53 protein-coding genes, 1 tRNA gene and 1 rRNA gene (1 of these 55 cut by a window edge) are annotated in these 57,097 nt (G+C 70.2%); 14 read left to right on the top strand and 41 right to left on the bottom strand.

The window, feature by feature from the left end; translation table 11 throughout:
- Window positions 1-317, top strand: the 3' portion of a protein-coding gene (locus H613_RS26170) for a MarR family winged helix-turn-helix transcriptional regulator (protein WP_051393287.1). Its footprint begins 127 nt before the window's first position; 317 of the gene's 444 nt are visible here — the last part of the coding sequence; its start codon lies off the left edge, out of view; its stop codon occupies window positions 315-317.
- 3 nt (window positions 318-320) lie between these two features.
- On the opposite strand, the gene H613_RS0112045 is transcribed toward H613_RS26170, so the two are convergent.
- Entirely contained in the window at window positions 321-1,316 is a 996-nt protein-coding gene (locus H613_RS0112045) for a 2-dehydropantoate 2-reductase (protein WP_026923991.1), read from the bottom strand.
- 99 nt (window positions 1,317-1,415) lie between these two features.
- Between H613_RS0112045 and H613_RS26165 the strand changes: the two genes are divergently transcribed.
- Window positions 1,416-2,030, top strand: coding sequence for a TetR/AcrR family transcriptional regulator (locus tag H613_RS26165; protein WP_035737858.1), 615 nt, complete (start codon window positions 1,416-1,418; stop codon window positions 2,028-2,030).
- A 182-nt stretch (window positions 2,031-2,212) separates the two neighbouring features.
- Window positions 2,213-3,208 carry a TerC/Alx family metal homeostasis membrane protein gene (locus H613_RS0112035; protein ID WP_026923990.1) on the top strand — a complete coding sequence of 332 codons (996 nt, stop codon included), beginning with the start codon at window positions 2,213-2,215 and terminating at the stop codon, window positions 3,206-3,208.
- 39 nt (window positions 3,209-3,247) lie between these two features.
- Here H613_RS0112035 and H613_RS0112030 read toward each other — a convergent pair whose 3' ends face one another.
- On the bottom strand, window positions 3,248-3,838 hold the full coding sequence (locus H613_RS0112030; protein ID WP_051393286.1) for a TetR/AcrR family transcriptional regulator: 591 nt from the start codon (window positions 3,836-3,838) through the stop codon (window positions 3,248-3,250).
- A 170-nt stretch (window positions 3,839-4,008) separates the two neighbouring features.
- On the opposite strand from H613_RS0112030, the gene H613_RS26160 reads away from it, so the two are divergent.
- Entirely contained in the window at window positions 4,009-5,595 is a 1,587-nt protein-coding gene (locus H613_RS26160) for an MDR family MFS transporter (RefSeq protein WP_051393285.1), read from the top strand.
- Window positions 5,596-5,604: 9 nt separating this feature from the next.
- Here H613_RS26160 and H613_RS0112020 read toward each other — a convergent pair whose 3' ends face one another.
- From H613_RS0112020 to sigJ, 3 genes are all read right to left on the bottom strand, one after another.
- On the bottom strand, window positions 5,605-6,666 hold the full coding sequence (locus H613_RS0112020) for a glucose 1-dehydrogenase (protein WP_026923988.1): 1,062 nt from the start codon (window positions 6,664-6,666) through the stop codon (window positions 5,605-5,607).
- Window positions 6,667-6,672: 6 nt separating this feature from the next.
- A complete protein-coding gene (locus tag H613_RS0112015; protein ID WP_026923987.1) occupies window positions 6,673-8,496 on the bottom strand; it encodes a glycoside hydrolase family 15 protein in 1,824 nt (607 codons plus the stop codon).
- A 73-nt stretch (window positions 8,497-8,569) separates the two neighbouring features.
- Window positions 8,570-9,436, bottom strand: a complete 867-nt coding sequence (gene sigJ, locus H613_RS0112010; RefSeq protein WP_026923986.1) for an RNA polymerase sigma factor SigJ — start codon at window positions 9,434-9,436, stop codon at window positions 8,570-8,572.
- 138 nt (window positions 9,437-9,574) lie between these two features.
- On the opposite strand from sigJ, the gene H613_RS0112005 reads away from it, so the two are divergent.
- Window positions 9,575-11,236, top strand: a complete 1,662-nt coding sequence (locus H613_RS0112005) for a glycoside hydrolase family 2 protein (RefSeq protein WP_026923985.1) — start codon at window positions 9,575-9,577, stop codon at window positions 11,234-11,236.
- On the opposite strand, the gene H613_RS0112000 is transcribed toward H613_RS0112005, so the two are convergent.
- The 8 genes from H613_RS0112000 to H613_RS0111965 form a co-directional block, all read right to left on the bottom strand.
- Window positions 11,233-12,474: an endo-1,4-beta-xylanase gene (locus H613_RS0112000; protein WP_035737852.1), complete on the bottom strand. Its 1,242-nt coding sequence runs from the start codon at window positions 12,472-12,474 to the stop codon at window positions 11,233-11,235. The genes H613_RS0112005 and H613_RS0112000 overlap by 4 nt on opposite strands.
- A gap of 154 nt (window positions 12,475-12,628) precedes the next feature.
- Complete coding sequence (locus tag H613_RS0111995; protein ID WP_026923983.1) at window positions 12,629-13,051, bottom strand: PIN domain nuclease; 423 nt, start codon at window positions 13,049-13,051, stop codon at window positions 12,629-12,631.
- Window positions 13,045-13,245, bottom strand: coding sequence for a type II toxin-antitoxin system VapB family antitoxin (locus H613_RS0111990; RefSeq protein WP_026923982.1), 201 nt, complete (start codon window positions 13,243-13,245; stop codon window positions 13,045-13,047). Before H613_RS0111990 ends, H613_RS0111995 begins: the two co-directional genes overlap by 7 nt.
- A 176-nt stretch (window positions 13,246-13,421) precedes the next feature.
- Window positions 13,422-14,588: a xylose isomerase gene (gene xylA, locus H613_RS0111985; protein ID WP_026923981.1), complete on the bottom strand. Its 1,167-nt coding sequence runs from the start codon at window positions 14,586-14,588 to the stop codon at window positions 13,422-13,424.
- Window positions 14,589-14,606: 18 nt separating this feature from the next.
- Window positions 14,607-16,925: a beta-xylosidase/alpha-l-arabinosidase gene (locus tag H613_RS0111980; RefSeq protein WP_026923980.1), complete on the bottom strand. Its 2,319-nt coding sequence runs from the start codon at window positions 16,923-16,925 to the stop codon at window positions 14,607-14,609.
- 21 nt (window positions 16,926-16,946) lie between these two features.
- Window positions 16,947-17,780, bottom strand: coding sequence for a carbohydrate ABC transporter permease (locus H613_RS0111975; RefSeq protein WP_026923979.1), 834 nt, complete (start codon window positions 17,778-17,780; stop codon window positions 16,947-16,949).
- Entirely contained in the window at window positions 17,781-18,623 is an 843-nt protein-coding gene (locus H613_RS0111970; RefSeq protein WP_035737919.1) for an ABC transporter permease subunit, read from the bottom strand.
- Between the two features lie 104 nt (window positions 18,624-18,727).
- Window positions 18,728-20,026 (bottom strand): ABC transporter substrate-binding protein, encoded by a 1,299-nt coding sequence (locus tag H613_RS0111965; protein ID WP_026923977.1) that lies wholly within the window; start codon window positions 20,024-20,026, stop codon window positions 18,728-18,730.
- Between the two features lie 238 nt (window positions 20,027-20,264).
- On the opposite strand from H613_RS0111965, the gene H613_RS0111960 reads away from it, so the two are divergent.
- Both H613_RS0111960 and H613_RS31415 read left to right on the top strand, forming a co-directional pair.
- The gene (locus H613_RS0111960; RefSeq protein WP_026923976.1) at window positions 20,265-21,305 is read left to right on the top strand and encodes a LacI family DNA-binding transcriptional regulator; all 1,041 of its coding nucleotides are present in this window, start codon (window positions 20,265-20,267) and stop codon (window positions 21,303-21,305) included.
- Between the two features lie 249 nt (window positions 21,306-21,554).
- Window positions 21,555-24,200, top strand: a complete 2,646-nt coding sequence (locus H613_RS31415) for a rhamnogalacturonan lyase family protein (RefSeq protein ID WP_211234792.1) — start codon at window positions 21,555-21,557, stop codon at window positions 24,198-24,200.
- 179 nt (window positions 24,201-24,379) lie between these two features.
- On the opposite strand, the gene H613_RS0111950 is transcribed toward H613_RS31415, so the two are convergent.
- The 13 genes from H613_RS0111950 to hemW form a co-directional block, all read right to left on the bottom strand.
- Window positions 24,380-24,456, bottom strand: a tRNA-Met gene (locus H613_RS0111950).
- Between the two features lie 130 nt (window positions 24,457-24,586).
- Complete coding sequence (gene era, locus H613_RS0111945; protein ID WP_026923975.1) at window positions 24,587-25,486, bottom strand: GTPase Era; 900 nt, start codon at window positions 25,484-25,486, stop codon at window positions 24,587-24,589.
- Window positions 25,479-25,817 carry a cytidine deaminase-like protein gene (locus H613_RS26150; protein WP_035737849.1) on the bottom strand — a complete coding sequence of 113 codons (339 nt, stop codon included), beginning with the start codon at window positions 25,815-25,817 and terminating at the stop codon, window positions 25,479-25,481. The genes era and H613_RS26150 overlap by 8 nt, the downstream gene beginning before the upstream one ends.
- A complete protein-coding gene (locus H613_RS0111935; protein ID WP_026923974.1) occupies window positions 25,810-27,126 on the bottom strand; it encodes a hemolysin family protein in 1,317 nt (438 codons plus the stop codon). Before H613_RS0111935 ends, H613_RS26150 begins: the two co-directional genes overlap by 8 nt.
- A gap of 6 nt (window positions 27,127-27,132) precedes the next feature.
- Window positions 27,133-27,612 carry an rRNA maturation RNase YbeY gene (gene ybeY / locus H613_RS0111930; protein ID WP_026923973.1) on the bottom strand — a complete coding sequence of 160 codons (480 nt, stop codon included), beginning with the start codon at window positions 27,610-27,612 and terminating at the stop codon, window positions 27,133-27,135.
- The gene (locus H613_RS0111925) at window positions 27,590-29,635 is read right to left on the bottom strand and encodes a PhoH family protein (RefSeq protein WP_245598543.1); all 2,046 of its coding nucleotides are present in this window, start codon (window positions 29,633-29,635) and stop codon (window positions 27,590-27,592) included. Before H613_RS0111925 ends, ybeY begins: the two co-directional genes overlap by 23 nt.
- Before the next feature lie 208 nt (window positions 29,636-29,843).
- Window positions 29,844-30,197, bottom strand: coding sequence for an HIT domain-containing protein (locus H613_RS0111920; protein ID WP_026923971.1), 354 nt, complete (start codon window positions 30,195-30,197; stop codon window positions 29,844-29,846).
- 53 nt (window positions 30,198-30,250) lie between these two features.
- The gene (locus H613_RS0111915) at window positions 30,251-30,958 is read right to left on the bottom strand and encodes a flagellar basal body-associated FliL family protein (RefSeq protein WP_026923970.1); all 708 of its coding nucleotides are present in this window, start codon (window positions 30,956-30,958) and stop codon (window positions 30,251-30,253) included.
- An 81-nt stretch (window positions 30,959-31,039) separates the two neighbouring features.
- Window positions 31,040-31,762 carry a 16S rRNA (uracil(1498)-N(3))-methyltransferase gene (locus H613_RS0111910; protein ID WP_026923969.1) on the bottom strand — a complete coding sequence of 241 codons (723 nt, stop codon included), beginning with the start codon at window positions 31,760-31,762 and terminating at the stop codon, window positions 31,040-31,042.
- Between the two features lie 6 nt (window positions 31,763-31,768).
- Complete coding sequence (gene dnaJ, locus H613_RS0111905) at window positions 31,769-32,905, bottom strand: molecular chaperone DnaJ (RefSeq protein WP_026923968.1); 1,137 nt, start codon at window positions 32,903-32,905, stop codon at window positions 31,769-31,771.
- 17 nt (window positions 32,906-32,922) lie between these two features.
- Window positions 32,923-33,939, bottom strand: coding sequence for a heat-inducible transcriptional repressor HrcA (gene hrcA / locus H613_RS0111900; protein ID WP_026923967.1), 1,017 nt, complete (start codon window positions 33,937-33,939; stop codon window positions 32,923-32,925).
- An 89-nt stretch (window positions 33,940-34,028) separates the two neighbouring features.
- A complete protein-coding gene (locus tag H613_RS26145) occupies window positions 34,029-35,165 on the bottom strand; it encodes a CapA family protein (protein ID WP_051393281.1) in 1,137 nt (378 codons plus the stop codon).
- Between the two features lie 43 nt (window positions 35,166-35,208).
- Window positions 35,209-36,384 (bottom strand): radical SAM family heme chaperone HemW, encoded by a 1,176-nt coding sequence (hemW, locus tag H613_RS26140; protein ID WP_051393280.1) that lies wholly within the window; start codon window positions 36,382-36,384, stop codon window positions 35,209-35,211.
- A gap of 18 nt (window positions 36,385-36,402) precedes the next feature.
- Between hemW and H613_RS0111885 the strand changes: the two genes are divergently transcribed.
- The 3 genes from H613_RS0111885 to H613_RS0111875 all read left to right on the top strand — a co-directional run bounded on the left by H613_RS0111885 (window position 36,403) and on the right by H613_RS0111875 (window position 39,382).
- Complete coding sequence (locus H613_RS0111885) at window positions 36,403-37,170, top strand: enoyl-CoA hydratase-related protein (protein WP_026923966.1); 768 nt, start codon at window positions 36,403-36,405, stop codon at window positions 37,168-37,170.
- A gap of 27 nt (window positions 37,171-37,197) precedes the next feature.
- Window positions 37,198-38,046, top strand: coding sequence for a hypothetical protein (locus H613_RS26135; protein ID WP_156925981.1), 849 nt, complete (start codon window positions 37,198-37,200; stop codon window positions 38,044-38,046).
- 115 nt (window positions 38,047-38,161) lie between these two features.
- On the top strand, window positions 38,162-39,382 hold the full coding sequence (locus H613_RS0111875; RefSeq protein WP_026923965.1) for a hypothetical protein: 1,221 nt from the start codon (window positions 38,162-38,164) through the stop codon (window positions 39,380-39,382).
- Here H613_RS0111875 and H613_RS0111870 read toward each other — a convergent pair.
- From H613_RS0111870 to H613_RS31405, 3 genes are read right to left on the bottom strand one after another with little or no spacing between them, the layout of a single operon-like run.
- Window positions 39,345-40,553, bottom strand: coding sequence for a hypothetical protein (locus tag H613_RS0111870; RefSeq protein ID WP_026923964.1), 1,209 nt, complete (start codon window positions 40,551-40,553; stop codon window positions 39,345-39,347). The two genes, H613_RS0111875 and H613_RS0111870, sit on opposite strands and share 38 nt — an antisense overlap.
- Window positions 40,550-40,921: a YbaB/EbfC family nucleoid-associated protein gene (locus H613_RS31410; protein WP_026923963.1), complete on the bottom strand. Its 372-nt coding sequence runs from the start codon at window positions 40,919-40,921 to the stop codon at window positions 40,550-40,552. The genes H613_RS0111870 and H613_RS31410 overlap by 4 nt, the downstream gene beginning before the upstream one ends.
- Window positions 40,918-41,187 carry a YbaB/EbfC family nucleoid-associated protein gene (locus H613_RS31405; protein ID WP_026923962.1) on the bottom strand — a complete coding sequence of 90 codons (270 nt, stop codon included), beginning with the start codon at window positions 41,185-41,187 and terminating at the stop codon, window positions 40,918-40,920. Before H613_RS31405 ends, H613_RS31410 begins: the two co-directional genes overlap by 4 nt.
- A 321-nt stretch (window positions 41,188-41,508) precedes the next feature.
- Here H613_RS31405 and H613_RS26130 point away from each other — a divergent pair, with 321 nt between their 5' ends.
- Together H613_RS26130 and H613_RS26125 are read left to right on the top strand one after the other, a co-directional pair.
- Window positions 41,509-43,167: an alkaline phosphatase D family protein gene (locus tag H613_RS26130; protein WP_051393278.1), complete on the top strand. Its 1,659-nt coding sequence runs from the start codon at window positions 41,509-41,511 to the stop codon at window positions 43,165-43,167.
- Between the two features lie 176 nt (window positions 43,168-43,343).
- Complete coding sequence (locus H613_RS26125; protein WP_035737839.1) at window positions 43,344-43,982, top strand: hypothetical protein; 639 nt, start codon at window positions 43,344-43,346, stop codon at window positions 43,980-43,982.
- A 51-nt stretch (window positions 43,983-44,033) separates the two neighbouring features.
- Here the strand turns inward: H613_RS26125 and lepA are convergent, their stop codons facing one another.
- A complete protein-coding gene (gene lepA / locus H613_RS0111845; RefSeq protein WP_026923961.1) occupies window positions 44,034-45,866 on the bottom strand; it encodes a translation elongation factor 4 in 1,833 nt (610 codons plus the stop codon).
- A 306-nt stretch (window positions 45,867-46,172) separates the two neighbouring features.
- On the bottom strand, window positions 46,173-47,213 hold the full coding sequence (locus tag H613_RS26120; protein ID WP_035737837.1) for a hypothetical protein: 1,041 nt from the start codon (window positions 47,211-47,213) through the stop codon (window positions 46,173-46,175).
- Window positions 47,214-47,305: 92 nt separating this feature from the next.
- On the opposite strand from H613_RS26120, the gene H613_RS0111835 reads away from it, so the two are divergent.
- Window positions 47,306-47,902, top strand: a complete 597-nt coding sequence (locus H613_RS0111835) for a TetR/AcrR family transcriptional regulator (protein ID WP_026923960.1) — start codon at window positions 47,306-47,308, stop codon at window positions 47,900-47,902.
- Between the two features lie 189 nt (window positions 47,903-48,091).
- Window positions 48,092-48,364: a 30S ribosomal protein S20 gene (rpsT, locus tag H613_RS0111830; protein ID WP_026923959.1), complete on the top strand. Its 273-nt coding sequence runs from the start codon at window positions 48,092-48,094 to the stop codon at window positions 48,362-48,364.
- An 83-nt stretch (window positions 48,365-48,447) separates the two neighbouring features.
- On the opposite strand, the gene H613_RS26115 is transcribed toward rpsT, so the two are convergent.
- The 10 genes from H613_RS26115 to rrf all read right to left on the bottom strand — a co-directional run bounded on the left by H613_RS26115 (window position 48,448) and on the right by rrf (window position 56,917).
- A complete protein-coding gene (locus H613_RS26115) occupies window positions 48,448-48,705 on the bottom strand; it encodes a hypothetical protein (RefSeq protein ID WP_156925979.1) in 258 nt (85 codons plus the stop codon).
- A complete protein-coding gene (gene holA / locus H613_RS26110; RefSeq protein WP_035737835.1) occupies window positions 48,698-49,696 on the bottom strand; it encodes a DNA polymerase III subunit delta in 999 nt (332 codons plus the stop codon). Before holA ends, H613_RS26115 begins: the two co-directional genes overlap by 8 nt.
- Window positions 49,697-50,147: 451 nt before the next feature.
- Window positions 50,148-52,463 (bottom strand): ComEC/Rec2 family competence protein, encoded by a 2,316-nt coding sequence (locus H613_RS32365; RefSeq protein WP_051393275.1) that lies wholly within the window; start codon window positions 52,461-52,463, stop codon window positions 50,148-50,150.
- Complete coding sequence (locus H613_RS29235) at window positions 52,460-53,257, bottom strand: helix-hairpin-helix domain-containing protein (protein WP_051393274.1); 798 nt, start codon at window positions 53,255-53,257, stop codon at window positions 52,460-52,462. The genes H613_RS32365 and H613_RS29235 overlap by 4 nt, the downstream gene beginning before the upstream one ends.
- A gap of 135 nt (window positions 53,258-53,392) precedes the next feature.
- Entirely contained in the window at window positions 53,393-54,244 is an 852-nt protein-coding gene (locus H613_RS0111805; RefSeq protein WP_026923958.1) for a DegV family protein, read from the bottom strand.
- A 13-nt stretch (window positions 54,245-54,257) separates the two neighbouring features.
- Window positions 54,258-54,683 carry a hypothetical protein gene (locus H613_RS0111800; protein ID WP_026923957.1) on the bottom strand — a complete coding sequence of 142 codons (426 nt, stop codon included), beginning with the start codon at window positions 54,681-54,683 and terminating at the stop codon, window positions 54,258-54,260.
- Between the two features lie 110 nt (window positions 54,684-54,793).
- The gene (locus H613_RS26095) at window positions 54,794-55,456 is read right to left on the bottom strand and encodes a histidine phosphatase family protein (protein ID WP_051393273.1); all 663 of its coding nucleotides are present in this window, start codon (window positions 55,454-55,456) and stop codon (window positions 54,794-54,796) included.
- Window positions 55,453-55,863, bottom strand: a complete 411-nt coding sequence (rsfS, locus tag H613_RS0111790; protein WP_026923956.1) for a ribosome silencing factor — start codon at window positions 55,861-55,863, stop codon at window positions 55,453-55,455. Before rsfS ends, H613_RS26095 begins: the two co-directional genes overlap by 4 nt.
- 122 nt (window positions 55,864-55,985) lie before the next feature.
- A complete protein-coding gene (nadD, locus tag H613_RS0111785) occupies window positions 55,986-56,588 on the bottom strand; it encodes a nicotinate-nucleotide adenylyltransferase (RefSeq protein ID WP_051393272.1) in 603 nt (200 codons plus the stop codon).
- A 212-nt stretch (window positions 56,589-56,800) separates the two neighbouring features.
- A 5S ribosomal RNA gene (gene rrf / locus H613_RS0111780) occupies window positions 56,801-56,917 on the bottom strand.
- Between the last annotated feature and the right edge of the window lie 180 nt (window positions 56,918-57,097).

Here is a 57,097-nt window from a genome sequence, read left to right as displayed (position 1 = left end):
ACCTCCGCTCGGGGCTGTCCCAGCGCGAGCTGGCCGAACGCCTCGGCTTGGAGAAGAGCACCGTCAGCCGTCTGGTGACCGACCTCGAGTCGGACGGCCTGGTCCGGCGCGAGCGCGACCCGGACAACCGGCGCCTCTACCGGCTCGAGATCACCGACGCCGGGCGGCGGCTCCATCGCGAGATCGCCTCGGCCGTCCATCCGCGCTACCTCCAGTGGATCGAGGGGATGACGCCTGCCGAGCGCGAAGGGCTCGAGATCGGGCTCCCGGCGCTGCTGCGCGCGATGCACGGGGAGCCCAGACCCCCGGAGGAGTGAGGGCTAGCGGCGCAGCTCGGCGAGCAGTTCCTCGCCGGTCCAGTCGCGCCTTCCGCCCGCTTCGGCGTCGTGGACGAGGGCCGCGAGGCGCTCGTTGACCGGCGCCTCGGTGCCGTGCGCCCGCGCCATCGCGACGATCTCGCCGTTGAGGTAGTCCACCTCGGTGGCGCGCCCGGCCTCCAGGTCCTCCCACATCGACGAGCGCGCGAGCGGGTCGATCGCGAGCATGCGGGCGGCGACGCGGGTGAAGACCGCGTCGGGCGCGCCGAGCAGGAACGGGGTCCACTTCGGCGGCAGCGGGGTGAGCCTGGCCGGGGCGATGCCCGCGGCGGCGAAGGCCGCCAGCGCCTCGCGCTGCGCTGCGGCGAGGCAGCGCCGGTAGGCGCGCCGGGACAGCTCCTCTTTCAGCGGCAGGCCGGACAGGGCGTTGACGGCGTTGTTGAGGTTGAGCAGGAGCTTGGCGGCCTGCACGCCCGCCATGTCGTCGTGTTGGGTGAGCGGCAGTCCTGCGCGCTCGAACGCGGCCGTCCATGCCGACAGGTCGTCGTGCGCCTGCACTTCGAGCTCGCCGGAGGTGGCGCAGTGGAACCAGCCCGCCCCGCGGTTCACCACGTTGAATCCGACCGTGCCGGGCAGGACGGCGGTGCCGCTGAGCCCTTCGCGGAGGATCTCGGCGCCTCGCAGGCCGTTCTGAAAGCCGATGACGACCGCGCCGGGCTTGAGGCGCGGCGCCAGTTCCGCCGCGGCGGTGGCGGTGGCCGCCGATTTCACGGTGACGAGGACGAGGTCGGCTCCGGCGGCGGCGTCGGGGCTCGTCTCGTATCGCGGAGCGGGCGCACGCAGCTCGGCGCCGCGCCAGTCGGTGACGGTGATGCCATGTCCGGCGAGCTGGCGGGCGATGCGCTCGCGGCCGACGAACACCACCTCGGCGCCGGTGGCGGCGAGTCGGCCGCCGACGTAGCAGCCGATGCTGCCCGCGCCGTATACGCAGATCACCATGGCCGGATGCTACTCCCGCGAGCGCGGCTCGCGTGTTCCCATATACGTGTCAGTTACTTTACGGTGGGCTCGTTAGCCACGCCTGTATACGCTTGCCACATGGAGTTCCGACTGCATCAAGCCGCTCCCGCCAAAGACCGCCGGGTGCGCCGCTCGCGGGCCGCGCTCTTGGACGCCACGGTGGCCCTCGTGACCGAGCACGGCACCGCCGCCGTGCCGCTCTCCGAGATCGCCGAGGTCGCCGACGTGAGCCGCCAACTGGTCTACCAGCACTTCGGCGACCGCGAGACCCTCCTGCTGGAGGCCGCGCTCGACCTGGCAGGAGCCGAGCTCATCCCCCGCCTGGAGGCCATCGTCGGCCCGGACGGCACACGCGAGCGCGTGCTGGCCGTCGCCCGCCACTTCGCGGCGCACCGCGTGTTCTACCGGGCCCTGTGCAACAGCTCGGTCGCGTTCGCCATGAACAAGGCCCTCACCGCGATGCTGCTGCCGTGCAACCGCCAGGCCGTCAGGCGCGCCCTGGGCGAGGACGCCGACGCGCGGGAGGTCGAGGACTTCTCGCTCTTCCTGACCGGTGGCGGCGCCGCGTTCGTCAGCACCTGGGTCGTCGAGGGCGGGGACCCGCTCGATCCCGAGGAGTTCACCGAGCGGTTCATGCGGCTCGTCGCCGCCTTCGACCTCTCGATCCGCGCCGCCGTCCCCGGGCGGCGCTGAACGTGTGAACCGCGTCATCCGCCGCACCGGTCTCCCCTGCGTTCGCGTACAGTGCTGAGCAACATGATGTCAGTCCGCAGTCTCTATGGCGGCACTGTGGATGCCTCTTCTTCGGGACGAGCGCCTGAACCGCAGGCGCCGCCCGCCGACTGCCGACGAGCCAGATCGAACCGGAGGAAGGAATGCTCGATATCAGCCCAGTCACGTGGGCGGTCACGATCGGCCTGATCGTGGCACTTTTGGCCGTGGACCTCGTCCTGGCCGCGGTGCGGCCGCACCGCGTCGGATTCAAGGAGGCCACCGCCTGGTCGGTGTTCTACATCCTCGTCGCGATCGGCTTCGGCGTGTGGTTCGGCGCCCAGTACGGCGGCGACTACGGCACCCAGTACTTCGCCGGCTACGTCATCGAGAAGAGCCTGTCGGTCGACAACCTGTTCGTGTTCGTCATCATCATGACCACGTTCGCCGTCCCGACCGAGCACCAGCACAAGGCGCTCACCTTCGGGATCGTGCTCGCGCTCATCATGCGCGCGATCTTCATCGCCGCCGGGGCGGCGCTGCTGAACCTGTTCTCGTTCATGTTCCTGCTGTTCGGGCTGCTGCTGGTGTACACGGCGGTGCAGCTCTTCCGCCACCGCGACGAGGACCCCGACGTCGAGAACAACGTCATGGTCAAGGCCGCGCAGCGGCTCCTGCCCGCCACCGACAAGTACTCCGGCGGCAGGCTCTTCGCCCGCATCGACGGCCGCCGGATGGTGACGCCGCTGTTCGTGGTCCTCGTCGCCATCGGCAGTGTCGACCTCTTGTTCGCGCTGGACTCGATCCCGGCGGTCTTCGGCGTCACCGAAGAGGCCTACATCGTCTTCACCGCCAACGCGTTCGCCCTCCTCGGCCTGCGGGCGCTGTTCTTCCTCGTCAAGGGCCTGCTCGACCGGCTCGTGTACCTCTCGACGGGCCTGGCGATCATCCTGGCGTTCATCGGCGTCAAGCTGATGCTGCATTGGGCGCACGTTGACATCGACACCTCGGTGCCGGAGATCTCGACGCCGGTCAGCCTCGGCGTGGTGATCGGCGTGCTCGTCGTCGTCACGGTCGCGAGCCTGGTCAAGACCAAGCGCGACCCGGGCGCCAGGGCGCACGCCGGTTCGATCGGCGGCCCCCGCGACGACGAGGAGTGACCGACCGGGCCGCCGCGCGATCCGCTCGCGCGGCGGCACTCAGCGTCCGGTCTCGGTGATGAGCGGCATGACGACGAGGTCGAGGATCTCGTCGATGACCTCGGGCGGGGCGGGCTCCCCGCGGGTCAGGAAGTAGTGGGTCATGAGCGAGGGCGCCAGGTTGGCGATGCGCGGGGTCAGCGCCTCGGGCCTGACCGCGCCTGCCTTGATGCCCGCCTCGAAGATCGCGGTGACGATGCGGACACGGGGGCGTTCGATGTCGTCGCGCAGCTCCTCGCCGTCCGATGAGGCGGTGAGCTCGCCGACGTAGCCCCGGACGGCCTCGCCGTCGGGGCCCGCCTGGACCTCGGCGATGCGGTGCATGACGCGCTCCAAGTCGGCGCGGACGGCGCCGGTGGGCTCGAAGAGCATCTCGGACGTGGCGCCCCGGTGGCGGACGGCGGCGCGGACGAGGTGGGCGCGGCTGGGCCAGCGCTTGTAGAGGGAGGCCTTGCCCGCGCGGGCGCGGGCGGCGATGCTCTCCATGCGGAGGTTCGCGTAGCCGACCTCGGCGAGTTCTTCGAGGGTGGCCTCGAAGATGGCGTGCTCCAGGTCGTCGCCACGGCGGCGGCTCGGAGTGGATTCGGTCACCAGTGTCTCCTAGATAGTGAACGTTGCGTTCACTAATGGTAGCGTGGAATAAGAGACGGAGCGTTCACTGGGGTTTCGAGGCCCCAGCGCCCCGACACCAGCGTAAACACCCATCCCGGTCCCGGAGGTCCCGTGGCTCTGCATGTTCTCCATGTCGCAGGAGGCCGCCCATGAGCGCACCCGCGAACCCCGCCGCCCAGCCGATGACCCACCGCGAGGTGCTCCGCGCCCTCAGCGGTCTGCTCATCGTCCTGTTCGCGGCGATGATCAGCTCCACCATCGTCTCGGTGGCCCTGCCCCAGATCGTCGGCTCGCTCAAGGGCAGCCAGTCCCAGTACACGTGGGTCGTCACCGCGATGCTGCTGGCCTCGACCGCCTCGACCCCCATCTGGGGCAAGCTGGCCGACCTGTTCCCCAAGAAGCGGCTGCTCCAGATCGCCATCGTGATCTTCAGCCTCGCCGCGCTCGGCTGCGGCCTGGCGCAGAACACCGAGCAGCTCATCGCGCTACGCGCCGTCCAGGGCCTGGGCATGGGCGCACTCCAGGTGCTCGTGCAGGTCATCATCGGCGCGATGGTCAGCCCCAAGGAGCGCGGCCGGTACAACGGCTACCTCGGCGGCGTCATGGCCGTCTCCACCGTGGGCGGCCCGCTGCTGGGCGGGGCCATCACCGACGCCGACTGGCTCGGCTGGCGCTGGTGCTTCTTCATGGCCGTGCCGCTGACGATCATCGCGTTCGTCATGCTCAGCCGCACGCTGCACCTGGTGGAGACCCGCCGCCCCGAGACGAAGGTCGACTACGTCGGCGCGAGCCTCATCGCCGCGGGCGTCAGCCTGCTGCTGCTGTGGGTCACCTTCGTCGACAACGACTTCGCCTGGATCTCCTGGCAGTCCGGCGTGATGGTCGGCGGCAGCGTCGTCCTGCTCGGCGCGGCCGTGTGGGTCGAGACGCGCGTCCCGCTGCCGGTGGTGCCGATCCACGTCGTCAAGCGCCGCGACCCCGCGCTCGCCATCATCACGAGCCTGTCGGTCGGCATGGCCATGTTCGGCGGGGCGGTCTTCCTCGGGCAGTACTTCCAGATCGCCCGCGGCTACTCCCCCACCGAGGCGGGCCTGCTCACCACGCCGATGATGCTCGGCGTCCTGCTGTCCTCGGCGGTGGCCGGGCGCCTGGTCTCCAGGACCGGCAGGGTCAAGCCGTACATCATCACCGGGACGCTCGTGCTCACCGCCGGGTTCACCATGCTCTCGGCCATGGACCACCAGACCTCGCTGGTCTACATAGCGATCGGGATGGCCTGCGTCGGCATCGGCGTCGGCGCCGCGATGCAGAACCTCGTCCTGGTGGTGCAGAACTCGGTGCCGCTGCGCGAGCTCGGCGCCGCCAGCGGCTCGATCACGTTCTTCCGCTCGCTGGGCGGCACCATCGGCGTCTCGGTCCTGGGCGCGATACTCGCCAACCAGGTCGCCTCGAAGATCACCTCGGGCCTCAAGGCCCTCGGCATCCCGATCTCCGGCGAAGGGGTCGGCGGCGGCTCCTCCCTGGACCTGGACGCCATGCCCGATCCGGTGCGGGAGGTCGTCATGGCGGCCTACGGCGACGCCACCGGCCACCTGTTCCTGTTCTCGGCGTGCATCAGCGCCGTCGGCATCGTCTCCGCGCTGTTCCTCACCCCGGTGCGGCTGCGCGACAGCGTCGACCTGCCCGAGCCGGAACCCGAGCCCGCCGCGCAGGAGACCTCCCGCGCGGCGGTCTGAGACCGCGCGTCAGGCGGCGGCGGTGTCCAGGTCGATGACGGCCTTGACGTTGCCGCCGCCGACGCCGAAGGCCTCGTCGAAGCGCTCGATCGGCACGCGGCGGGTGATGAGGCGGGCGAGCCAGTCCCGGTCGGCCTCGGCCAGGACGCGCGCGGCGGCCGCGTAGTGCTCCAGGTTGGCGTTGACCGAGCCGACGACCGCGTCGTTCTCGAGCACGACCTCCCGGTTGAGCGACCCGGCGTCGACGTTCACGCTCCGCCCGGCCGGTGAGACGCCGGTCAGGCAGGTGACGCCGAAGGCGCCGGTGGCGCCGATCGCCTCGAACACGAGCTGGCTGGCGCCGGTGGCCTCGATGACGATGTCCGGCTCGCCGTCCTTGACCATCGAGTCGATGCCCTCGTGGTGGTAGGTCGCGCCGAGGTCGGCGACGAGGTCCGGCTTGGGCCCGTCGGTGACCAGGTCGAGGACGTGCACGTCCAGGCCGCGCTGGACGCCGATGAGCGCGGCGAGCAGCCCGATGGGCCCGGCGCCGGTGACCAGGACCGACTTCGGCTCGAACCAGGAGCGCCCGCCGATCTTGTCGACCTGCTCCCACGCCTTGGCCACGACGCTGGTCGGCTCCATGAGCACGCCGACCTCCGCCAGGCCCGGATCGAGCTTGACGGCGTAGTCGGCCTCGACGGTCCAGACCTCGCTGGCGTAGCCGTCGAGCTGCTTGATGCCGCGCTCGGTGTAGCGGCCGTTGCGGCACTCGTCGAACCGGCCGATCGCGCACGCCCCGCACGGCACCGGGTCGGGCCGGCGCACCACGCCGACGACGAGGTCGCCCGGCGCGAAGCCGCTGCCGTCGGGCGCCTGGCGCACCCGACCCAGCGACTCGTGGCCGATGACGAGCCGGTCGGCCCCGGGCGGGGCCGTCCCGTACTCGGCGTCGGCGATCTCCTTGTCGGTGCCGCACACGCCGACGGCGAGCGCGTCGACGAGCAGGTCACCCTCTGCGGGCTCGGGCTCGGGCATCTCGGTCAGCGCGAGCGAGCGCTTCCGGCCCGGTATGACGGTCAAGGCGCGCACGGCGATTCACTCTCCCTTGTCGCTGGACTGCTCTTCCCTGACGGCACGCGGGGCCGTGGCCGGGTGCGTGCCGCTCAGGTGCCGGGCCGAGTTGACCAGCCCGACGTGGCTGTAGGCCTGCGGGGTGTTGCCGAGCTGTCGGCCGGTGTGGGGGTCGAACTCCTCGCTGAGGAGGCCGAGGTCGTTGCGCACGGCCAGCAGCCGCTCGAACAGGGCCCTGGCGTCGTCGCTGCGGCCGATGCCGTGGAGGGCGTCGACCAGCCAGAACGAGCAGGCGAGGAAGGTGCCCTCGTCGCCGGGGAGCCCGTCGACGCCGCCGTCGGCGGACGGGTCGTAGCGGAGGATGAAGCCGTCGCGGGTGAGCTCGCGCTCCACCGCCTCGACGGTGCCCTTGAAGCGCGGATCCCTCCAGTGCAGGAAGCCGGTCTGCGGGATGAGCAGCAGCGCCGAGTCGAGCCCGGTGGAGCCGTAGAACTGCGTGAACGTCCCCCGCTCGGCGTCGTAGCCGCGGTCGCAGACCTCGCGGTGCACCTGGTCGCGCAGGGCCTTCCACTTGTCGACCGGCCCCTCCATGCCGAACCGCTCGACGGACTTGACGGCCTTGTCGAACCCGGCCCACGACAGGACCTTGGAGTGGACGAAGTGGCGGCGGTCGCCGCGCACCTCCCACAGGCTCTCGTCGGGCTCGCTCCAGTTGCCCTCGAGGAACTCGAGCATCGCCTCCTGGAGCTCCCAGGCGCTCGCGTCGGCCTCCAGGCCCGCCTCGCGCGAGAGGTACAGGCCGTCGAGGACCTCGCCCCACACGTCGAGCTGGAACTGGACGGAGGCGGCGTTGCCGATCCGCACCGGCGAGGAGTTCTCGTAGCCGGGGAGCCAGTCGAGCGTGTACTCGGGGATCCAGCGCGTGCCGTCGAGGCCGTACATGATCTGGAGGTCGGCCGGGTCGCCCGCGACGGCGCGCAGGAGCCACTCGCGCCACTGGCGGGCCTCGCTGATGTAGCCGGTGCCCAAGAGCGCCTGGAGCGCGAAGGTGGCGTCCCGCAGCCAGCAGAAGCGGTAGTCCCAGTTGCGGACGCCGCCGATGTCCTCGGGCAGGGAGGTGGTGGCGGCGGCGACGATGCCGCCGGTCGGGGCGTAGGTGAGCGCCTTGAGGATGATCATCGAGCGGCGGACGGCCTCGTCCCACTCGCCCTCGTAGCGCAGGTGGCCGATCCACTCCTTCCAGAACCGCTCGGTGCCCGCGATGCCCTCCTGGGCGTCGACCGGCACGGGCTCCTCCTCGTGCGAGGCGCGGTAGGTCAGCACGAAGGAGACGCGGTCCCCCTCAGAGACGGCGAACTCGGCGCGTGCGGTGGTGTCGGCGAGCTCCATCGGCACGTCGGAGGCGAGCCAGGCGGCGTCGGGTCCGGCGATGGCGGCGATCTGCCCGTCGTGGTACCTGATCCACGGCTCGGTGCGGCCGTGGCCGAAGCGCAGCCGCATCATGGTGCGCATGGAGACGCGGCCGCTGAGGCCCTCGACGACGCGGACGAGGTCGGCGGCCTTGTCGCGCGGGGGCATCGCGTCGGTGACGCGGACGGTGCCTTCGGGGGTGTCCCACTCGGTCTCGAGGATGAGGGTGTCGCCTCGGTAGCGGCGCCGCGTGCACTTGCCGCCGGAGGCGGGCTCCAGGCGCCAGCATCCGTTCTGCTCGTCGCCGAGCAGCGCCGCGAAGCAGGCCGGGGAGTCGAACCGCGGCAGGCACAGCCAGTCGATTGATCCGTCGATTCCCACCAGCGCCGCGGTGTGGAGGTCACCGAGCATTCCGTATTCTTCGATCCGCAAAGCCACACCTCACCTTCCCATAGCGATGTCGCGTCCGCCACCCCTTGCCGCTTACCCTCACGGCGCGTGTGGAAACCGTCTAGAGCTCCAAGCGCTCCAGGCGCTCGGGGTCGGCGAGGATGTCGATGGCGGCGATCCTGTCGTTCGCGACCGTCAGCGCCAGGACGGCCACCGGGCCGTGCTTGTCCACGACCACGAAGCCGGGGGCGCCGTTGACGAGCACCGGGCGCGAGAGCCGGGCGAACTTGGTGAACATGACGGCCTGGCCCGCGACGGTGCGGGCGCCGCGCAGGAGCGAGGTGAGGGCGGGGCGGGCGGTGCCGCCGTCGGAGCGGAGCACCACGTCGGGGTCGAGCACGGCCACGAGCGCGTCGAAGTCGCCCTGCTGGGAGGCGGCGAGGAAGGCGTCGACGGCGGCGCGTTCGCGGCCCCGGTCGCGCTCGGGGGTGATGGTCTGGTCCTCGACGCGGCGGCGGGCGCGGCTGGCGAGCTGCCTGGCGGCCGCGGGGGTCTTCTCGATGACTTCGGCGATGTCCTCGAACGGGACGGCGAACATGTCGTGGAGGACGAACGCGAGGCGCTCGGAGGGCTTGAGGGTTTCGAGCACCACGAGCATGGCGAGGCCGACCGAGTCGGCCAGGAGCGCCTCGTGCTCGGGGTCGAGGCCGCTCTCGGGGCTGACGACCGGGTCGGGCACGCGCAGCTCCATGGACTCCTCGCGGCGCCTGCGCCGGGAGCGGAGCATGTTGAGGCACACGCGGGCGGTGACGGTGGTGAGCCAGGCGGGGAGGTTCTCGACGTCGGCGGTGTCGGTGCCGCTGGCGCGGAGCCAGGTCTCCTGGAGCGCGTCGTCGGCCTCGCTGAGCGAGCCGAGCATGCGGTAGGCGACGGCGCGCAGGCGCGGCCGCTGCTCTTCGAACCGCTCGGCCGGGACGGTCTCGCTCATGTGCTCCTCGCTGTGGTCGATTCCTTGAAGCCTAAGCGCAGCGGTGCGGTGCCCGCTCCGCCACCCGGGACGACCGCCCTTGGCAAGCGCTAGCCTAGGATCGGGAAGACAGCACGGGCAGCTCGAAGGGGAGACGGCATGGCTCGACGGTTCGCGCGGCACGAGCGGCGTTCGGTGACGGATCTGGACGGAGTGTGGGACTTCGCGTTCCTCGGGGACGCCGACCCCGACGACGTGTCGGCGGCGACGATCGCGTTCGAGGACGCGATGGCCGTGCCGGGCTCGTTCGACGCCACGCCCGCCTACGCCGGGAAGCGGGGGCTGGCCGCCTACCGCACGCGGGTCCGCGTCGCCGAGGCCGGGCGGCACCGGCTGGTGTTCGACGCCGTCCACCACTGGTGCCGGGTCCTGTGGAACGGCGAGCCGATCGGCGAGCACGCCGGAGGCTTCACGAGCTTCCGGGCCGATGTGGAGGCCGCCGAGGGATTCGCCGAGGTCGTGGTGCTGGTCGACAACCGGTTCAACGAGCGCTCGCCGCTGCACCTGGAGCACTTCGACTGGTACCACTTCGGAGGCATCACCAGGTCCGTGGAACTGCACCGGTTGAATGACCTGTGGATCGAGCGCCTGCGGATCACCACCGAAGACCTGGAAGCCCGCCGCATCAACGTGGTGATCGACTACCAAGGGCCGGAACAGAAAGTCCCACTGACAATCGAGTGCGGAGGCCGGACGTGGGAGGAGGCGGTCGACCTCGACGCCTCCGGCCGGATCGAGCGGACCCTGGAACTGCCGGGGGCGGCGCTGTGGTCGCCCTCGGATCCGGCGCTGCACCTGGTCGAGGTGCGGCTCGGCGAGGACGACATGTGCGAGCGCGTCGGCCTGCGGCAGGTCACCGTGGAAGGCGGACGCGTCGCCGTCAACGGCGAGCCGCTGACGCTGTGGGGCGTCAACCGCCACGAGTCGCACCCGAACTTCGGGCACGCGCAGCCGCCCGCGCTCCTCGTCTCCGACGTCCAGCAGATTCGCGACCTCGGCTGCAACTTCGTGCGCGGCAGCCACTACCCGCAGGACCCGCTGTTCCTCGACCTGTGCGACGAGGCCGGGATCTGCGTGTGGAGCGAGTCGATCGGCTGGCAGTACCCGGTCGACCTCCTCACCGACCCCGACTTCGTCGACGCGCAGCTCGAACACGTCGACGAGATGGTCGAGGCCGCGGCGAACCACCCTTCGGTCGTCCTGTGGGGCGTCCTCAACGAGTGCCCGAGCTACAAGCCCGCCGCGCGGCCGGCCTACGAGCGGCTGCTGGGCCGGATCAGGGAGCTCGACCCGACCCGGCCGGTCACCTACGCCACGTTGAACGTGTTCGAGGACGTCTGCCTCGACCTGGCCGACGTCATCTCGGTCAACTGCTATCCCGGCTGGTACATCGGCGGCATCGAGGCGATCCCCGCCGAGCTCGACCGCATCGCCGCCCACGTCGACGAGGCCGGGCACGCCGACAAGCCGCTCATCATCTCCGAGATCGGCGCGGGGGCCGTCCCGGGCTGGCGCGACCAGCACCACGGGATGTGGACCGAGGAGTACCAGGCCGAGCTGCTCGAGACCGTGATCGGGCACCTGGCCGGCCAGGACCGGATCTCGGGGCTCGGCATCTGGGTCCTGGGCGACTTCCGCACCACCGAGGCCAAGCACATGCTCCTCACCCGCCCGCGCGGCGTCAACGACAAGGGCATCCTCGACGAGTACCGGCGCCCGAAGCGGGCGTACGGCGCGGTGCGGCGGCTCTTCGCCGGTTAGGCCAGGTCGAGCGCCAGGCGCGCCTCGCCGGTTCCGTCCAGAGTGAACTCGGCGGCGGCGCCCCGGTGCTCGATCCGGTAGTCCCCGAGGAAGCCGTTGAACCGGACCCGCCCCTCCTCATCGGTCACCAGAGCGCCGTTCGTCCCCCATTCCTCATTGACGAGGTGGTGGAGCCGCTCATAGGAGGGCTTCGGCGTGTCGTCGGTGCGGACGAAGCCGCCGGGGGCGCCGAGCCACATGCCCGCGTCGGACATGCCCCAGTAGGTGATCGCCTCCACCGACGGGTGCGAAAGCAGCGTCTTGTAGTGGCGCTCGATCTCGTCGGCCTGGCGGGCCTCGCCTTCGGGGGTGCTCGGCCAGGAGTCGACCTGGTGGTCGTTGAGGTCGACGATCTCGGGCGGCATGGTCTCGCCGGAGACGATGGTGGTCTCGGTGAAGTGGATCGGCAGGCCGTAGCGGGAGAAGCGGTCGAGGATGCCGAGGGTCTTCTCCTCGCCCCAATAGCCCTGGTGCATGTGGCTCTGGAGCCCGAGCACGTCGATCTGTATCCCGGCCTCCAGGACGCCCTCGATGAGGCATTCGTAGGCCGAGGACATGTCGAAGTCGTTGAGCAGCAGCGTGGCGCGGGGGTTGGCCTCGCGGGCGGCGTCGAAGACCATGCGCACCATGGGGATGCGGCCGATGTCGCGGCACAGGCGCGTGATGCCGTTGTCGTACTTGTCGAAGATCGGCATGATGACGACCTCGTTGATGACGTCCCACATGTCGATGACCCCGGCGAAGTCGCCCATCTCGCGCTTGATGCGGTCGACCTGGGCGGCGGCGATCTCGGCGTTGTCGAGGTCGAGCAGCCAGTCGGCGGTGACGGTGTGCCAGGCGAGCGGGTGGCCCTTGACGGTGTGGCCGCGCTCGGCGAGCCAGCGCGCGCCCGCCAGCACTCGCTCGGTGTCGGGCTTGCCGCGCTCGGGTTCGAAGCGGCCCCAGTAGAACGGGAGGGTCGCGAAGTTGAACAGGCCCTCCCACAGCTCGACGAGCCGGGCGGCGCGCTCGGGATCCTCGGCTTCGCCGCTGGCGAGCTCGACGGCCTCGAAGGCGGTGCAGCCGAAGAGGAACTGGTGCCGAAGCTGCTCGAGTCGCACCTCCCGCCCGGCGAGCGGCTCGCCGTTCGCGGTGAGCGTGAGGGTGGCGTCGGCGGCCCGGTGCCGCCTGATGTCGCGGTCAATGGAAGTTTCGGACATTATCGGTTCGCTTTCCATGGAATTTTCGGTGCGAATGTATTCCAGCAGGATCGCGGTCACCGGTCAAGAGGCCGAAGGGGCGGGATGCAACTCGGCCGGACTGGAGCGGCTGCGCCGGCCCGGCCTGTCGGTGTATGGGGGATGTCTGATTCGGTCAGTCGGCTTCGCCGGGCGGGACGACCCACTCGGTGGGCTGCCCGGTCACCTCGGCGATCCGGTCGAAGTCCTTGTCGTAATGGAGCACCGTCACCCGGTGCCGCTCGGCGATGGCGGCGATGAGCAGGTCGGGGATTCTGACGGTGCGGTGGCCTGATGTCTCCACCAGATCAAACTGGACATCTATCGCGCGATTGAAGATGTCGTCTGAGATCGGCAGCCGCTCGAAACCGAGGAGCCATTCGCTCACGTTGTCGCGGTGGCGCGGATTCTTGGCCCCCACCCTGATCTCCATCTCCACGACGGCGCAGACCGCGACGAGGCCCCGATCGATCAGCGGCACGACCACCTCGGCGACGGCGGGCTTCTGCAAGCGCGCGAGCACGCTGGTATCGGCGAGGTGCGTCGCAACCGCTACCATGCGCGCTCCCGGATCTCGTCGGAGTCGAGTTCGAGCCCGCCGTCCATCACCCACTGCACGAACTGCTTCCTTCGCTCGCGATCGACCACGTCCTTGAGCGCGGCGTTGACTGTTGAGACCTTGGTCGTGGTCCCGAAGATCTCGCTGGCTTGCGCCACGAGTTCATCGTCGAGGTTGATCACTGTTCTCGTCATCGTTTTCACCCCCTGACCATAAGTGAGCACTCCTGCCAAGGATAGCTTTTGACACGGCGCGTTGGAACCTTTGAGAAATTGTTCTCGGTATATCCATAGGAATTTATCAGATATCTGACGGAGCAGGGGGCCTAGAGCTTCGCTCCAGGCCCCCTACCAGCAAGAATGTGCGCGTCTCAGCGGACGCCGTAGAGGTGTTCGAGGGCGAGCTGGTCGAGGCGCTCGAACGCCATGCCCTTCGCCGCGAGCCCTTCGACGTCGATCTCGACGCCCTTCACGTCCTCCCACGTCTCGTCCTCGGCCAGGGTCGGGACGGCGAGCTGGTCGACACGCGCGGCCTTGATCGCCTCCTGCACCTCCGGGTCGGCCCGGAACGCCTTCACCTTGTCACGCAGAATCAGGTAGTTGCGCATGCACGCCGCCGCCGACACCCACACGCCCTCGTCGTCCTCGGTGCGCGGGGGCTTGAAGTCGAAGTGGATCGGGCCCGTGTACTGGCCCTTCGCGATCCCCTCCTCCACCGCATCCACGGCCCAGAACGCCCCGCCGACGTTCCCGGCACCGAAGCGCAGGTCCTGGTCATACCGCGGACCGGTCTGCCCGTTCAAATCGATGTGGTACAGCTTCCCGTGCCACAGCGCCTGACGGATCCCCGCCGCGTAGTCCAGCCCGGCCATCTCCTCGTGCCCGATCTCGGGGTTGATCCCGACGAGTTCGGGACGCTCCAGCTCGTTGATGAAGGCGAGGGCGTGCCCGATCGTGGGGAGGAGAATGTGGCCCCTGGGCTCGTTCGGCTTCGGCTCGATCGCGAAGCGGATGTCGTAGTCGTGGTCGGTGACGTATTCGCCGAGGATGTCGAAGGCCTCCTTCATGCGGGCCATGGCCGTCTGGACGTGCTTCGAGCCGCCGGATTCGGCGCCTTCGCGCCCGCCCCAGGCGACATAGACCTTCGCGCCGAGCTCGGCGGCGAGGTCGATGTTGCGCATCACCTTGCTGATCGCGAAGCGGCGCACGTCGCGGTCGTTGTGCGTGAACCCGCCGTCCTTGAACACCGGGTGCCCGAACAGATTCGTCGTCGCCGTGGTGACCTTCAGACCCGTCTCGTCCAGCGCCTTCTTGAACGCGGCGATGTTCTGCTCACGATCCGACTCGTCGAAGTCGAACACGTCGTTGTCGTGGAAGTTCACCCCGTAGGCGCCGATCTCGGCCAGCTTCCTGACCGCGCGATCGGCCGCCATCGGCGCCCGCGACGCCGACCCGAACACATCCTGCGCCGCCCAACCCACAGTCCAGATCCCGAACGAGAACTTGTCCTCGGGTGTCGGTGCGTACTTGTCGCTCATGCTTTCCAACCTTTGCTTTCAGTTGTCGGTGATCTCGACGCCGGTGGTCATGACGCGCTCGCCTTCGAGCGTGCGCGCCTCGCCGGTGATGCGGAACCGCTCGGACAGCGGCAGCTCGCGGCTTGAGTGTCCGATGGAGACCGTGAAGGCCCCCGGCTCGACGATCCGCCTGCCCGACCGGCCGGTGAACGAGGTCCGGTCGGCGTGCAGGTGGAACGCCACGCGCTTGGTCTCGTCCGGCTCCAGCGCGACGCGGGCGTAGCCGACCAGTTCGCGCACCGGCCGGGTCACCTGGGCGACCTCGTCGGACAGGTAGAGCTGGACGACGTCCTCGCCGGCCCGCTCGCCGGTGTTGGTGACGCACACCGATACCAGCAGCTCGCCGTCGCTGCCGATGGCCTGGCCGCTCAGGCGAAGGTCGCGGTAGTCGAACTCGGTGTAGGACCTGCCGTGCCCGAACGGGTACAGCGGCGTCGGGTCGATGTTGGACACGCCCTCGCTGTACTGCCCGAGCGGCGGGGCCAGGTAGGTGCCGGGCTGGCCTCCGGGGATGCGCGGGACGCCGACCGGCAGGTGGCCGCTCGGGTTGACGCGCCCGGAGAGGACGCCCGCGATCGCCTGGCCGCCCTCTTCGCCCGGCAGGAACGCCTGCACGACGGCGGCGCAGCGGTCCGCGAAGTCGCCGAGGGCGTACGGGCGCCCGGAGACGACGACGAGGACGGTCGGCGTGCCGGTGGCGAGCACCGCCTCGACCAGTTCGGCTTGGACGCCCGGCAACCGCAGGTCGGCCGCGTCGCAGCCTTCGCCGGAGGTGCCGCGCCCGAACAGGCTGGCGAGGTCGCCGACGGCGAGCACGCACACCTCGGCGGCGGCAGCGGCGGTCACGGCCGCCTCGATGCCGCCGCGGTCGGTCTCGCGGATCGGCGCGCCCTGCTCGTAGGCGATGGACGCGGCCGGGAACTCCTCGGCGAGGGCTTCGAGCAGCGAGTGGATCTCGACGCCGGTGCCGTGGTCGCCGTAGCGGGAGAGCACGTGGTTGGGGAAGGAGTAGCAGCCCAGGAACGTGCGCGCGTCGTCGGCGGTGGGGCCGATGAGCGCGATGTCGGCCGAGCCCGCGTCGAGCGGCAGGATCCCGTCGTTGTCGAGCAGGACGACCGACTTCTCGGCGATCTCGGCGGCCACGGCGCGGTTGCCCGCGCTGTCGAGGTCGACGCCCGCGTTCGGCGGCGCGAGGGCCGGTTCGGCGTCGAGGAGCCCGAGTTCGGCCTTCTGGCGCAGGACGCGGCGCACCGCGGTGTCGACGACGGCCTCGTCGAGCTCGCCGGAGGCGACCTTGTCGATCACGCGCGTATAAGCGTCGGCCGAGGGCAGTTCGACGTCGATGCCCGCGGTGAGCGCGAGCGCGCCGGAGGTGGCGCGGTCGGGGCTGACGCGGTGCATCATGTCGAGGAACGCCACGGACCAGTAGTCGGAGACGACGGCGCCGGTGAAGCCCCACTGCTCGCGGAGGATCCCGGTGAGCAGTTCGCGGTTGGCCGCGGCGGGCATCCCGTCGACGTCGGAGTAGGAGTTCATGACCGACCTGGCGCCGCCGAGGCGCACGGCCATCTCGAACGGCGGCAGGATCGCGTCGGCGAACTCCCTGGGCCCCATGGGAACGGGGGCGTGGTTGCGGGCGCTGCGGGAGGCGGAGTACCCGGCGAAGTGCTTGAGCGTCGCGATGATACCGCTTGCTTCAAGGCCCCGGACGTAGGCGCTGCCGACGGTGCCCACCAGGTACGGGTCCTCCCCCATCGTCTCCTCGACGCGGCCCCACCGGTAGTCGCGCACGACGTCCATGACGGGCGAGAGCCCCTGGTGGACGCCGACCGAGCGCATGTCGGCGCCGATGCGAGCGGCCATGCGCCCGATCAGGTCGGGGTCGAAGGTCGCCGCCCACGCCAGGGACGTCGGATAGACGGTGGCGCCGAGCGTGGTGAACCCGGTGAGGCACTCCTCGTGGGCGATGGCGGGGACGCCGAGCCTGCTCCGCTCGACGATCCCGCGCTGCATCCGCTCCAGGGCGGCCGCCCCGGCGGCCGCGTCGACCGGCTGGGTGCCGAAGGCCCGCGTGATGTGGCCGAGGCCGTTGACCGAGGCCTCCTCCAGCGTCTTCGCGCCGCTCTGCATGGCGTCTTCCATCGGCGCGACCTCGCCGTCGCCACCCTCGTCGCTCGCCGGCGGCCAGAAGCTGCCGAGCTGGGCGAGCTTCTCTTCGAGCGTCATGGCCGCCAGCAGCGCCTCGACGCGGTCGGCGAGCGGCAGCGCGGGGTCGCGCCAGTCGTTGGTCTGTGCCATTGGTTGCGGCTCTCTCCTTCGTTACTTGCCGATTCCGGCGGTCAGGCCGGAAACGAGTTGGCGCCGGGCGACGATGTAGGCCGCCAGCATCGGCAGCACCGACAGCACGACCGCCGCGAGCACGGCGGGCACGTCGACGCCGAACTGCCCCTGGAAGCTCCACAGTGACAGCGGGATGACGCGGGTGGAGGAGCTCTGGGTCAGCACCAGCGGGAACAGGAACCCGTTCCACACCTGCAATGCCTGGTAGACCCCGACCGTCGCCAGTGCGGGCCGCGAGAGCGGCACGACCAGGCGCACGAGGATCCGCCATTCGGTGGCGCCGTCCATGCGCATGGACTCGAACAGCGATTCGGGGATCTCCCGCAGGAAGTTGGTCAGGATCAGCAGCGTCAGCGGGATGGCGAACGCGATCGACGGCAGGATGAGCGCGGCGAGCGTGTCGTAGAGCCCGAGCTGCACGATCAGGTAGTACACCGGGATGATCGCGGCCTGGATCGGGATGGCGATGCCCAGCAGCGCGACGCGGAACAGGTTGCGGCCGAACCAGTCGCGGCTGCGCACCACCACGTAGGCGGCCATGAGCGACACGGCGAGGCTCACGGCCACGGACACGGCGGTGACGACGACGCTGTTGAGGAAGAAGCGGACGAAGTCGTTCTCCAGCACCCGGTTGTAGGCGTCGAGCGTGGCGTTCGACGGCCACGACAGCGGGTTCTCCGCGTAGTAGTCCTCCTGCGGGCGCAGGCTCGTGACGAAGATGTAGTAGATCGGCACGATGATGATCGCCAGCCAGATCCAGGCGCCGATGGCGCCGAGGACGTTGGGCCGGGAGTCGTTGGTTTGCTTGGTCATCTATGCCTCCGACCGGCTGTCCATGCGGCTCGCGCCGGTGATCCTGTTGAGCCCGAGCGAGACGGCGAGCCCGACGACGACGAGGACGAGCGCGAGGACGCTGGCCTTGCCCATCTCGTAGGAGCGGAACCCGGTCAGGTACATGTCGAGCGGCAGCACGCGCGTGGCGTTGCCGGGGCCGCCGCCGGTGAGCACGAAGATGAGATCGAAGTAGGTCAGCGACCCGACGGTCATCAGCGTCGTGGAGGTGACGATGGTGTACTTCAGCATCGGCAGCGTGATGTGGAAGAACTGGGCCACCGGCCCGGCCCCGTCCATGCGCGAGGCCTCGTAGAGCTCCCTGGGGATCTGCCGGGTCCCGGCCTGGTAGATCAGGGTGTGGAACGGGATGAAGCACCAGCCGATCACGAACACCACGACGTACAGGGCCAGGTCGGGGTCGCCGAGCCAGTTCTGGGAGAGCCACTCGGCGTCCAGGGCGGTCCCGGCCCCGAAGTTGGGGTCGAGCAGCGCGGTGAACGTGATGGCCACCGCGGCGGAGCTGAACAGCAGCGGCAGGAAGAACAGCGTGGCCAACAGGGCCCGATAGCGCTGGGCCCCGGCGAGGAAGACGCCGAGGAGCAGGCTGACCGGCGCCTGGAACAGCACGCACAGGACCGTCAGCTTGACCGTCAGCCACAGCGCGTTGCGCGAGACCGGGTCGGCGGCGGCGGCCTTCCAGTTGTCGAACCCGGCCCAGCTGATCTCGCCGAGGCCGTCCCAGTGGACCAGCGACAGCGCGGCGACGCCGAACAGCGGGACGATCGCGAAGAAGCCGAACAGGATGAGCGCCGGGGCGGCCATCCACTTGCTCGGCCCGGGCGGGCGGACGCCGCGTCGGCGTCCGCCCGCCCGGAGGGTCGAGGTCTCGCCCTCGAAGACGCCTGCGGAGTCGTCAATTGGCACAGTCACAGGGTGGCGTCCATCGCCGCGCAGAACTCCTCGGCGGTCTGCTCGCCGAGGAAGAGCGTGCTCAGGTTGTTGAGCAGCTCTTGGGCCTGGTCGGCGGGCAGCGCCTGGTCCCAGGAGAGCTGGAAGTTGGCCGCGTCGCGCACCATCTCGTAGTTGAGGGTGAGGAACTCGGCGTTGTCGGCCGCCGCGATCTTGTCCTCGATGCCGACCACGGGCGGGACGGCGCCGATGGACAGGAGCGATTCGATGTGCTCGTCGTCGTAGATCGCCTCGGACAGGTAGTCGGTGGCGGTCTGCTGGTCCTCTTCGGCGGCGTCGGCCGAGACGGACCAGAAGTTGGCCGGGTTGCCGACGATGCTGCTCGGGTCGCCCTTGCCGTCCTCGACGACCGGGAAGGTCGAGAAGAGCAGGCCGCCCTTCGCGACGAGGTCCGGCGCGTTGGTGAGGAACTCGGGGTAGATCCAGGAGCCCTGGAGGATCATGCCGGCCTTGTTGGTGGAGACCAGGGCGTGGTCGGCTCCGGCGTCGGCGACGACGGACGCGAAGCTGTCGCCGAAGGCCCCGGCGTCGACCAGTTCGGTGATCATCTGGGCGGCGCGGAGCATGTCCGGGTGGGACCAGGCTCCGGCCTCGCCGGCGATGACGCGGTTGAAGCACTCGGCGCCGCCGACGCGGTCGGACAGGTACTCGATCCACATCAGCTCGGGCCAGACGCTCTGCCCGGCGAGGGCGATCGGGATGACGTCGGATCCCTTGAGGGCCTCGATGGAGGCCAGGAGCTCGCTCCACGTGGTCGGCTGCTGCGTCCCGGCCGCTTCGAGCACGTCGTTGTTGTAGTACATGACGATCGGCTGCGACTGGTTGTTCGGGACGGCGTAGACCTTGTCGTCGATCGTGCCGGTGGCGGCCACCGACGGCAGGACGCGGTCCATCAGGGCGGCGGTGTCCTCGGTGAGGTCGACGACGGAGTCGTTCGCGACGTACTCGGCCAGCGTGGCGCCCGCCCAGCCGAAGATCAGCGTGGGGGCGTTGCCGGAGCCGACCGCGGTGCGGATCTTCTCCTTGTAGGCGTCGTTGGCGAAGTACTCCGCGGTGATCTCGTTGTCGGGGTTGTCGGCGTTCCACGCTTCGAACGAGGCGCGCATGGCCTCTTCGGCGCCGCCGGTCAGACCCCACGCGGTGGCGCCGTCGCCACTGGGGCCGCCCGGCTCGTTGCCGCAGGCGCTCGCGGCGGCGACGATCGGGGCCGACGCGCCGAGCGCCAGAAGGGTACGGCGGCGAGTTCCAAGCTTCATTGCTCGAGTCCTTTCTGCGTCTCCGGCCGCCTCGGCCGGGGACTCAACTCTTCGAAACAGTTTCGCACTTGTTTCCTAGGGTTTCGAACGTACGCGCAGTTCACCGGTGCGTCAAGTCACAAGATCATAAACAGCGACACCGTACCAGGTCACTTTCAACGGACCCGTGCCTCGCACGAGAGAAACTATTTCGTAAAGTGGCTAGAATGGTGGCCCTACAGATGACGAGGTGTGCCCGATGACCAGACCGGCCAATCCGCGAGCGACGCTCGCCGCCGTCGCCGAACGCGCGGGGGTCTCGAAGGCCACCGCCTCCAAAGTGCTCAACGGCCGGCCCGGCGTCTCCGAGGAGACCAGGCAGCAGGTGCAGCAGGCGATCGCCGAGCTCGGCTACGCCCCGAGCACCGGCCCGCGGGACCCGGTCGCGCGCGGCGCGGTCCACGTCGTGTTCGACACGATCATCAACATGTACTCCCTGTACGTCCTCGACGGCGTCATCAGCGGCGGGGCCGATCTCGGCGTCGACGTGGTCACCAGCGCCCTGTCCTCCGGCGGCGTGGTGCCCGACAAGTCGCTGGGCGTCGGCCTGATCAAGGACATCGCCGCCCGCGGCCACACCGGCCTGATCGTGGTCACGACCCAGCTGACCGGCGAGGAGATCGCCCTGTGCGAGCAGCTCGGGCTGGCATTGGTGGTCATCGACCCGGTCAACCCGCTCGACGACCGCGTCACCAGCGTCGGGGCCACCAACTGGGCCGGAGGCGTGCAGGCCACCCGGCACCTGCTCGACCTCGGCCACCGGCGGATCGGCTTCGTCGGCGGGACCGAGGGCTCCGTGCCGGGCCGCGAGCGCCTCCATGGCTACCGCGAGGCCCTGGAGGCCGCCGGGATCGCCCGCGATCCGGCGCTGGCGCACCACGGCGACTTCGTGGCCGAGACCGGCGCCCAGGGCGCCGAGCACCTCCTGTCGATGGACGAGCCGCCCACGGCGATCTTCGCGGCCAGCGACTCGATCGCCATGGGCGTCATACGGGTCGCCAAGCACCGCGGGCTGCGCGTCCCCGAGGACCTCAGCGTCATCGGCTTCGACGACACGTACGGCGCGATGTGGACCGAGCCCGCGCTGACCACGGTGCGCCAGCCGCTGCGCCAGATGGGCCGCGTCGCCGCGCGCACCGTCCTCGAACTCGCCTCGGGCGGGCGGCCCGACTCGCACCACGTGCAGCTGGCGACGAGCCTGGTGGTGCGCGAGTCCACCACGGCGCCGCGCGTCCCATAGCGGCGAGGACGCCCTCATCCCGGTGCGCGGACGGGGGCGTCCCCAGATATATAAATATGTAAATATAACCTGCATGATACCGGAGTATTGCCGCCCGCACAGGCCGTGTGTATACTGAATGAACCAATTGAATCGATTCAGTTCGATATTTCGATGAAAACGCATCGTGTCTCCCCGGCATGCCCACGATGCGTTTTCCCTCCCTGCCCCGGCAGGGATCACCCTCTGATTTCGACACGCGGAGTGATCATGCGTATACCAAAGAACCGGCGGCTTCGAAGCCTGTCGGTCGTCACGGCGGCGGGCCTGGTGGCCGCCGCCGTACCCTTCGCCATAACCACGGCCGCCCACGCGGCCACCGGCTGCGAGGTCACCTACACGGTCCTCAACGAGTGGCCCGGCGGCTACACCGCCGGCGTCGAGGCGACGAACCTCGGCGACCCGGTCTCCTCATGGACCATCGAGTGGGACTTCGCAGACGGCCAGCAGGTGACCAACTACTGGAACGCCGACATCAGCCAGTCCGGCACCTCGGTGAGCGCCTCGGACGCCGGATACAACGGCAGCCTCGACAGCGGCGCCACCATCGCGTTCGGCTTCAACGGCACCTACACATCGTCGAACCCGGTGCCGGACTCGTTCACCTTCAACGGCGTCGACTGCGACGGTTCCAGCGACGACGAGCCGACCGACGACGACCCCACTTCGGACGACCCCACCGACGAGCCCGGACAGGGCGGCGGCCGGTTCGAGGCTGAGGGTTCCTCGGCTGACTGCGATGGCACGATCGACAGCAATCACGCGGGCTATTCCGGGACCGGGTTCTGCAACTCGGAGAACGCGACAGGCGCGACCCTCTCGTTCACGATCGAGACCGACAGCGCGGCCACGGCAGAACTCGAAGTGGGCTTCGCCAACGGCGGCACGAGCAACCGAAGCGCGAACGTGTCGGTGAACGGATCCTCGGCCGGCTCGCTCACGCTCGCGCCCACCGGCGCATGGACGACCTGGGACACCGAGACGATCACCGTGGGCCTGGCCGCGGGCACCAACACCGTCACCCTGGCCGCCACGAGCAGCGACGGGCTGGCGAACATCGACTACCTCGACTCCCCGATCGGCACCCCGCCCGACGACGGCGGCGACGACGGTGATGATGATGGTGACGACGGCGGACAGCAGGGCGGCAACGGCCGATACGAGGTCGAAGCGCTCACCCGCGGGGTCACCGTCGTGCCCTCAGGTGGCGGCAACCTCGTCTCCTGGCGGCTGTTGGGCACCGACAACGAGAACACCGCGTTCAACGTCTACCGCAACGGCACCAAGCTGAACGCCTCCCCGATCACGGGGGCGACGAACTACCTCGACAACGGTGGAGACGGCGAGTACACCGTCGCGGCCGTCAACGACGGCACCGAAGGCACCCGGTCGGGCGCCGAGGTCGAGTTCAACTCCAGCGGCTACATCGACATCCCGATCGACCGGCCCGGTAGCAACTACGCGGCCAACGACGCCAGCGTCGGCGACCTGGACGGCGACGGCGACTACGAATACATCGTCAAGTGGTACCCCGACAACGCCAAGGACAACTCCCAATCCGGCGTCACCGACAACACCCTCATCGACGCCTACACCCTCGATGGCGACCGGCTCTGGCGCATCGACCTAGGCCGCAACATCCGCTCCGGCGCCCACTACACCCAATTCCAGGTCTACGACTACGACGGCGACGGCGACGCCGAGATCGCCATGAAAACCGCCGACGCCACCCGCGACGGCCAAGGCCACGTCATCGGCGACGCGAACGCCGACTACCGCAACTCCGGGGGCTACATCCTCTCGGGCCCCGAATATTTGACGATCTTCGACGGCCGCACCGGCGCCGAGGTCGACACCGTCGACTACCAGCCGCCCCGCGGCAACGTCGGCTCCTGGGGCGATGACTACGGCAACCGCGTCGACCGCTTCCTCGCCGGCACCGCCTACCTCGACGGCGCCACACCCTCGATGATCTTCGCCCGCGGCTACTACACCCGCGCGGTGATCTGGGCCGTCGACTTCGACGGCCAAAACCTCTCCACCCGCTGGATCTTCGACTCCGACGACGAAGGCCGCCAATACGAGGGCCAAGGCGCCCACGCCCTCTCCATCGCCGATCTGAACGGCGACGGCCGCCAAGACATCATCTACGGCGCCATGGCCATCGGCTCGGACGGCAACGCGCTCTACAACACCGGCTTCGGCCACGGCGACGCCCTCCACGTCGGCGACCTCGTCCCGAACCGGTCCGGGCAGGAAGTGTTCATGGTCCACGAGGACGGCAGCAAGCCGTCCTCCAGCCTGAACGACGGGGACGGGTCGATCCTGTTCCAGACCAGCCCCGACGGCGACAACGGCCGCGGCGTCGGCGCCAACGTCACCGCAGGCAACTACGGCGCCGAGTTCTGGTCCTCCAACGTCTCGGGCCTGCGCAACGCCTCAGGGAACAACATCGGCGCCAAACCCAGCTCGACGAACTTCGTGATCTGGTGGGACGGCGACGGCGAGCGCGAGCTCCTGGACGGCACCCACATCGACGACTACGACAACGGGCGACTGTTGACCGGCTCGAACGTCGCCTCCAACAACGGCACCAAAGCCAACCCGTCACTGACCGCCGACCTGTTCGGCGACTGGCGAGAAGAAGTCATCTGGCGCACCAGCGACTCCTCCGCCCTGCGCATCTACGCCACACCATACGAGACCGACCTGCGCATCGCCACATTGATGCACGACATCCAGTACCGCGTCGCAGTCGCCTGGCAGAACACCGCCTACAACCAGCCACCGCACCAGAGCTTCTACATCGGCTCAGAGGTCAACGACTACCCCTGGCCCGACATCCACACCCCGTAGCAACCCGACGCGTTCGAGTGCCTTCGTTGCCGGGGCACCACCGGACGCCCGACAGCGGCGAGGCGGACCTCCACAGGCCCGTCTCGCCGCTCTTTCATGCGGTTCTCGGGTGAATGGACCCAGACACGGAAAAACCCGGCTTCCTCTTTCGAGGAAACCGGGTCTCACCTGGTATTTCTTGGTAGCGGGAGGCGGATTTGAACCACCGACCTCCAGGTTATGAGCCTGGCGAGCTACCGAGCTGCTCTATCCCGCGTCGATGTATTAAGCGTACACGACGTTGGAATGGGGCTGCAAGGGAGGGTTCGGTGAGGGCCGTCACTACGCATTTATGAGCGTTTCTGCGCAAACGATGCGCACAAGTGAGCCATATTCGACCACGGGCGTCAGAAACCGAGGCGTTCGAGCATCTTCGGGTCCCGCTGCCAGTCCTTCGCGACGCGGACGTGCAGGTCCAGATAGACCCGGCTGTCGAGGAGCTGCGCGATGCCCTTGCGGGCCTTCGTGCCCACGCGCTTGAGGCGCTCCCCGCGCTTGCCGATGATGATGCCCTTCTGGCTGGAGCGCTCGACGTAGATCTCCGCCCAGACCTTCTTGCGCGGCCCGCCGTCGCTCTCCTCGTCCTCGATGTCCTCGATCACCACGGCGATCGAGTGCGGCAGCTCGTCGCGGACGCCCTCGAGCGCGGCCTCGCGGATGAGCTCGGCCATCATGACCCGCTCGGGCTCCTCGGTGACCATCCCGTCCGGGTACAGCTGCGGCGAGACCGGCAGGTGCCCCGACAGCACGTCCACGAGCGCCTCCAGGTTCTCCCCGGTCCTCGCCGAGACCGGCACGACGTCGGCGAAGTCGGCCAGCTCGGCCACGTTCGCCAGGTGCCGCACCAGATGGTCCTTGCTCACCAGGTCGATCTTGGTCACCACGGCCACGACCTTCGCCCGCAGCGACTGGATCTCGTTGGCGATGAACTTGTCGCCGGGCCCCGGCTTCTCGTTGGCCGGCAGGCACAGCCCGATGACGTCGACCTCGGACCACGTCTGGCGCACCAGGTCGTTGAGCCGCTCCCCCAGCAGCGTCCGGGGCCGGTGCAGACCGGGCGTGTCGACGAGGATCAGCTGCGAGGCGGGCCGGTGCAGGATCGCGCGGACGACGTGCCGCGTGGTCTGCGGCCGGTTGGAGGTGATCGCGATCTTCTGGCCCATGATCGCGTTCGTCAGCGTCGACTTCCCGGCGTTCGGGCGGCCCACGAAGCAGGCGAAGCCCGCGTGGAACTCGTTGTCAGACAAGGCGGGTCACCTCTTTGCGGACCATCGAGTAGACGACCACGTCCGCGGCGATGTCGCGCGCGGCCCTGATGCCGTCCTCGTCGCCCTCGGCGCCGAAGACCACGGCCGCCTCGAGCGTCTCGGCCCCGGCGGCGAACGCCTGCGCCACGGCCGCCTGCAGGGCCGTCAGGCGCAGCGACGGCAGGTCCACCGCGGCCGAGGCGTAGGTGCGGCCGATGCCGTCGCGGACAGCGGCGCCGGTGGCCTGCTGGACCCGCCCGGCCGCCCCTCGGGCGAGCGTGACGAGTTTCGCGTCCTCGGCGTCGAGGGCGTCGACGGTCAGGTCAGACATTGATGCTGTGCCTCTCATCGTTCGTGGGAGTCGCATCGGACTGGGTGGTGTCGTCGGCTTCGGGCAGCCGGCTGACGCGCACCGTCTCGATGCGGTTGCGGCGGCCAACGGTACCCTCCGCCGTCAGTTCGAGCCCGGCCAGGACGGCCCGGTCGCCCGCGAGCGGGACCTTCCCCAGCTCGTGGGCGAGCAGCCCGGTGACGGTGTCGACGTCGACCTCGGGCAGCTCGATGCCGAACAGCTCGGCGAGGTCGGCCACCGAGAGCCTCGCGGTGACCCGCGCCGAGCGGTCGTCGAGCCAGGCGACCGGCGGCAGCTCGTCGTCGTACTCGTCGGTGATCTCGCCGACGATCTCCTCGAGGATGTCCTCGATGGTGACCAGCCCGGCGGTGCCGCCGTACTCGTCGACGACCATGGCGATGTGGATGCGGGCGGTCTGCATCTCCCGCAGCAGGTCGTCGACCGGTTTGGAGTCGGGCACGAACGAGACCGAGCGCATCACCTCGGCCACCGGCGGGTTCTCGTCGTCGCCCAGGCGCGCGAGGTCCTTGAGGTAGGCGACGCCCCGGACGTCGTCGAGGTCCTCCCCGACCACCGGGATCCGCGAGAAGCCCGAGCGCAGCGCCACCTGCTTGGCCCCCTCGGAGGTCAGCTCCGCCGAGACCCACACCATCGCGGTGCGCGGCACCATGACCTCGCGGGCGACCGTGTCGCCGAGCGCGAAGACCGACTCGATCATGTCGCGCTCGTCGTGGTCGACCGTGCCCGAGGCCTCGGCGGCGTCGACCATCTCGCGGATCTCGATCTGGGAGGTCGCGAAGGGGCCCTCGCGGAAGCCGCGGCCGGGCGTGACCGCGTTGCCGACGAGGATGAGCAGCCGCGCGAGCGGGCCGAGCGCGGTGCCGAGCAGGTAGACCGGCCCGGCGCTGGCCAGCGCGATCGGATAGGCGTGCTGCCTGCCGAGGGTGCGTGGGCCGACCCCGATCACCACGAACGAGACGATGGTCATGAGCACCGCGGTGAGGCCGACGGCGAGCCAGAAGGCGTCCCAGGCGTGGAAGGCGACGACGGCGACCAGCGCTATCGCGGTGGCCTCGCAGGCGACGCGCAGCAGGATCAGCAGGTTCAGGTGCTTGGGCAGGTCCTCGGTGATGCGGACCAGGGCCGCGGCGCCGCGGCGGTGCTGCTCGGCGAGCTCGGCCGAGCGGGCGGGCGAGACGGTGGTGAGCGCCGAGTCGACCATGGCGGCCAGTCCGGCGACGAATATGAGTGCGACGGCTGTGGCCAGCAGGGTGTAGGCGAAGCCCATCGGGTCCTAACTCTCCGCGCTCTGGGGGGCCGGGCGTTTGCCGCGCCAGGCGTCGAGCAGCCGGTTCTGGAGGCCGAACATCTCCTTGGCCTGGTCGGGTTCGGCGTGGTCGTATCCGAGGATGTGGAGCACTCCGTGGACGGTGAGCATGTGGAGCTCGTCGGCGGTGGAGTGGCCGGCGTCCTTGGCCTGGGACGCGGCGACGTCGGGCGAGAGCACGAGGTCGCCGAGGATCGGCGTGGTCGGCTCTACCGAGTCGGGCTTGGGCGGCATGGCGTCGTCCATGGGGAACGACAGGACGTCGGTGGGGCCGGTGCCGCTCATCCAGCGGCGGTTGAGCTCGGTCATGTGCTCGAGGTCGACGATCAGGACCGAGAGCTCGGCGAGCGGGTTGATGCCCATCTCGGTGAGCGCGAAACCGGCGACGGCGGTGATGCCGCCCTCGTCGACCTCGTGCCCGGACTCATTGATGATCTCGATGCCCACTGCTTCCCCGATGCCCTTTCCCGGGATCGCCGCGCCGGGCGTCCCACTTCTCGTAGGCGTTCACGATATCGCTGACCAGCTGGTGCCTGACGACGTCCTGCGCCGAGAGGCTCGCGAAGTACACGTCGTCGACGCCTTCGAGGATCTCGCGCACGACCCGCAGCCCCGAGCGGGTGCTGCCGGGAAGGTCGACCTGCGTGATGTCGCCGGTGACGACGATCTGTGACCCGAAGCCGAGCCGCGTGAGGAACATCTTCATCTGCTCGGGCGTGGTGTTCTGCGCCTCATCGAGAATGATAAATGCGTCGTTCAGCGTGTTGTGCGTGACGAGGTAATCCTCCGTCACATACAGGGAGTCCTCGGCGGCGACTTGGATGCACACCGCCTCGGCTCCTCCGGCGGGCTCGATGCTGTCGATGAACCGCATCGGACGGCCTCCGCCCCCGCTCGCCTTGTACTTGTCGAGTTTCCGCTGCAGACGGAACGGCTCGATGCCTTCGGGGAGACGGATGTCGATGACGTGCGCGTCCTTGCGATATGGAACGTCACGTCCATTGGCACGCCCCGGCTTGCGGCCTTCAGCAGCACGACGACGGCTGTAAGCAATACCGCCGAGCGACTGCACCAGCTCGATCACATCATCGCGCAGCAGGATCGAGGTAGTCGTGTACTGGATCCGGCATGTCCGGTCCGCTTGAGTCACCGGGCCGCCATCTGAATCGAACAGGCCCTGCAGCAGCGCGAGGCGGATCTCCGCACTGTTGCGGAGGTAATCCTCTGGTACGCACTTCGAAGACGACCTTCCTCCCCACAGTTCGAGCTGTCGGAGCGCGGCAGTCACCGGATTCGCAATCGTGGTCACTTCGCCTGGGGAAGTAATCCGGTTGAGGACATAGTCGGGTCCTCCGCGATGCCGCGCCTTGACGCCCGGCAGAGCCCCTTCGAGGGCGGTGACCAGCTCAGGGTCCTCGGTGGCGAAGGAAGGTGTGGTCGACCCCGTCATACATCCGTCGCCCAGCAGCAGGCCGAGCGCGTAGGGATCCATCGGCACTTCGCGGACCGGGTACTGGACCGGTTCACTCAGCAGCGGCAATTCGTACCGCCGGTGGTGGTTCGCCCGCAGGTTGCCGATCATTTCGCGCGTTTCGAGCACCCTGTAGGGCTTGCCGCGTCGCTTGTCATCACGGGTCGTGACCGACCAGAGGTGGTCGCCGCTGCACAGCACCGAAGCGCCGTCCTGGGTGGTGAGCCGGTAGATGTCTTTGACACCCTGCGGGTAGACGCCCAGCACCGGCGTCGGTTTCCCATCCGAGCCGATAACAAGGTCACCGACTTCGAGTTTCCCGATCGGATGCCACCCATCGGGAGTTAGTACATTAGTTTCAATTGGGAGCGCCCTACCCCGCATGTACGCCAGAGGCGCGACCTCGATGGTGCCGGACTCCATGAGCTTGGGGATGGAGCCGGGGTCGATCATGTCGTGCAGGGCGTCGTAGAGCGGGCGCAGGTAGGGGTCGATCTTCTCGCCGAGCGTGCCGGGCAGGAAGCCGAGCTTCTCGCCGGCCTCGACGGCGGGCCGGGTCAGGATGATCCGGGTGACCTCCTTGGCCTGGAGGGCCTGCACGGCCTTGGCCATGGCCAGGTAGGTCTTGCCGGTGCCGGCCGGGCCGATGCCGAAGACGATGGTGTGCTGGTCGATGGCCTCGACGTAGCGCTTCTGGCCGAGGGTCTTGGGCCGGATCGTCTTGCCGCGCCTGGAGACGATGTTGTGCGTGAGCACGTCCACCGGCCGCTCGGAGGGAGCGGCCCGCAGCATGTTCTCGGTGCGCCTGATGATGTCGGGATCGACGTTCTCGCCGTTCTCGATCAAGGCGAGCAGCTCCTTCACGAGTCGTTCGGTCGCGTGGGCCTCGCCGTTGACGCCGGTGATGGTGATGGTGTCGCCGCGGACGTGGAGGTCGACGCCGGGGCTGCGGCGTTCGATGTAGCGGAGGTTCTCGTCCGCGCGGCCGAGCAGGGCCATGAGCGCCCGCTGGTCGGCGACGGTGATCGTCGAGGTGATCTGGCCGGTTGGCGTTGAGCGGTCGGTCATAGGCTTCGCCCTGGCGGGCTGTTCGCCACCTGCTTCCCATAGGAGTTGCACTGCGGCCGCTTCGGCCGCTCGATCATGCCTCAATGGTAGTTCCTGCTCAGGGCCCGAGACAACGTGAAATCGGCCCCGCGCGGAGGTTTCAGGCGGAGAGCATCGGACCGAGCGGTCTGCCCCCGAACACGTGGAAGTGGACGTGGGACACCTCTTGTCCGGCGTTGGGGCCGGAGTTGGCGAGCAGGCGCCAGCCGGAGTCAGCGACGCCCTCGGCATCGGCGACGCCCGCGGCCGCGGCGAGGACCTCGGCGGCGAGTCCGGGGTCGGCGCCGGTCAGTTCGGCGACGTTCGCGTAGTGGTCCTTGGGGATGACGAGCACGTGCGTCGGCGCGTGGGGGTTGATGTCGCGGAAGGCGAGCACCCGTTCGGTCTCGAGCACCTTCGTCGAGGGGAGGTCGCCGCCGACGATCTTGCAGAACAGGCAGTCCGGGTCGTTCATGCGCTCGATCCTAATGGCCGGGCGCGGGCGGGGGCCTCGTCCCCGCCGCGGGTCTACGCGAACTTCATGTCCGCCCAGGCGAGGGTGGCGGTGTTCTCGAGGCTGCCGCTGCCGATGTAGTCGGTGGCGCGCACCTGCACTTCGAACTGGACGCGCTGGACGCCGGTGAGGTCGACGTCGATCTCGGCGACTTCACCGAAGGCGATCACCTGCGAGAACAGCGGAGCGTCGCCTTTGGGGACGCTGTGGACGAGGAATTCGGCGGTCATGGTGGTGTCGGCGGACCGGTCGTCGAATCCGGCCGTGCCGGTGACCCGCTCGGTGCCGTCGGGGACGAGGAAGTCGACGTGCCCGACCGGCAGTTCGTCCTCTTCGCTGTGGTAGGGGACGCAAGAGAAACCGTTCCAGTACTCCTCGCCGTCGAGCTGCATGCCGTCGTCGGTCCATTCGCCGTAGAACGGGCCGTCGATGCACGGCGCGGTGTCGACGGCGTCGGCCAGGTCGAGGTAGCCGCCTGCCGAGGCGGGCTCGCCGCCGGTGGTCGGCGTCGGCTCGGCCGATGGGCTCGCGGGCGCTTCGACCGCAGGGGTCTCGGAGGCCTCGCTGGAGCTTTCCGCCTGATCGCCGGACTGCTCCTCCTTGTCGTCGCCGGAGGCGATGGCAGTGACCACGAAGGCGCCTATGGCGAGCAGGCTCGCGATGATGCCGAGTATCACGTTGTAGCGGTTGAGCCAGCGGTCGGTGCGCTCGGATGCGTTCACGGAGTCCCCATGGGAGAGAGGTGGATGGGCAGTCCAGATCGTACCGAATCCGCAGTGGATCGGCAGTCCGCCGAACGGCTGCTACCAGCGGCCGAGTCGGGCCTGGAGGACCGCCAGGGCGGCGGGTCCGGCCGTGGAGGTGCGCAGGACGGTCTCGCCCAATCGGATCGGCTCGCCGAATTCGCGCAGGGCGTCGAGTTCGGCCGGGCTGATGGACCCTTCGGGGCCGATGACGACGGCGATCTCGCCGGTGCCCGCGAGTTCGACTGTGGACAGCGGCTGCACGGCCTCCTCGTGGAGGACGAGGACCTGGGCCGCCTCGCGCAGGCGCGCGATGAGCTGCTTGGTGGTGTGGAGTTCGGCGACGCGCGCGAGGTGGGCGCGGCGGGCCTGCTTGGTGGCCTCGCGGGCGGTGGCGGCCCATTTGGCGCGGGCCTTGTCGCCGCGCGAGCCCTTCCACTGGGTGATGGACCGCGCTGCGGCCCATGGGATCACTTCGTCGACACCGATCTCGGTGAGCATCTGCACGGCGCGCTCGCCGCGGTCGCCCTTGGGCAACGCCTGGACGACGGTCAGTTTCGGGTCGGGCGCGGGTGCAGTGCGCCGTTCGACGATCGCGAGCGTGAGGCTGCCGCGCTCGGCTCCGGTGACTTCGGCGCGCGCGAGGCCGCCGGAGCCGTCCGAGAGCGTCAGCGTCTCACCGGGCCCGAGGCGCTGCACGTCGGCGGCGTGGTGCCCTTCGGGGCCGTCGAGCGTGAACGCATCGCCGCCGGGCAGCGCCTCGACGAGGAAGACCGGGTCCACGGCGGCCTAGGCGTGTCCGTTGAAAGCATCACGCATCCGGCTGAAGAAGCCCGAGCCGCTCTTGATCTCCCGGATCTCCTCGTCGCGGAGGGTGGCGAGCTTCTTGAGCAGCTCCTCCTGCTCGGCGTCGAGCTTGGTGGGGGTGCGCACGTCGAGCTCGACGAACAGGTCGCCCCGCAGGCCGCCGCCGCGCAGCTTCGGGACGCCCTGGCCGCGCACCTTCTTCACCGTGCCCGGCTGGGTGCCCGAGGGAACCTCGACCTCGACCTTGGCGTCGAGGGTGTGGACATTGAGCTTGGTGCCCAGCGCGGCCTGCGTCATCGGCACGCGGACGCGGCAGCGCAGGTCCGAGCCCTCGCGGGTGAACACCTCGTGGGGCTTCTCGTGGACCTCGACGTACAGGTCGCCGGCGGGCCCGCCGCCGGGGCCGACCTCGCCTTCGCCGGAGAGGCGGATCCGCATCCCGTCCTCGACGCCCGCGGGCACCTTGACGGTGATGCGCCGCCGCGAGCGCACGCGGCCCTCGCCGCCGCACTTGCGGCACGGGTCGGTGATGATGGTGCCGTAGCCCGAGCAGGCCGAGCAGGGTCGGGCGGTGCGGACCTGGCCGAGGATCGTGCGCTGCACGACTTGGACCTCGCCGGAGCCGCCGCAGGTGGTGCACGTCTGGGGTTCGGCGTCGCCCTCGGTGCAGGAGCCCTCGCATTCGTCGCACACGATCGCGGTGTCGACGGTCAGCGTGGATTCGGTGCCGAAGGCGACCTCTTCGAGATCGAGATCGAGGCGCAGCAGCGCGTCGCTGCCCGGGCGGGTGCGCGAGCGGGGGCCGCGGCGGCCGAAGCCGCCCATGGAGCCGCCGAAGAAGGCGTCCATGATGTCCTCGAAGCCCATGAACGGGCCCGCGCCGGGTCCCCCGGCGGACATGCGGTCGTACGGGTCGCCGCCGGCGTCGACGACGGCGCGCTTCTGGGGGTCCATGAGGACCTCGAACGCGGCGTTGATCTCCTGGAGCCGCTCCTGGGCGTCCGGTTCGTCGCTGACGTCGGGGTGGTACTTGCGCGCCAGTTTCCGGTACGCCTTCTTCAGCTCGTCCTCGGAGGCGTTCTTCTCGACACCGAGGATGCCGTAGTAGTCCTTAGCCACGTGCGCTCTCATAGTCCCTAGCGGTTCTGTTCCAAAATCTCTGAGACGTAGCGGGCCACGGCCCGCACGGCCGCGATGGTGCCCGGGTAGTCCATGCGGGTGGGTCCGAGCACGCCCATGTGCCCGACCACGGCGCCGGGCCCGTACCCGGCGGTGACGACGGCGGTCTCGCGGAAGTCGTCGATGCCGTTCTCGTCGCCGATGCGGACGGTCAGCATCGGGCCGGAGTCGGCCCGGCCGAGCAGCTGCATGAGGACCACTTCCTCTTCCAGCGCTTCGAGGATGGACCGCAGCGATCCGGCGAAGTAGGCCGTGTGGCGGGTCAGGTTGGCCGCTCCGGCGACGGCGACGCGCTCGTCGGTGCGGGAGACGACGGTCTCGAGCAGGACCCGCGCCAGGGCCGAGGCGGAGGCGCGCAGTTCGGGCCGGGCCAGTTCGGCGAGGTCGGCGATGATGCGGGGCGCGTCGGCGAGCGGTTTGCCCTGGAGCTGCTCGTTGATGAGCCGGCGCAGTTCGAGGACGTCGTCCTCGGCGAGCTCGGCGGGCAGTTCGAGCTGGCGCTGCTCGACGCGGCCGGTGTCGGTGATCATGACGAGCATGACGCGGGCGGGGGCGAGGGCGACGAGTTCGAGGTGGCGCACCGCGGAGCGGTTCAGGCTCGGGTACTGGACGACGGCGACCTGGTGGGTCAGCTGGGACAGCAGCCTGACGGTGCGGGTGACGACGTCGTCGAGGTCGATCGCCTCGGCGAGGAAGCGGTGGACGGCCCGGCGTTCGGCGGCCGACAGCGGCTTGATCTTGCCGAGCCGGTCGACGAACAGCCGGTAGCCCTTGTCGGTGGGGATGCGTCCGGCCGAGGTGTGCGGCTGGTGGATGTAGCCGGCCTCTTCGAGGAAGGCCATGTCGTTGCGGATGGTCGCGGCGGAGACGCCGAGGGCGTGGCGCTGGGCCACGGCCTTCGAGCCGACCGGCTCCTGGGTGGAGACGTAGTCCTCGACGATGGCGCGCAGCACTTCGAGCTTGCGATCGTCCATCGCTGCCACGTCCCTTCGTTCTCCGTCGCGCCTTCACCGACCGGACTCAAGTCTGGCACTCCCGGTCTCGGAGTGCCAGTCTACGTGGCCTATGCAGCGGGCAGGACGAGCGCGCCGTCGTCGCCGAGGGTCACCGCGCTCTCGCCGAAGTCCCCGGCGAGGTCGTTGATGGTGCCGATCGCCTCGCCGTCGGGGTCGAGCAGCGGATAGCCGTTGCCGTCCATCCGGGTGGGGATGAGCGTGCCGCCCTTCAGGACGCCTTCCTCGGTGATGGTCACCTTGAGGATTCCGGCGATGCCGAGCGGCCCGTCGATGCTGAACAGGTTCTGGCCGCCGCCGAAGTTGCCCAGCGAGTAGGCGATGAGCTTGCCGTTGTAGAGCTCCATGCCGCGCAGCACGTGGGGGCCGTGGCCGACGACGAGGTCGGCCCCGGCGTCGACGCAGGTGTGGCAGAACGCACGGGTGTCGCCGCGGTCCTCGCCGTAGTACGTCTCGGTGCCCTCGGGGGTGTGCATCTGGTCCGAGCCCTCGGCGCCGAGGTGGGCGGTGGCGACGACGAGGTCGGCCTGCGACTTGGCCTCGGCGACGAGCGATGCGACCGCGTCGAGGTCGCGCACGTCGGTGTAGAAGGAGTAGGCCGCGAAGCCGACGACGCCGACGGTCAGGCCGTCGAGTTCGACGTAGGCGACCTCGCCCTTGACGCCCGCGACCTCCATGCCGGCGGCGCGGATCGCCTCCTGGGTCTCGGCGGCGCCGTCGGGGCCGGCGTCCCAGCCGTGGTTGTTGGCCTGGTTGAGCACGTCGAATCCGGCGTCGGCGAAGACCTGTGCGTACTCACCGGGCAGCCGGAAGTAGTAGGCGTCGCAGCCGCCGCACTTGTCGAATTCGAGGGTGGACAGGGCGCCCTCCATGTTGGCGATCACGACGTCGCCGGTGAGCTCGTCGGCGACGCCGTCGAAGAAACTCGCGCCCTCGTCGGAGGGCATGTTGTTCGGGTAGGAGCCGGGCATGGTGTCGCCGACGTGGGTGATGGTGATCGAGCGGGGCGGTTCGGGGGAGGGCGAGGAGGAGGGTGACTCCTCGGCCGCGCCGGCGCCGCCGTCGTCGACCGGGGGCGGCGGCTCCTCTTCGGAGCAGGCGGCCGCGGTGACGGCGAGGCCTGCGACCGCTCCGGCGAGGACGCCTCGGCGGGGCAGGATGCTGCGGGACGGGCTTGGACGGTGCATGTTGTGCGGGCTCCGGCTGTCGGGGGCTGTCGGTAGGTTGCCGCTAGGCTGTGAGTTCCCTCACGACCGCGTCGGCGAGCAGGCGGCCAGGCAAGGTGAGGAGCAGGCGGTCGCCTTCGATGACGGCGAGGCCGTCGTCGACGGCCTGCTGGGCGGCCGCCGCGCCATCGGTACGCAGCCACGATACCGGCAATCCGCGACGCAGTCGCGTTCGGAGCAGAATCCGCTCGAGATATTCCTCGTCATCCGTGAGCGTTTCGCATCCGGCGAGCGGGATGTCCTGTGCTAGGGCGGTCGCGTACGTGGAGGGGTGTTTGTGGTTCCACCAGCGCACGCCCGGCAGGTGCGAGTGGGCGCCGGGCCCGGCGCCCCACCAGTGGCCGCCCTCCCAGTACAGGAGGTTGTGGCGGCAGCGCGCCTCGGGGGTCTTGGCCCAGTTGGAGACCTCGTACCAGTCGAATCCGGCCTCGGAGAGGGCCGCCTCGGCGGCGAGGTAGCGGTCGGCGGCCGCGTCGTCGGAGGGCTGGGGCACCTGCCCGGAGCGGATGCGGCGGGCCAGCTGCGTGCCGTCCTCGACGATGAGTGCGTAGGCCGAGACGTGGTCGACGCCGGAGTCGACGGCGGCGGCCAGGCTCGCGGCGAAGTCGGCCTCGGTCTCGCCGGGGGTGCCGTAGATGAGGTCGAGGCTGACGTGCTCGAATCCCGCCCGGTGGGCGTGCTCGACGGCGGCGAGGGCCTTGGCCGGGGAGTGCTCGCGGTCGAGGACCTTGAGGACGTGGGGCGCGGTCGACTGCATGCCGACCGACAGGCGGGTGAAGCCTCCGTCGTGGAGTTCGGCGAGGTAGTCGGCGTCGATGGACTCGGGGTTGGCCTCGGTGGTCACCTCGGCGCCGGGGGCCAGCCCGAAGGCGGCGTCGATCTCGGCGAGGATCGCGGCGAGGTCGGCGGCGGGCAGGAGCGTGGGCGTCCCGCCGCCGAAGAACACGGTGTCCACGCGCGGCGGGGTGTCGAACACGGCGGCGGCGGCGCGGATCTCGGCGCGCACGATCCCCGCGTACGTCCCTCGCGAGACGCCGGCGCCCAGTTCAGAAGCCGTATACGTGTTGAAGTCGCAGTAGCCGCACCGCGAGACGCAGAACGGGACGTGGACGTAGAACCCGAAGCCCTCTCGGGCGGTCTCGGGCGATTTCGCGGCGGCGGCTATGGCTTCGGTGGACACGCCGACTACGGTACTGGCGTGAACGGCAACGATGCTCTCATCAAGTACCTGGCCGCTGGGAAGGTGGCGTCGATGACCCTCGACGCGCCCGAGCGGCGCAACGCCCTGTCGACGCGGATGATCGCGCGGCTGCGGGAGGCGGTGGCCGCGGCGGCGGCCGACGAGGCGGTCCGCGTGATCGTCCTCGACCACGCCGGGCCGGTGTTCTGCGCCGGAGCCGACCTGCGGGAGTCGGCGGCCGCGACCGGCCCGGACGACCTCCCGGCCGCGCACCTGGCCGAGCTGCTCGCCGACCTGTGCGAGGTCCCCAAGCCGGTGGTCGCGGTCGCCAGGGGCGCCGCGAAGGGCGGCGGGATGGGGCTGCTGGCCGCGGCCGACCTCGTCGTCTGCGACGGCTCGGCGAAGCTGGCGTTCAGCGAGGTCCGCCTCGGCGTCGTCCCGGCCGTCATCGGCCCGGTCGTGGCGCGCAGGCTCAGCCCCGCCCTGATGCGGCGGCTGTTCCTGACCGGCGAGTCCTTCACGGCCGTGCAGGCCTCGCACTGGGGCCTGGTCAGCGCCGCCACGGCCGCCGATGCGGTCGACCTGCACCGGGACGAGGCGGTCGAGCACCTGCTGGCGGGCGGCCCGGGGGCCCAAGCCGGTATCAAGGCCCTCACCGCCACCGCGGACCTGCGCGAGCGGCTGCGCGCGGCCGCCGCCCTGACGGCCGAGTACTTCTTCTCGGACGAAGGACGCGAAGGTGTCCGTTCGTTCATTGAGAAGCGCACCCCCTCCTGGGTAGATTAGGTGGCCCCCGAGCGAACCGGAGGTCCGTTGCGCCCCCTTTCCGCCGCGCTCGCCCTCGTGCTCGCGGTCGGCCTCACCGCCGGCTGCTCCGACGCCGTCGACGAGCTGCTCACCCCGAAGCCGACCGGCTGCCTCATCGGCCACGCCGAGGAGCCGCTGCACCTGTCCTCCGAGCAGACCTTCCACGCCGCCACCATCGCCGCCGTCGGGCTGCGGGACGGGATGAACGAGCGGGCCGTCGCGGTCGCCATCGCCACGTCCTTCCAGGAGTCGAAGCTGTCCAACGTCGACTACGGCGACCACGACTCGCTCGGGCTGTTCCAGCAGCGGCCCAGCGTCGGCTGGGGCACCGAGGAGGAGATCCTCGATCCGGTCTACGCCTCGTTCAAGTTCTACGAGAAGCTGCGCCGCATCGACGACTGGGAGGACATGGCAATCGGCGACGCCGCGCAGGCCGTCCAGGTGAGCGCCTACCCGGACCTGTACGCGCAGTGGGAGGACGACGCGCTCGTCGTCGCCGCGGCGTTCGCCGGCGGCGAGGAGGCGGGCGTGTCGTGCGTCGCGGGGGGCTCCGGCGGGGACTCGACCGACGCGGCCGCGCTCGCCGAGGCGTACGCCTACCAGTGGGGCGCCGAGGCGGCCGCCGTGGAGGGCCAGACCGTCACCCTCGCCGCCGATGACGCGGTCACGGGCTGGAACCGGGCCTCGTGGGCCGTGGCGAAGTCGCACGAGTTCGCCGTCGCCTCGGTCGAGTACGCGGGGATGCACTGGGAGCCGGGCGAGGACGGCTGGACGGCGCCCGATGGCGAGGTCGCCGAGGCGGCCGCCGCAGACGAGTCCGCTGTGGTCATCACGCTGGGGGTCGCGGGCGAATAGCCGCCGCCCGGCGCGGGAGCGGTGGTGTTCGCGTCCCTCCGAGCGGGGCTCGCCGACGGTCGGCATGCGATCGTTACCATGTGCCGGTCCGGACCAATGACTTGGAGCACGCGCCATGAGCGACCAATGGCAGAGCCACGGCTCAGACATCAACGCCTACCAGAACCCGGAGACCCCGGATTCCCAGACGAACGCCCTGAACGCCCTCGGCACCATGCCCGTCTTCGGGGGCATGCTCAAGGGCATGGCCGACAACCTCACGGGCATAGGCGAGGGCGACGGCATGGACATCGCCGGCGGTGTCATCGGGGCCGTGGCCAGCGTGGGCGACTTCGGCCTCAAGGTCGCCGACATGCAGGGCAAGCTGATCGACTCCAGCGGCTCGCCTCTGTCGTGGCTGGGGGCGAACTTCATCATCGACGTGCTGCTGACGTACATCGAGCCGCTGGACGACCTCCTCAAGCAGGTCTCCGGCGACGCCGAGGCGATGCAGAAGCAGATCGAGGAGTGGGAGAAGGTCAAGGTCGCGCTCGGCGAGCTCTCCGGGGAGATCGCGACCAAGTCCGCCGAGGCGCTGAAGTCCTGGTCGGGCCAGGCGGCGCAGGCGGCGGCCCAGAGCGTCGCGGCGCTGACGGCGACCGTCGACGGCCTCTCGGGGCGCTCGGACACCATCCAGCGCACGCTCGCGTGGGCGCAGGCCATGGCCAACCTGATCTACGAGGTCATCAAGGGCATCCTCGCGGGGGTCCTCGAAGAACTCCTCATCGCCGGGGCGGCGGCGCTCGCCGCGACGGGTCCCTCCTTCGGCGCCTCCTGGTCGGCGTTCCTCCTCTGGGCGGTCAAGGCCATCCTCAAGGCCATCGTGAAGGCGCTCAAGAAGATCTTCACCACCAGGACGGGATTCGACATCCTCACCGGCGCGCTCTTGGGCGGCGCGGTCAGCGCGACCGCGGGCGGGGCGAAGACGCTCTTCTCCGAGGCGTTCGACAGCTCCGGCAACGCGGGCCAGGTGCAGGCGAGCATCGACGTGGGCCTGGCCGCGGACCTCAACGAGTTCACGACCCAGAAGGCGAACTTCGACACCCAGTCCTCCCACGCCTCGGACATCAAGACCGTCATCGACAACACCGCCGCCGCCGAGATGACGTGGGGCATCTGCGGGCTGTTCTTCGAGGGCAGCTACTCGGATGCGACCTCGACATTCGGCAGCGACGTCGAGTTCGTGTCCATCACATTGAAGGACCACGGCGACAAGATGGCGGAGGTGGAGCAGGCCTACCACGACACCGATCGGACGATCAGCGACGACCTCCACGCGGTGTGGAACGACCAGTAGCGAGGTCGACCGAGGGCGTCTCGGCGGTCAGGGCCGCCTCGGGGCCCGGGCCGCTCCAGGTCCGCTCCATCCGGACGGCCACCGTGACTTCGACGAGGCCGCCCGGTTCGGCCTCCACATCCCGCGCGGCCTGGGCGCCGCCGATCGAAGCGCCGAGGCGGTGCCGCCCGGGCGGCACCTCGACCGTCCAGGTCCCCCAGCCCGGCGTCAGCGGCCGCTCGCCGATCGTCAGGCGCGGCGGCGGGGTGAAGCATTCGACCTGCGGCAGCAGCGACGCCCCGCCCACCAGCGGGGCCTCGGGGAGGGGGTCGGTCCACTGCCGCAGCTCCTGGCGCAGGACGATCAACGCGCGGGAGGGATCCTGCGGACTCGCGTCGGGTCCACGCTGACCGTGCCGGACCGGCCCGTCCTCGTGCGCCGCGAATTCGACGGGCGGCGTGCTCAGGCGGGCAGCGTTGCGCGCCTCGGCCGCCTCGGCTCGGCCTCTCCGCCGCCTGCCGACGAGCAGCGCCACCGCCGCGCCGACGGCGAGCGCCGGAAGGACGATGAGCGCCGCGGTCAGCGCCGCCGAATCGGGTGGGCCGAGCACGGCCGTGGCCGCTCCGGCGAGAACGGCGGCGGCCACCGCCGCCGGCACGGCCCCTCGCCAGGGGCCGCCGTCCAGGCCGCTCGGCCAGCCCTCGGGCAGGAGCCCGACCGGGCCGAGGCGGCCGTGCATGGACACGTCGGCGGTCTCGGGCGCGGCCTTCCACGAGAAGTAGGGCGCGACGTAGTCCAGTGCGGCGCCCCTGCCGCCGTCGACGGCGAGCGCGGTGCAGCAGTCGTCCTCGGAGTCCTGGGTCTGCACGGTGACGACGTGCGGGCCAGGTTCGAGCGGCATCGCGAGCGTGCCGTATCCGGCCGCGACGGGCCTGCCGTCGACGGCGAACACCGGCACGGCGGAGTCACGGCGGCCCTTCCAGTCCCGCGCCTGGTCGAGCGCGGTGATCCTGCCGTAGGCGAGCGAGCGGATCCGCAGCCGCCCGGCCTGGGCCGGGACCGCCTCGTTCATCTCCTCGCGGTCCGATCCTGCGGCCGCGCGGTCGTCGAGGGCCTCCATGCGCTTGGCCTTGGGCGGGCGCGGCCAGCGGAACCACGGGTTGTCCGCGGCGGTCTGCCCGACCGCGGTCACCGGTGCTCGCCGCCCGGGCCGCCGGGCGGGGCGTCGACGTTCAGCCCGGGGAGGGCCCGGCGGGCCGCCTCCTGCGCCAGCTCCGCGTACTGGAGCCGGGCCCGCTCCAGGGTGTCCAGGACGATCTGCGGGAGGGTGCCCCGCAGGCGGACCGCCCTGGGCTCCAAGGCGACCCGGTCGAGCCTGCCATCGGTGTCGAGCGCGACGGTGACCATGCCGTCGTCGCTGGTGACCGAGACGGGCGTGGCCAGGACCTCGTCCTCGGCCGCCTCCAGCGTCGCGAGCCGGTCCTCCGTGCGCTCCAGGAGCCGTTCGAGGTCCGCGAACACCGCTTCGGGCGTGCGGCCGCCGAGTCGATCGTCGCTCACCGGTCTCCCTCCCTCATCGTGTCGACGGCGATCCGGCGGACCTCGGCGTCGGCCTTGGCGGCCCCGTCCTTCATGGTGTCGGTGATGAGCTCGGCCAGCTCCTCGGCCGAGAGCCGGTAGGCCTGGTCCGCGATCGCCAGCTCCTCGACGGATCCGCCGGGCCCGGCGGTGAGCCGCACCAGTCCACCCGGGTCCGATACCGGGACCCGTACGGACTGGACCGCCCGCTGCACTTCCTCGACACGCCTTCCGATGTCCTGGAACACTGCTCCTCCGTGCGCTCGATATCGGGCAAGACAGCACAATGCTGTCATGGCTTCGCCTTCCGGGCCACGGGCGGTCGGCGGAGGGAGCGGAACGCGAACGCGGTTCACCGAACCGCCGCAAACGATGCCATTGCGGGTATCGCCCTGAATATTCCGAGTAAGCGGTCCGTCGCCTTTCGATCCGGTTACAGTCGCCGTAGTCGACTTGTCAGTATTCGACCTCGGTTCACCGGGGCGCTATCCGCGCGTCTCGGCCGGTGCAACTGCGCTTGCTGGGCTGAGGAGGTCCATCCGATCGCTCACCGCAAGCGAGGTCTCTCCATGCACGTCTCACGCCGCATCCTGCTCGCCTCCTCGGCGGCGGCCGCCGCCACGGCCGTCCCCGCGGCCGCCTGGGCCGACGACCACCGCCACGCCACCATCAAGCGCGACCCGTTCACCCTCGGCGTCGCCTCCGGCGACCCCGCCCCCGACGGCGTGGTCCTGTGGACCCGCCTGGCCACCGATCCGCTCGCCGAGGACGGCATGGGCGGCATGCCCGACGCCTCCTTCGACGTCAAGTGGGAGGTGGCCTCCGACGAGCGCTTCCGGCGCCGCGTCGCCTCCGGGCACGAGCGGGCCCGCCCCGAGTGGGGCCACAGCGTCCACGTCGAACTGACCGGTCTGGAACCCGACACCGAGTACTACTACCGATTCAGGACCGGCCGGTGGCTCTCCGCGGCCGCGCGGACCCGCACCGCCCCGGCCCCCGGCACGATGCCCGAGCAGCTGCGCATGGCGTTCGCCTCCTGCTCGCAGTACGAGCACGGCTACTTCACCGCCTACCGGCACATGGCCGAGTCCTCCCCCGACCTCATCCTCCACCTCGGCGACTACCAGTACGAGTACAAGAAGGACAAGTACGTCTCCCCCGACGGGAACGTCCGCGACCACGAGGGCCCCGAGACGGTGACCCTCGCGAACTACCGCCAGCGCCACGCCCAGTACAAGGCCGACGCCGACCTCCAGGCCGCGCACGCCGTCGCGCCGTGGCTGGTGGTCTGGGACGACCACGAGACCGAGAACAACTGGGCCGACGAGGTCCCCGAGTCCGGCTCCGACACCCCGGAGGCGGAGGACTTCCTGGCGAGGCGGGCGGCGGCCTTCCAGGCGTACTGGGAGAACATGCCGCTGCGCCGCTCCTCGGTGCCCGAGGGCTACGACATGCAGCTGTACCGGCGCGTCGAGTGGGGGACCCTCGCCCGCTTCCACATGCTCGACACCCGCCAGTACCGCGACGACCAGGCGTGCGGCGACGGCTGGAACGACGACTGCGCCGAAGCGTGGGACGAGAGGCGCTCGATCACCGGCGACGCGCAGGAGGACTGGCTCATCGACGGCTTCCGCTCCTCCCAGGCCCGCTGGGACGTCATCGGCCAGCAGGTGTTCTTCGCGCAGCGCGACGCCGACGCCGGGCCGGTCCTGCGCACCAGCATGGACGGCTGGGACGGCTACACCGCCTCCAGGGACCGGATCGTCCGGGGCTGGCGCGAGGCGGGAGTGCGCAACCCGGTGGTGCTCACCGGCGACGTGCACACCCACTGGGCTTCGGAGCTGCTGGCCGACTTCGACGACCCGGACTCCGAGCGGGTGGGCGTGGAGCTGGTGACCACGTCGATCACCTCCGGCGGCAACGGCGCCGACTCGGTGCCCGAGGACAACGAGGCCCTCCAGATCAATCCGCACATCAAGTTCCGCAACGCCCAGCGCGGGTGGGTGCAGACCACGATCACGCCCGACCAGATCGATGTGGACTTCCAAGTCGTCCCGGTCGTGACCGAGCAGGACGCCCCGGCGCACACCCGCCGGTCGTACACCGTCGCCGACCGCGACCGCACCCTGCACCAGACCTACGACCGCCCGGTGGAGTCGTCGATGTCGACCGGGTCGACCGGTCCGTTCGCCGAATCCGACGAGAACGCCGACGACGCCGTCCGCTGACCGTCCCGCCCGGGCCGTGCCGCGCGGTGCGGCCCGGGCGGCGATTTCATCTCGGTACCGGAGCGGATTGCCGCATTAGGCCAGGGTATGCGGCAATTCGCCGGTCCGCGCGGTGAGCGCGAAGAGGCTAGAGTGGGTCCGAAGAACGATGCCCGCCCACCCCCGGAGAGAACGATATGACGTATCCACCCCAGCCCGGCCAGCCCGCGAACGGCCCCGGCCCGCAGCAACCGTCCGGACAGGACCCGCTGATCGAGTTCGGCGTCAAGCCGAACCCCGCCCGCCCGGTGAAGGTCAACTGGCTGACCCAGGCCCTGTGGGGCTACCTGGCCGCATCGGTGCTGATGCTGGTGTTCGCGATCATCGCCGTGGCCACGGCGCCGTGGTGGATCGCCACCGGCTTCATCGTGGTCTCCGGCGTCGTGGGACTGGTCTTCCACGCGCTGTCCGGTGTGATCGCCTACTTCATCGCCAAGGAGAAGCTGGGCGTCTTCGGCGCCGCCGACCCGCGCACGATCCTGCTGATCGGCTTCGGCATCCTCGGCTTCTTCAGCCTGTTCGGCTTCTTCGGCGGCTGGGGCCTGGGCTGGTACGCCGCCATCGGCGCACTGCTGGGCCTGGCCAGGCTCGCGGCCGTCGGTGCGATGTTCGCGCTGGTGTTCCAGCCCGAGGTGCACCAGTGGCTGCTGTCGAAGCCGGGGAACTTCCCGCGCCGCCCGCCCGTGCCGCCGGGCCAGCAGGGCTACCCGCAGCAGCAGCCGCCTCCCGGCCAGGGCTACCAGCAGCCCCCGGCGGGCCCCGGGCAGCAGCCGTAACACCACATTGATCACGCGCGCCGGACGGAGACCGTCCGGCGCGCTCGCCGTTCAGCTCTCGTCGGTGCGCAGCGCCGCGATGAAGGCCTCCTGCGGGACCTCGACTCGCCCGACGGTCTTCATCCGCTTCTTGCCCTCCTTCTGCTTCTCCAGGAGCTTGCGCTTGCGGGAGATGTCGCCGCCGTAGCACTTGGCCAGGACGTCCTTGCGCAGGGCGCGGATGTTCTCGCGGGCGATGATGCGCGAGCCGATCGCGGCCTGGATCGGGACCTCGAACTGCTGGCGCGGAATGAGCTTCTTGAGCCGCTCGGCGAGCTTGACGCCGTAGCCGTAGGCCTGGTCCTTGTGGACGATCGCGGCGAACGCGTCGACCCGCTCGCCCTGGAGGAGGATGTCCACCTTCACCAGATCGGCCTCCTGGGAGCCTTCAATTTCATAGTCGAGCGAGGCGTAGCCCTTGGTGCGGCTCTTGAGCTGGTCGAAGAAGTCGAACACGATCTCGGCCAGCGGCAGCGTGTAGCGGATCTCGACGCGGTCGGTCGAGAGGTAGTCCATGCCCTCCTGGACGCCGCGGCGCGACTGGCACAGCTCCATGACCGGGCCGATGTACTCGGTGGGGGTGAGGACCGTGGCCTTGACGATCGGCTCGGTGATCCGCGAGATCTTCCCGTCGGGAAACTCCGAGGGGTTGGTGACCTCGATCTGCTCGCCGTCCTCCATGGTCACCTGGTAGACGACGTTCGGAGCCGTCGAGATCAGGTCGAGGTTGAACTCGCGCTCGAGCCTCTCGCGGATGATCTCCAGGTGGAGCAGGCCGAGGAACCCGACGCGGAAGCCGAAGCCGAGCGCCGCCGACGTCTCGGGCTCGAACTGGAGCGCGGCGTCGTTGAGCTGGAGCTTGTCGAGCGCCTCGCGCAGGTTCCCGTAGTCGGAGCCGTCGAGCGGGTAGAGCCCGGAGAACACCATCGGCTTGGCCTCGGTGTAGCCGGGCAGCGCGGTCTGGGCCGGGGACTTCGCGTGCGTGACGGTGTCGCCCACCTTGGACTGGCGCACGTCCTTGACGCCGGTGATGAGGTAGCCGACCTCGCCGACGCCGAGCGCCTTGCCCGCGGTCGGCTCGGGGCTGATGACGCCGATCTCCAGCAGCTCGTGGTCGGCCCTGGTCGACATCATGCGGATCCGGTCGCGGGCGTTGAGCTTGCCGTCGACGACGCGGATGTAGGTGACCACGCCGCGGTAGACGTCGTAGACCGAGTCGAAGATCAGCGCGCGGGGCGGGGCGTCGGCGTCGCCGGTGGGGGCCGGGACCTGTGCGACGATCGCGTCGAGCAGTTCGGCGACGCCCTCGCCGGTCTTGCCCGAGACGCGGAAGACGTCCTCGGGCTCGCAGCCGATGAGGTGGGCCAGCTCCTCGGCGTACCGGTCCGGGTCGGCCGAGGGCAGATCGATCTTGTTGAGCACCGGGATGATCGTCAGGTCGTTGCCCATCGCCAGGTAGAGGTTGGCGAGGGTCTGGGCCTCGATGCCCTGGGCGGCGTCGACGAGGAGGATCGCGCCCTCGCAGGCGGCCAGGGACCGCGAGACCTCGTAGGTGAAGTCCACGTGGCCGGGCGTGTCGATCATGTTGAGCACGAAGGCCTCGCCCTCGGCCTCGCCCGAGCGGGCCGTCCACGGCATCCGGACGGCCTGCGACTTGACGGTGATGCCCCGCTCGCGCTCGATGTCCATCCGGTCGAGGTACTGCTCGCGCATCTTGCGGGCGTCGACGACCTCGGTGATCTGCAGCATGCGGTCGGCCAGCGTCGACTTGCCGTGGTCGATGTGCGCGATGATGCAGAAGTTCCGGATCGACTCCGGAGCGGTCGAACCTGGCGCGTTCGTCACGTTGGCCTTCCTTCTCGGCGAAACCTGCGGGCCGTTGACCGGCGCTGCTCGTGTGGGGGTGGGCGACCCAATTCTGCCTTACCCACCCGGCCTCGCCCGAACACCCGACGAAGAAGGCCGTCCCCGCCACGTCCCGCGCTCGAACAGGGCGCAGATCTCGCCCGCGACCGGAACCAAACTCCAGTCTCTATAGCTTATACCCTATAACATATATTCTATATCTTGTTTCTATAGAATATATGTTATAGGGTATAAGCGCGGCCCTGCCGCCGCCCCGTGATCGCGGGGCGGCGGCAGGGCCATGGATCAGACGGCGGCGGCGACCGGCTCGGGTGAGGCCGTCTCGACCTGCCGCACCTTCGCGCGGACCGCGCCGATGATGAACAGAATGATCCCCCCGGCCAGCCACGAGGCCAGGACCACGACCGCGACCGATGCTCCGTGGCCGTCGAAGAACGACACCGACCGCAGCAGCGTCCCGCCCGCGCCCGGCGTCAGGTACCGGCCCACCTCGCCCCACGGGGCGGGCAGGAGCTCGGGGGCGCTGGTCAGGCCCGAGAGCGGGTTGCCGACGAGCATGATCAGGGCCGCGCCGATGATGGTGCCCGCGCGGCCGAGCAGCTTGGTCAGGCCGAGCACGGTCCAGGTGGCGGCGAGCAGCGCCAGGGCGACCGCCCCGGCGACGGTCCAGTAGTCGCCTTCGACCGAGCCGAGCCAGTACCGCAGGATCGCCGCTATGGCGGCGCCGACGGCGAGCGGGGCGAGGACCGCGGCGGCGGCCTGGCGGCCCGAGCCGCGCATGGCCGTGCCGATGAGCACGGCGATGATGATGCCGCCGGCGGCCATCGGCAGGGCCGAGGCGGCCAGGCCCGCGCCGTTCGGGTCCTCCTCGGGCAGCGGCACGACGTCTTCGACGCTCACCTGGACGGAGCCGGGCTGCCCGGCCGCTTCGCCCATGCCGGCGGCGATCTGCTCGGCGATGCCGCCGACCATGCGCGCGACCGCGGGCGAGGCGGCGCCGGCGGTGTAGAGGTCGACGCCGTCGGTGCCGACGGCGAGGGCCGCGTAGACCTCGCGCTCCTCGATCATCGCGACGGCCTCCTCGGGACTCGCGGCCGCGACGACGTCGAAGCCGCCGGGCCGGGCCTCGTCGAGCCTCCCGGCGACCTGTTCGGCGGCCTCGGGCGGCCCGACCACGGCGATGGGGAGGTCCTCGGGGCCGGTGTTGGACGAGGGCCAGGCGAACGCGATGGTGAGGACACCGACGATGAGGGTCAGGCCGAGGACGAGGCCGACGACGCGGCCTGCGGGAGTGCGGGTGGGTGTGGAAGGTGCGGTGGTCTCCATGACGGCTTCCAATCGTCCGTAAGATACGACTCGTATCTAATCTCTCGTCAAGGTATAACATAAGAAACGAGCAGTATCTAGTGGGGGTGCTCATGTCACAGGAGAACCGGACCCGACGCCGCGGGAAGGAACTCGAAGGAGCGATCTTCCAGGCCGTCTGGGAGGAGCTCCAGGAGGGCGGATTCGCCGCGGTCACCATGGACCGCGTCGCCAAGCGGGCCGGCACCAGCAAACCGGTGCTCTACCGGCGCTGGCCCAGCCGCGTCGAGCTCATGGTCGCCACCGCCCTGCACATGCTCCCCAGCGCCGAGTCGATCCCCGACACCGGCTCGCTCCGCGACGACACCGTGACGCTGCTCAAACTCATGCAGCAGCGCCTGGTGGCCCTCGGACGCGAGACGATGATCGGGATCCTCACCGAGGTCACCGAGAAGCCCGACGTGAACGAGCAGGTCTTCAAGCGGCTCATCGGCTACCTGCGGGCGCTCATGACCGACACGGTGCTCCATCGCGCCGCCGAGCGCGGCGAGATCGTGCCCGGGCAATTGAACGAGCGACTCCAGACGCTGCCGATCGACTTGGCGCGCAACGAGTTCATCCTCACCGGAGCGCTGCCGGACGAGTCGATCGAGGAGATCGTCGACACGGTGTTCCTGCCGGCGCTCGCGGGCCGCGCGCTGGCCGAGTGAGCGCCCCGCGGCGCCTCAGGCGGCCCGAGGTGAGCGACGCGCGCGACCTGGTGTAACCTGGCTCGCGGTCAGGATGCCAGGCCGTGTGCCCTTCTCGGCTCCTGGTAACGTTGATAGTCGCGCGGCGCGCGCCCTGCGCCCGACGCGGTTTGTAAGGAACCAAGTAATCACGAGACTGAGGCTTCACGCGTGGCGAACATTAAGTCCAAGGAAAAGCGCAACCGGCAGAACGAGAAGCGCCGGATGCGCAACAAGGCTGTGAAGTCGTCGCTGAAGACCGCCATCCGGAAGTTCCGTGAGTCGGCGGCCACCGGCGACGTCGCTGCCGCCGGGATCCACCTGCAGGCCGCCAGCCGCGAGCTGGACAAGGCCTCCTCGAAGGGTGTCATCCACAAGAACCAGGCCGCCCAGCGCAAGTCGAAGATGGCCGCGGCCTACAACAAGCTGGCCCAGGCCGCCTGATCCAGGCGCCGCCTGACCGAACAAAGCTTCACAAGAAGGCCCCGACTGGTGCAATGCCCAGCGGGGCCTTCGCCGTGCCGCTTTCAGCGGCCGCTGCCGCGGTCCACGGCCCCCGCGATCACGTCGTTGAGCTTCACCATCACCGCCACCGCCAGCGGCAGCACCGGCACGACCCACCACGAGACCAGCTCCGTCAGCGCCATGAGCACCCCCAGCGCGATCGTCCCCTCGAAGAACACCACGCACCAGACGTGCGGCAGGTACAGGTGCCGCAGACGCAACGCCCGCGCGTACCACGACCGCCGGGGCCGCTTCACTCGGCCGTGACGATACTCAGACACGGCCACCCGTCTCCTCGCCCGCCTTGCTCAGCCTCGTGATCTTCAGGATGGCGTGCTCCAGCGCCCACGCCCGGTCGTCGACGCCACCCTTGACGTCGCCGTTGAGCTTGGCGCACACGCGCATCGCCTCGGCCAGGCCGTCGGCGGTCCAGTTGCGGGACTGGCGCCGGGCCTTGTCGATCTGCCAGGGCGCCATGCCGAGCTGCCCGGCGAGCTGGGCCGCGCCGCCGCGCTCGGTGGCCACGCGCGACAGGTTCCGCACCGCCATCGCCAGCGCGTCGGCGATCGGCACCGGGTCGACGCCGACCTGCATGGCCCAGCGCAGCGCCCCGAGCGCCTCACCGGCGTTCCCGGCCACGGCCGCGTCGGCGACGCTGAAGCCGGTGACCTCGGCGCGCCCCGAGTAGTAGCGGGCGACGCTGTCGACGGTGATGTTGCCCTCGGTGTCGGACACGAGCTGGGCGCACGCCGAGGCGAGTTCGCGCAGGTCCGAGCCGACGGCCTGGATGATGGTGTCGGCGATCTCGGCGGACGCCGAGCGCGGGGAGGCGCCGGCGGCGCGCAGCTCGCCGCGCACGAACGCCACCCGGTCGGGCTGGCGCTTGATCTTGGAGGCCCGCACCAGCTCGACGTCGAGCTTCTTGAGGCCCTCGGCGAGTGCCTTGCCCTTGTTGCCGCCGTTGTGGCACACCGCCATGTAGATGCCGGGCGCGGGTCGGGAGGCGTAGTCGAGGACGGCGGCGGCGGTGTCCTTGCCGGCGTCCTGCGCGGATTCGATGATCGCGATCACGGCCCCGCCGAACAGGGTGGGGCTCGTCAGCTCGGCGAGCGAACCGGCGGTGAGGTCGGAGGCGGGGACGCGGTTGACCACCGGAGGCGGGTCGGCGGACGGCAGGTCGTCGCGCACCGCCGCGACATATTCGGCGGCGGCCCGCTCGGCGAGGAATTCGTCGTCGCCCAGCACCAGGCGGATCGGATGGAGTGCAGCCACGGCTCCATCCTTCCACGTTCCGAACCGGGGCCTCAGGTTCCACCGCGCCGAGGTCGCGCGCACGACGCCGCCGTCCTGCCTGCGCAACCGCGACGGCCGCCCTCGGGGCGTTCGGCGGGCTGTCACTCGAACGGCGTCACCGCCTCCGTCGATCGAGTGAATTTCGAGGCGTACGCCATTCGCCCGCGCGGGCGGGCGCCATCGCGCCGGCTCGCCCCGATCATCCGGCCCGCACGGTTTCGCCCCCGCGAGCACACGGCGCACAGCGCCTCGCGGCGAGTCCACGTCTCCATGCCCGCGGCCGGGAGCGGCGGAGACGTCCGCGCCGCGCATGCGATGCACTGGCCCGCCGCCCGCGGGCCTTCACCTCGGCTTCGACGCTTCCAGCCTGCCGAAGGACAGCGGGTCGGCCGCGCGCGGGCCTTCCGCCTCCCGGGGCCTCGCTCGGTCGTCACTTGGTCGTCGTCACTCGAAAGGCGTCACCTTCTCTCGTCACCGTGACCGACCCTGACAGGTCCGTCCGGAACACCAGGCTCCCCGACTCCTCCAGCAGCGCCAGCGGTCCCGGGTCGGGATGCCCGTACTCGTTGCCCGTCCCGACGCTCACCAACGCCACCGCGGGATCCGCCGCCTCCAGGAACTCCGGCACCTGGAACGACGAACCGTGGTGCGGCACCTTGAGCACGTCCACATCCAGATCCAGCCCCTCGTCCAGCAGCCGCTGCTGCGCCTCCACCTCCACATCCCCGGTCAGCAGCAGGCTCGTCCCCGCCACGTCGGCGCGCACCGCCACCGAGTTGTTGTTCGGGTCCGAGCGCGTGCCCGACAGCAGCCGCTCGGGCGGCCACAGCACCTCCAATCTCGTCGCGCCGAACTCGAACACCTCCCCGGGCACCGGTGCGAGCACCGGCACCTCACCGGCGTGCTCGGCCACCATGTCGAACCCGTACCGCGCCTCGCCGGGCGGCGGCGCCAGGATCGCGTCCACCTCCCTGCCCTCCACCACCCCGCCGATCCCGGCCGTGTGGTCGACGTGAAAGTGGGACAGCACCAGCAGCGCTATTCGGTCGACGCCGAGGCCGTCCAGGCAGGCGTCCACCGATGCCGCGTCCGGCCCGGCGTCGACCACCACGACCGCGTCCCCGGCGGGCAGCACCAGCGCGTCCCCTTGGCCCACGTCGCACATCGTCACCACCCAGCCCGACGGCGGCCCGTCGGTGAGCAGGCAGGCCGGGATCGCGCCCAGCGCCGCCACCGCGAGCAGCGCCAGGAGCGGGCGGCGCAGCCGCCGCACGTGCAGCAGTCCGATCAGGACCGCGAGGGCCAGCCCGGCGAGCAGCCCCCACCACACGCCCGTCGGCCACGGCAGCACCGCGCCGGGCACGTCGGCGCCGGTCTCGGCCAGCCACACCAGCCATCGCGCCGGGATCGCCGCCGCCCGCGCGCACCACTCCCCCGCCGGAAGCCAGACCGCCGCCGCGGCCGCCGCGGCGACCGACAGCACCACCACCGGCGCGGCCACCAGCGTCGCCAGCAGGTTCACCGGGATCGACACCAGGCTGATCCCGCCGGTGAACATTGCCAGCAGCGGCGTCACCGCCACCTGCGTCGCGGCCGGGATGGTCACCGCCAGCGCCACCGGCTGCGGCCAGCCGCGGTGCTCCAGCGGCCGAGCCCAGCGGAACGCCAGCAGCACCAGACCCGCGCACGCGGCCACCGAGAGCGCGAACCCCAGCTGCGCGGCCATGTCCGGGTCGGCCAGGATCAGCACGAGCACCGCCGTCGCCAGCGCGGGCATCACCGCCCTGGGGCGGCCCGCGGCCAGGGCCAAGAGCATCATCCCGGCCATCACCGCCGCGCGGAGCACGCTCGGCTGCGGCCCGGCGATGACCACGATGCCCGCCACGGCCACCGCGCCCACCGCGACCCGCACGCGCGGCCCGGCCCGCAGCGCCAGGGCCACCGCCAGGACGGCCCCGACCACGAGGCTCAAGTGGTAGCCGGAGACCACCACCAGGTGCACGAGCCCGGTCGCGCGGAAGTCCTTGGCCAGCTCCGGGTCCATTCGGGACGCGTCGCCCACCGCGAGCGCCGGGATGAGCCCCGCCTCGGGTTCGGGCGCCGCGGCCGAAGCCGCCGTCAAGCGCTCGCGGACGTGCGCGGCCAGGCGGTGCGGCGCGGACGGCCGCCCTTCGAGCTCGGGCGGCCCCCGCGCGCTCACCACCGCGGCCGTCAAGCGGCCGGGTTCGGCCTGCCTGACCACGGCGGTGGTCGTGAGCCGCTGGCCCGCGGTCACCTCCCCCCATGCGTCGCCGCTGGCGACGAGCATGACGCGCCAGTTCCCGCGCACCGTACGCGAGTCGCCCGCGAACGACCGCAGGCGGGCGCTGGCCGTGTAGACGTCGGAGCGGCTCGCCGACGGCTTGGGGAACGTGTCGATGACCAGTTCCGCCTCACCGGCGGCTTCGACGGCGACGAGGGCGCCGAGCGCGTCATCGTCGCGGGCGGCCACGTGCACCGCCGTCACGGCCGAGGCGAGCAGGCCGCCGAACGCGACCGTGGCGAGGGCCGCCCAGGCGCGGCCGTGGCGTCCGCGGCCCAGCAGGACCAGTCCCGCGCAGCCAACCGCGGTGAGCGCCCCGGTGGCGGCGCTGCCGTAGAGCCCGCCGAGGGCGGCGGCCCAGGCGCCGATCGCGGCCAGCGGCAGCCGCCAGTCGCGGCGGACGACGTCGGAGGCCTCCAGGTGCCGCTCGCCCGTACCGCTCACAGCGTCACCTGGTCGCGGATCTGGTCGAGCATCTTCGGGCCGACCCCTTGCACTTCGGACAGTTCGTCGATCGACTGGAAGCTGCCGTTGGCCTGCCGGTAGTCGATGATCCGCTCGGCCAGGACGGGGCCGATGCCCGTCAGCGAGGTGAGCGCCTCCTCCCCGGCCACGTTGACGTTGACCAGGCCGCCCGGGGCCGCGCCGCCTCCGGCCGGTGCGGCGCCCGCCGGGCCTTGGCCGGCGGCGGTGTCGGGCACCGCGACGAGGTCGCCGTCCGAGACCACTCGCGCCAGATTGAGGAAGCCGGGGTCCGCGCCGTCGGCCAGGCCGCCCGCGGCCTCGATCGCGTCGGCGACCCGCGAGCCGGTCTCCAGTTCGACGATGCCCGGTTCGTTCACGGCTCCCGCGACCGAGACGACGATCGTCTCCGGTGCCGCCGCGGCGGCCGAGGCCGCCGGTTCGGCCGCCGCCGTCGCCGCCGGTTCCGACTCCGGCCAGGCGAGGACCGTGACGAACAGGCCGACGGCCGCGACGACGACCGCCACCGCCGTCAGCACCCAGCGGTTGGCGTGGGACAGGCCGAGCCTCGCCTGGAGCCTTTCGACGCGGTCGTTCAGCTGGCGCCGCGCCGGCGGCAGTGACAGCGGCGCCGGTGCGGTCTCGCCGCCGCGGGCCTCGCCGCTGGCGACGTCCACGGTCTCCTCGCAGACCCGCTGCGGTTCGTCGGCCTCGTCGAGTTTGAGTCGGAGCCTCGCGGCAAGCGCCGCGCCTTCTGGTGGATCTTTGACGTCCATACCCGGCTCAACGAGCAGAGGTTACGGCCGTGACTCAAGAATTTTCCGGCCTGTGGACAACCCGATCACCCCTGTGGACAACCGCGGTTGCTGTGGACGATCGCGATTCGAGCGGTCATAATGCGTCGGCGCGAATCAGGCGAGGCGGCGTGTGATGACGCTGACGAGTCCCGGCCCGCAATGGGCGCCTATCGCCGCGCCCACCTCGGTCACGTCCATGCGCAGCAGGCGGTCCCCGAAGCGCTCGCCGAGCCAGTCCGCCAATGCCTCGGCGCGCCGCTCGGCGCCCAGGTGGTGCACGGCCATCTCGACCTGCGAGTCCCCGGCGTCGCCCACCGCCAGCGCGGCCAGGCGCTGCAGGCCTCGCGTGGGCGTGCGGACCTTCTCGATCATGTCGATGCGCCCGTCGTCGACGCCGAGGATCGGCTTGACCGACAGGGCCGTGCCGACCAGCGCCTTCGCGGTGCCGATCCGGCCGCCGCGTCGCAGGTACTCGAGCGTGTCGAGATAGAAGTAGGTCGTGGTCCGGCTGATGGCCTCCTGCGCGGCGGAGGCGCATTCCAGCACGTCGCCGCCCTTGTCGGCCGCGTCGGCCGCCGCGAGTGCGGGGAAGCCGACGCCCATGCCGGCGCCGAGCGAGTCGACGACCGCGACGCGCCCGCCGAAACCGGCGGCGGCCGCCTCGGCCGCGGCCACGGTCCCCGACAGCTTGCCCGAGAGGTGCACCGACACGACACCGGCGGCGCCCTCGTCGAGCAGCCGCCCGTACGTCTCGCGCAGCAGCTCGGGGGAGAGCCGCGACGTCGTCACCGTCGTGCGCGGCTCGCGCAGCGCCTGGAGGATCTCCGCGGGGCCGATGCCCTCGCCCTCGCGGTGCTCCTCGCCGCCGATGAGCACCGGGATGCCGAGCACCGTCAGATTGCCCTGGGCGGCACGGAGGCGCTCGGGCAGCGCCGAGGTGGAATCGGTAACGACAGCGACGGTCACCCGGCCACATTACCTAACCGGCGGACTCGGCTTCCTCCACCACGAACGGGGTCCCCTGCTGGCAGAACGACATCATGCCCCGATCGAGGTGCCCGTGCAGGGTCACCTCCGCGCCCGCGTGGACGACGGACTTGTCATAGGTGCCGAAGATGCCGTAGACGGTGCCGTTGTAGGTCATGACCAGGCACCCGGACTCGACGCCGGACTCGATCGTGCCGGAGATGGTCATCGCGGCGTTCGACGTCGGCTCGTCCGAGCCCATGGACGGGTCGAGGTAGGGAGTCTCGCCTGGCATCTGGGTCTCCTCCGGGTCGGTCGACGGCGGCTCGGTCGGCTCAGTGGTCTCGGTGACGGGTCCGGCGGTGGGCAGCATGATGCTCGGGGAGTCCTCACTTCCGCCGCTCCCGCCCGACGCCCCGCAGGCGGCCACAGCGGCCATGAGGAGTCCGCTGGCGGCAACGGCGCAGGCGAGCCTCGTGAGCTGTCTGACGCGTAGTCTCGGTGTATCCATACGGATTCGACGTCCCGGATCGGGGTGCGGTTGCACCGCTATGCTTGGCCGCCCGCCAGCTGGCCTTTCGCGAGCGGCGACGAGCCGAGCGTGTAAGGGGCGGTGACGCCGAGGTTGTAGCCGTACAGCCGCCACTTCCCAGAGTTCATCCGCCGCAGGTCGGCCCAGTGCACGTTGTCCATGCCCGAGAGGCTGCGGGTTGGGTCGTGGTCCCATCCCAGCACGCCGCTGACGATCTGTCGAGCCGAACCGCCGTGGCAGACGAGGATCGCGGTGCCTTCGACCTTGGACTCGACGAGGTCGCGCACGGCTTCGCCGGTGCGGCGCTTGAGGTCGTCCCATGTCTCGATCTCGGGGTCGACCAGCGGTTCCTGGGCGCGCCAGCGCCGGTGGTCGTCGGGGAAGCGTTCGGCGATCTGCTTCCTGGTCAGCCCCTCCCAAGGGCCGTAGCCGCGCTCGCGCAGGCGCTTGTCCAGCTCGATCTCGACGCCGGTGAGCTCGGCGACCGGCCGGGCGGTGTCGACGGCCCGGCTCAGGTCGGAGGAGATGATCCGGGTCGGTTCGTACGCGGCGAGCGTCGACGCGGCCTCGGCGGCCTGGGCGCGGCCCGTCTCGTCCAGGCCGATGTCGGAGGTGCCTTGGAAGCGGCCCGACAGGTTCCATGCCGTCTGCCCGTGCCGCACCACCAGAATCCGGTTCATCGCTGCTCCTCGGTGTCGCCGTCGCGCCCCGACGACGGCGCGGAGGCGTCGACGAAGGGAATCTCGGGGCAGTCCTTCCAGAGCCCGTCGAGGCCGAAGTACTGGCGTGCCTCCTGGTGGAAGACGTGGACCACGATCTCGCCGTAGTCGAGCAGCACCCACTGCTCGCCGCCGCCCTTGCCCTCCCGGCGCAGCGGACGCGTGTCGTGTTCCTTGATGAGCCGCTCTTCCACCGCGTCGACGATCGCCTTGACCTGCCGCTCGTTCGACGCCGAGACGATCACGAAGACGTCGGTAAGCGCGATCTTCTCGGTGACGTCTCGCAGATTGATGTCATGGGCCTTCTTGTCGGCTGCCGCCTGCGCTGCGGAAAACGCCAGGGTCTTGGCGGTGTCGGTTGCGGTCACGTATTCCCCTATCGACGAGAATGCTGCCGGTGCTCTCCGGCGTACCGCTCTAGTCTTACACGCCCGGACCGACAACGCCTTCCGCGTTTCAGGCCATCAGGCGTGCGCCACGTTCAGGGCTGTCAGCTGCGGTAAAGGCCGTGTTCGGCGATGTACCGGTCGACGAGGTCGGGGACCAGATAGCGGATCGGTTCGGCATCGGCGACACGCCGTCGGCACTCGCTGGAGGAGACGGCGACGCCGGGCATGTCGACGAACTCGACCTCGATGCCGAACGGGAGGTCCACCTCGCGCCGCGAATGGCCGGGCCGGTTCACGGCGATGAACTTGACGGCCTTGCACAGCTCGTCGGCCCGATGCCAGGTGTAGAGGTTCGCGAGCGAGTCGGCGCCGATGATGAAGTACAGGTCGATCGGGTGGTCGTATTCGGCTCGTACGTCGGCGACGGTGTCGACCGCATAGGTGGGGCCGGGCCGGTCGATATCGCAGGTGCTGACGCGGAACCGCGGGTCGGGTTCGGCGGCGAGGCGCGTCATCGCGAGCCGGGCGGCGGCATCGGTGATCCGGCGATGGTTCTTCTGCCAGGGATCACCGGCGGGGACGAAGACGACCTCGTCAAGCTCGCATCGCGCCGCTGCCTCACTGGAGGCGGCGAGATGACCGAGGTGTGGGGGATCGAATGTTCCTCCGAAGATCCCCACACGACGAAACGGCAAATCTGGCACAGCGCAGATCCTACAGCGGCTGAATATGCCACCGCCGAAGTCGCAATACAGGCCAGACAAGGCGCGCGTACCGCGCGGTGTGGTCGTGCGGTCCGGCTCCCCGGCGCTCGGCCGAGCGCCCGGGAGACCGCATGGCGCGTGGGTGTTCGTTTCGAGAGGACACGGGAAAGGCCCCCACCGGTTCCGGTGGGGGCCTTTCCTTCATGTTCAATGTTTGGCGGTGTCCTGCTCTCCCACACCCTCTCGAGTGCAGTACCATCGGCGCTGGAAGCCGTAACGACCGGGTTCGGAATGGGACCGGGTGTGCCACTTCCGCTCTCACCACCAAACAAACCAGTGAGAACACACGCCCCCGCATACACGGGATGCGTGGCCTGCAAAACCTTGACGAACACCCCTCGGGAGTGTTTCGTGCGCGGTTCTGGACGTGTTGTCTCAGAATCGCATAGTGTGCGTGAATATCGTTTCTACCAGCAGACTGCAAAAGTTAAGTTCTCGGCGGTTAGTAC

The sequence above is a fragment of the Glycomyces arizonensis DSM 44726 genome (assembly GCF_000482705.1).
Classification (GTDB): domain Bacteria; phylum Actinomycetota; class Actinomycetes; order Mycobacteriales; family Micromonosporaceae; genus Glycomyces; species Glycomyces arizonensis.
Note: the sequence above shows the minus strand (reverse complement) of the source record. Positions and strands in the feature narration are given on the sequence as shown.

Coding starts and splice junctions, on each gene's coding strand:
- H613_RS0112045 (WP_026923991.1), bottom strand. CDS start 1,316: ATGGTGATCTGCGTATACGGCGCGGGCAGCATCGGCTGCTACGTCGGC.
- H613_RS26165 (WP_035737858.1), top strand. CDS start 1,416: ATGGAGTTCCGACTGCATCAAGCCGCTCCCGCCAAAGACCGCCGGGTG.
- H613_RS0112035 (WP_026923990.1), top strand. CDS start 2,213: ATGCTCGATATCAGCCCAGTCACGTGGGCGGTCACGATCGGCCTGATC.
- H613_RS26160 (WP_051393285.1), top strand. CDS start 4,009: ATGAGCGCACCCGCGAACCCCGCCGCCCAGCCGATGACCCACCGCGAG.
- sigJ (WP_026923986.1), bottom strand. CDS start 9,436: ATGAGCGAGACCGTCCCGGCCGAGCGGTTCGAAGAGCAGCGGCCGCGC.
- H613_RS0112005 (WP_026923985.1), top strand. CDS start 9,575: ATGGCTCGACGGTTCGCGCGGCACGAGCGGCGTTCGGTGACGGATCTG.
- H613_RS0112000 (WP_035737852.1), bottom strand. CDS start 12,474: ATGTCCGAAACTTCCATTGACCGCGACATCAGGCGGCACCGGGCCGCC.
- H613_RS0111995 (WP_026923983.1), bottom strand. CDS start 13,051: ATGGTAGCGGTTGCGACGCACCTCGCCGATACCAGCGTGCTCGCGCGC.
- H613_RS0111990 (WP_026923982.1), bottom strand. CDS start 13,245: ATGACGAGAACAGTGATCAACCTCGACGATGAACTCGTGGCGCAAGCC.
- xylA (WP_026923981.1), bottom strand. CDS start 14,588: ATGAGCGACAAGTACGCACCGACACCCGAGGACAAGTTCTCGTTCGGG.
- H613_RS0111980 (WP_026923980.1), bottom strand. CDS start 16,925: ATGGCACAGACCAACGACTGGCGCGACCCCGCGCTGCCGCTCGCCGAC.
- H613_RS0111975 (WP_026923979.1), bottom strand. CDS start 17,780: ATGACCAAGCAAACCAACGACTCCCGGCCCAACGTCCTCGGCGCCATC.
- H613_RS0111970 (WP_035737919.1), bottom strand. CDS start 18,623: ATGGCCGCCCCGGCGCTCATCCTGTTCGGCTTCTTCGCGATCGTCCCG.
- H613_RS0111965 (WP_026923977.1), bottom strand. CDS start 20,026: ATGAAGCTTGGAACTCGCCGCCGTACCCTTCTGGCGCTCGGCGCGTCG.
- H613_RS0111960 (WP_026923976.1), top strand. CDS start 20,265: ATGACCAGACCGGCCAATCCGCGAGCGACGCTCGCCGCCGTCGCCGAA.
- H613_RS31415 (WP_211234792.1), top strand. CDS start 21,555: ATGCGTATACCAAAGAACCGGCGGCTTCGAAGCCTGTCGGTCGTCACG.
- H613_RS26150 (WP_035737849.1), bottom strand. CDS start 25,817: ATGTCTGACCTGACCGTCGACGCCCTCGACGCCGAGGACGCGAAACTC.
- H613_RS0111935 (WP_026923974.1), bottom strand. CDS start 27,126: ATGGGCTTCGCCTACACCCTGCTGGCCACAGCCGTCGCACTCATATTC.
- H613_RS0111925 (WP_245598543.1), bottom strand. CDS start 29,635: ATGGCCCTGCTCGGCCGCGCGGACGAGAACCTCCGCTACATCGAACGC.
- H613_RS0111920 (WP_026923971.1), bottom strand. CDS start 30,197: ATGAACGACCCGGACTGCCTGTTCTGCAAGATCGTCGGCGGCGACCTC.
- hrcA (WP_026923967.1), bottom strand. CDS start 33,939: ATGGACGATCGCAAGCTCGAAGTGCTGCGCGCCATCGTCGAGGACTAC.
- H613_RS26145 (WP_051393281.1), bottom strand. CDS start 35,165: ATGCACCGTCCAAGCCCGTCCCGCAGCATCCTGCCCCGCCGAGGCGTC.
- H613_RS0111875 (WP_026923965.1), top strand. CDS start 38,162: ATGAGCGACCAATGGCAGAGCCACGGCTCAGACATCAACGCCTACCAG.
- H613_RS26130 (WP_051393278.1), top strand. CDS start 41,509: ATGCACGTCTCACGCCGCATCCTGCTCGCCTCCTCGGCGGCGGCCGCC.
- H613_RS26125 (WP_035737839.1), top strand. CDS start 43,344: ATGACGTATCCACCCCAGCCCGGCCAGCCCGCGAACGGCCCCGGCCCG.
- H613_RS26120 (WP_035737837.1), bottom strand. CDS start 47,213: ATGGAGACCACCGCACCTTCCACACCCACCCGCACTCCCGCAGGCCGC.
- H613_RS0111835 (WP_026923960.1), top strand. CDS start 47,306: ATGTCACAGGAGAACCGGACCCGACGCCGCGGGAAGGAACTCGAAGGA.
- H613_RS29235 (WP_051393274.1), bottom strand. CDS start 53,257: ATGGACGTCAAAGATCCACCAGAAGGCGCGGCGCTTGCCGCGAGGCTC.
- H613_RS0111800 (WP_026923957.1), bottom strand. CDS start 54,683: ATGGCCGCTGTGGCCGCCTGCGGGGCGTCGGGCGGGAGCGGCGGAAGT.
- H613_RS26095 (WP_051393273.1), bottom strand. CDS start 55,456: ATGAACCGGATTCTGGTGGTGCGGCACGGGCAGACGGCATGGAACCTG.